At 69.7% G+C, this 54209-nt stretch carries 53 protein-coding genes and 1 pseudogene; 25 read left to right on the plus strand and 29 right to left on the minus strand.

Annotated elements, in window-relative coordinates; all coding sequences use genetic code 11:
* Positions 1–161 precede the first annotated feature (161 nt).
* Positions 162–1718: pseudogene (locus ACQGNW_RS00510) on the minus strand (GNAT family N-acetyltransferase); the annotation flags it as partial.
* A 118-nt stretch (positions 1719–1836) separates the two neighbouring features.
* Here ACQGNW_RS00510 and hutG point away from each other — a divergent pair.
* On the plus strand, positions 1837–2787 hold the full coding sequence (hutG, locus tag ACQGNW_RS00515) for a formimidoylglutamase (RefSeq protein ID WP_426661108.1): 951 nt from the start codon (positions 1837–1839) through the stop codon (positions 2785–2787).
* Between the two features lie 121 nt (positions 2788–2908).
* Positions 2909–3073, plus strand: coding sequence for a hypothetical protein (locus ACQGNW_RS00520; RefSeq protein WP_426661109.1), 165 nt, complete (start codon positions 2909–2911; stop codon positions 3071–3073).
* Here the strand turns inward: ACQGNW_RS00520 and ACQGNW_RS00525 are convergent.
* Complete coding sequence (locus ACQGNW_RS00525) at positions 3064–4020, minus strand: LysR family transcriptional regulator (RefSeq protein WP_426661110.1); 957 nt, start codon at positions 4018–4020, stop codon at positions 3064–3066. The two genes, ACQGNW_RS00520 and ACQGNW_RS00525, sit on opposite strands and share 10 nt — an antisense overlap.
* A gap of 116 nt (positions 4021–4136) precedes the next feature.
* Here ACQGNW_RS00525 and ACQGNW_RS00530 point away from each other — a divergent pair, with 116 nt between their 5' ends.
* From ACQGNW_RS00530 to ACQGNW_RS00540, 3 genes are read left to right on the plus strand one after another with little or no spacing between them, the layout of a single operon-like run.
* Positions 4137–5282 (plus strand): aldo/keto reductase, encoded by a 1146-nt coding sequence (locus tag ACQGNW_RS00530; RefSeq protein WP_426661111.1) that lies wholly within the window; start codon positions 4137–4139, stop codon positions 5280–5282.
* Between the two features lie 20 nt (positions 5283–5302).
* Complete coding sequence (locus ACQGNW_RS00535) at positions 5303–6163, plus strand: alpha/beta fold hydrolase (RefSeq protein WP_426661112.1); 861 nt, start codon at positions 5303–5305, stop codon at positions 6161–6163.
* Entirely contained in the window at positions 6160–6906 is a 747-nt protein-coding gene (locus ACQGNW_RS00540) for a 3-oxoacyl-ACP reductase family protein (protein WP_426661113.1), read from the plus strand. Before ACQGNW_RS00535 ends, ACQGNW_RS00540 begins: the two co-directional genes overlap by 4 nt.
* Before the next feature lie 112 nt (positions 6907–7018).
* On the opposite strand, the gene ACQGNW_RS00545 is transcribed toward ACQGNW_RS00540, so the two are convergent.
* Positions 7019–7525 (minus strand): Spy/CpxP family protein refolding chaperone, encoded by a 507-nt coding sequence (locus tag ACQGNW_RS00545; RefSeq protein WP_426661114.1) that lies wholly within the window; start codon positions 7523–7525, stop codon positions 7019–7021.
* A gap of 152 nt (positions 7526–7677) precedes the next feature.
* Here ACQGNW_RS00545 and ACQGNW_RS00550 point away from each other — a divergent pair, with 152 nt between their 5' ends.
* From ACQGNW_RS00550 to ACQGNW_RS00580, 7 genes are all read left to right on the plus strand, one after another.
* The gene (locus ACQGNW_RS00550) at positions 7678–8367 is read left to right on the plus strand and encodes a response regulator (RefSeq protein ID WP_426661115.1); all 690 of its coding nucleotides are present in this window, start codon (positions 7678–7680) and stop codon (positions 8365–8367) included.
* Positions 8364–9731 (plus strand): HAMP domain-containing sensor histidine kinase, encoded by a 1368-nt coding sequence (locus ACQGNW_RS00555; RefSeq protein WP_426661116.1) that lies wholly within the window; start codon positions 8364–8366, stop codon positions 9729–9731. Before ACQGNW_RS00550 ends, ACQGNW_RS00555 begins: the two co-directional genes overlap by 4 nt.
* Positions 9732–9853: 122 nt before the next feature.
* Positions 9854–10840 (plus strand): multidrug resistance efflux transporter family protein, encoded by a 987-nt coding sequence (locus ACQGNW_RS00560; protein WP_426661117.1) that lies wholly within the window; start codon positions 9854–9856, stop codon positions 10838–10840.
* A gap of 93 nt (positions 10841–10933) precedes the next feature.
* Positions 10934–13996, plus strand: a complete 3063-nt coding sequence (locus tag ACQGNW_RS00565; protein WP_426661118.1) for a glycoside hydrolase domain-containing protein — start codon at positions 10934–10936, stop codon at positions 13994–13996.
* A 133-nt stretch (positions 13997–14129) separates the two neighbouring features.
* Entirely contained in the window at positions 14130–14573 is a 444-nt protein-coding gene (locus tag ACQGNW_RS00570; RefSeq protein WP_426661119.1) for a hypothetical protein, read from the plus strand.
* A 101-nt stretch (positions 14574–14674) separates the two neighbouring features.
* On the plus strand, positions 14675–15946 hold the full coding sequence (locus ACQGNW_RS00575; protein ID WP_426661120.1) for an MFS transporter: 1272 nt from the start codon (positions 14675–14677) through the stop codon (positions 15944–15946).
* A gap of 13 nt (positions 15947–15959) precedes the next feature.
* Entirely contained in the window at positions 15960–16343 is a 384-nt protein-coding gene (locus ACQGNW_RS00580) for a VOC family protein (RefSeq protein ID WP_426661121.1), read from the plus strand.
* A gap of 144 nt (positions 16344–16487) precedes the next feature.
* Here the strand turns inward: ACQGNW_RS00580 and ACQGNW_RS00585 are convergent, their stop codons facing one another.
* Positions 16488–17768 (minus strand): alkaline phosphatase family protein, encoded by a 1281-nt coding sequence (locus ACQGNW_RS00585; RefSeq protein WP_426661122.1) that lies wholly within the window; start codon positions 17766–17768, stop codon positions 16488–16490.
* A 48-nt stretch (positions 17769–17816) separates the two neighbouring features.
* Between ACQGNW_RS00585 and ACQGNW_RS00590 the strand changes: the two genes are divergently transcribed.
* On the plus strand, positions 17817–18215 hold the full coding sequence (locus ACQGNW_RS00590) for a hypothetical protein (protein WP_426661123.1): 399 nt from the start codon (positions 17817–17819) through the stop codon (positions 18213–18215).
* A 30-nt stretch (positions 18216–18245) separates the two neighbouring features.
* On the opposite strand, the gene ACQGNW_RS00595 is transcribed toward ACQGNW_RS00590, so the two are convergent.
* The 5 genes from ACQGNW_RS00595 to ACQGNW_RS00615 form a co-directional block, all read right to left on the minus strand.
* Positions 18246–19676: an apolipoprotein N-acyltransferase gene (locus ACQGNW_RS00595; protein WP_426661124.1), complete on the minus strand. Its 1431-nt coding sequence runs from the start codon at positions 19674–19676 to the stop codon at positions 18246–18248.
* Positions 19660–20241, minus strand: coding sequence for a TetR/AcrR family transcriptional regulator (locus ACQGNW_RS00600; protein WP_426661125.1), 582 nt, complete (start codon positions 20239–20241; stop codon positions 19660–19662). The genes ACQGNW_RS00595 and ACQGNW_RS00600 overlap by 17 nt, the downstream gene beginning before the upstream one ends.
* Positions 20242–20331: 90 nt before the next feature.
* On the minus strand, positions 20332–20847 hold the full coding sequence (locus ACQGNW_RS00605; protein WP_426661126.1) for a methylated-DNA--[protein]-cysteine S-methyltransferase: 516 nt from the start codon (positions 20845–20847) through the stop codon (positions 20332–20334).
* Positions 20844–22358 (minus strand): AlkA N-terminal domain-containing protein, encoded by a 1515-nt coding sequence (locus tag ACQGNW_RS00610; RefSeq protein WP_426661127.1) that lies wholly within the window; start codon positions 22356–22358, stop codon positions 20844–20846. The genes ACQGNW_RS00605 and ACQGNW_RS00610 overlap by 4 nt, the downstream gene beginning before the upstream one ends.
* Before the next feature lie 81 nt (positions 22359–22439).
* The gene (locus ACQGNW_RS00615; protein ID WP_426661128.1) at positions 22440–23003 is read right to left on the minus strand and encodes a hypothetical protein; all 564 of its coding nucleotides are present in this window, start codon (positions 23001–23003) and stop codon (positions 22440–22442) included.
* Between the two features lie 261 nt (positions 23004–23264).
* On the opposite strand from ACQGNW_RS00615, the gene ACQGNW_RS00620 reads away from it, so the two are divergent.
* Positions 23265–24635 carry a GDSL-type esterase/lipase family protein gene (locus tag ACQGNW_RS00620; protein ID WP_426661129.1) on the plus strand — a complete coding sequence of 457 codons (1371 nt, stop codon included), beginning with the start codon at positions 23265–23267 and terminating at the stop codon, positions 24633–24635.
* Between the two features lie 61 nt (positions 24636–24696).
* On the opposite strand, the gene ACQGNW_RS00625 is transcribed toward ACQGNW_RS00620, so the two are convergent.
* The 4 genes from ACQGNW_RS00625 to ACQGNW_RS00640 all read right to left on the minus strand — a co-directional run bounded on the left by ACQGNW_RS00625 (position 24697) and on the right by ACQGNW_RS00640 (position 29097).
* Positions 24697–25242, minus strand: a complete 546-nt coding sequence (locus ACQGNW_RS00625; protein ID WP_426661130.1) for a cytochrome b — start codon at positions 25240–25242, stop codon at positions 24697–24699.
* The gene (locus ACQGNW_RS00630) at positions 25239–26336 is read right to left on the minus strand and encodes a catalase family peroxidase (RefSeq protein ID WP_426661131.1); all 1098 of its coding nucleotides are present in this window, start codon (positions 26334–26336) and stop codon (positions 25239–25241) included. Before ACQGNW_RS00630 ends, ACQGNW_RS00625 begins: the two co-directional genes overlap by 4 nt.
* A gap of 80 nt (positions 26337–26416) precedes the next feature.
* Positions 26417–27616, minus strand: a complete 1200-nt coding sequence (gene chrA / locus ACQGNW_RS00635; RefSeq protein WP_426661132.1) for a chromate efflux transporter — start codon at positions 27614–27616, stop codon at positions 26417–26419.
* Positions 27613–29097, minus strand: coding sequence for a multicopper oxidase family protein (locus ACQGNW_RS00640; RefSeq protein WP_426661133.1), 1485 nt, complete (start codon positions 29095–29097; stop codon positions 27613–27615). The genes chrA and ACQGNW_RS00640 overlap by 4 nt, the downstream gene beginning before the upstream one ends.
* 140 nt (positions 29098–29237) lie before the next feature.
* Here ACQGNW_RS00640 and hutU point away from each other — a divergent pair, with 140 nt between their 5' ends.
* The 4 genes from hutU (at position 29238) to ACQGNW_RS00660 (ending at position 33844) form a co-directional block, all read left to right on the plus strand.
* Entirely contained in the window at positions 29238–30908 is a 1671-nt protein-coding gene (gene hutU, locus ACQGNW_RS00645) for a urocanate hydratase (RefSeq protein ID WP_426661134.1), read from the plus strand.
* A gap of 50 nt (positions 30909–30958) precedes the next feature.
* Positions 30959–32587 carry an ORC-CDC6 family AAA ATPase gene (locus ACQGNW_RS00650; RefSeq protein ID WP_426661135.1) on the plus strand — a complete coding sequence of 543 codons (1629 nt, stop codon included), beginning with the start codon at positions 30959–30961 and terminating at the stop codon, positions 32585–32587.
* 76 nt (positions 32588–32663) lie between these two features.
* The gene (locus ACQGNW_RS00655; protein ID WP_426661136.1) at positions 32664–32945 is read left to right on the plus strand and encodes a hypothetical protein; all 282 of its coding nucleotides are present in this window, start codon (positions 32664–32666) and stop codon (positions 32943–32945) included.
* 311 nt (positions 32946–33256) lie between these two features.
* Positions 33257–33844: a hypothetical protein gene (locus ACQGNW_RS00660; protein ID WP_426661137.1), complete on the plus strand. Its 588-nt coding sequence runs from the start codon at positions 33257–33259 to the stop codon at positions 33842–33844.
* Between the two features lie 90 nt (positions 33845–33934).
* Here the strand turns inward: ACQGNW_RS00660 and ACQGNW_RS00665 are convergent, their stop codons facing one another.
* Positions 33935–34279, minus strand: coding sequence for a YciI family protein (locus tag ACQGNW_RS00665; protein ID WP_426661138.1), 345 nt, complete (start codon positions 34277–34279; stop codon positions 33935–33937).
* A 637-nt stretch (positions 34280–34916) separates the two neighbouring features.
* A complete protein-coding gene (locus ACQGNW_RS00670; RefSeq protein ID WP_426661139.1) occupies positions 34917–35849 on the minus strand; it encodes an AraC family transcriptional regulator in 933 nt (310 codons plus the stop codon).
* A 133-nt stretch (positions 35850–35982) separates the two neighbouring features.
* On the opposite strand from ACQGNW_RS00670, the gene ACQGNW_RS00675 reads away from it, so the two are divergent.
* Entirely contained in the window at positions 35983–36519 is a 537-nt protein-coding gene (locus ACQGNW_RS00675; RefSeq protein WP_426661140.1) for a carboxymuconolactone decarboxylase family protein, read from the plus strand.
* Positions 36520–36652: 133 nt separating this feature from the next.
* On the opposite strand, the gene ACQGNW_RS00680 is transcribed toward ACQGNW_RS00675, so the two are convergent.
* From ACQGNW_RS00680 to ACQGNW_RS00715, 8 genes are all read right to left on the minus strand, one after another.
* Positions 36653–37372, minus strand: a complete 720-nt coding sequence (locus ACQGNW_RS00680) for a hypothetical protein (RefSeq protein ID WP_426661141.1) — start codon at positions 37370–37372, stop codon at positions 36653–36655.
* A 207-nt stretch (positions 37373–37579) separates the two neighbouring features.
* Positions 37580–38842, minus strand: a complete 1263-nt coding sequence (locus ACQGNW_RS00685; RefSeq protein WP_426661142.1) for a carbohydrate porin — start codon at positions 38840–38842, stop codon at positions 37580–37582.
* Between the two features lie 379 nt (positions 38843–39221).
* A complete protein-coding gene (locus ACQGNW_RS00690) occupies positions 39222–39890 on the minus strand; it encodes a chlorite dismutase family protein (RefSeq protein ID WP_426661143.1) in 669 nt (222 codons plus the stop codon).
* Positions 39891–39907: 17 nt separating this feature from the next.
* A complete protein-coding gene (locus tag ACQGNW_RS00695; RefSeq protein ID WP_426661144.1) occupies positions 39908–40402 on the minus strand; it encodes a DinB family protein in 495 nt (164 codons plus the stop codon).
* Complete coding sequence (hemG, locus tag ACQGNW_RS00700) at positions 40392–41843, minus strand: protoporphyrinogen oxidase (RefSeq protein WP_426661145.1); 1452 nt, start codon at positions 41841–41843, stop codon at positions 40392–40394. Before hemG ends, ACQGNW_RS00695 begins: the two co-directional genes overlap by 11 nt.
* Entirely contained in the window at positions 41840–42790 is a 951-nt protein-coding gene (gene hemH / locus ACQGNW_RS00705) for a ferrochelatase (RefSeq protein WP_426661146.1), read from the minus strand. The genes hemG and hemH overlap by 4 nt, the downstream gene beginning before the upstream one ends.
* Before the next feature lie 484 nt (positions 42791–43274).
* The gene (locus ACQGNW_RS00710; RefSeq protein ID WP_426661147.1) at positions 43275–43829 is read right to left on the minus strand and encodes a YaeQ family protein; all 555 of its coding nucleotides are present in this window, start codon (positions 43827–43829) and stop codon (positions 43275–43277) included.
* 305 nt (positions 43830–44134) lie between these two features.
* Positions 44135–44674, minus strand: coding sequence for a hypothetical protein (locus ACQGNW_RS00715; protein WP_426661148.1), 540 nt, complete (start codon positions 44672–44674; stop codon positions 44135–44137).
* A 288-nt stretch (positions 44675–44962) separates the two neighbouring features.
* On the opposite strand from ACQGNW_RS00715, the gene ACQGNW_RS00720 reads away from it, so the two are divergent.
* From ACQGNW_RS00720 to ACQGNW_RS00735, 4 genes are all read left to right on the plus strand, one after another.
* On the plus strand, positions 44963–45748 hold the full coding sequence (locus ACQGNW_RS00720) for a lysozyme inhibitor LprI family protein (protein WP_426661149.1): 786 nt from the start codon (positions 44963–44965) through the stop codon (positions 45746–45748).
* 363 nt (positions 45749–46111) lie between these two features.
* Entirely contained in the window at positions 46112–46678 is a 567-nt protein-coding gene (locus ACQGNW_RS00725; protein WP_426661150.1) for a hypothetical protein, read from the plus strand.
* A 232-nt stretch (positions 46679–46910) separates the two neighbouring features.
* Positions 46911–47519: a YceI family protein gene (locus ACQGNW_RS00730; RefSeq protein WP_426661151.1), complete on the plus strand. Its 609-nt coding sequence runs from the start codon at positions 46911–46913 to the stop codon at positions 47517–47519.
* A 133-nt stretch (positions 47520–47652) separates the two neighbouring features.
* Positions 47653–48063, plus strand: coding sequence for a VOC family protein (locus ACQGNW_RS00735; protein WP_426661152.1), 411 nt, complete (start codon positions 47653–47655; stop codon positions 48061–48063).
* A 134-nt stretch (positions 48064–48197) separates the two neighbouring features.
* On the opposite strand, the gene ACQGNW_RS00740 is transcribed toward ACQGNW_RS00735, so the two are convergent.
* Together ACQGNW_RS00740 and ACQGNW_RS00745 are read right to left on the minus strand one after the other, a co-directional pair.
* Positions 48198–48557 (minus strand): GYD domain-containing protein, encoded by a 360-nt coding sequence (locus ACQGNW_RS00740; RefSeq protein WP_426661153.1) that lies wholly within the window; start codon positions 48555–48557, stop codon positions 48198–48200.
* Between the two features lie 219 nt (positions 48558–48776).
* A complete protein-coding gene (locus ACQGNW_RS00745; RefSeq protein ID WP_426661154.1) occupies positions 48777–49706 on the minus strand; it encodes a LysR family transcriptional regulator in 930 nt (309 codons plus the stop codon).
* A 111-nt stretch (positions 49707–49817) separates the two neighbouring features.
* Here ACQGNW_RS00745 and ACQGNW_RS00750 point away from each other — a divergent pair, with 111 nt between their 5' ends.
* Together ACQGNW_RS00750 and ACQGNW_RS00755 are read left to right on the plus strand one after the other, a co-directional pair.
* Complete coding sequence (locus ACQGNW_RS00750; protein WP_426661155.1) at positions 49818–50693, plus strand: aldo/keto reductase family oxidoreductase; 876 nt, start codon at positions 49818–49820, stop codon at positions 50691–50693.
* Between the two features lie 75 nt (positions 50694–50768).
* Entirely contained in the window at positions 50769–51908 is a 1140-nt protein-coding gene (locus tag ACQGNW_RS00755) for an MBL fold metallo-hydrolase (protein ID WP_426661156.1), read from the plus strand.
* A gap of 18 nt (positions 51909–51926) precedes the next feature.
* On the opposite strand, the gene ACQGNW_RS00760 is transcribed toward ACQGNW_RS00755, so the two are convergent.
* From ACQGNW_RS00760 to ACQGNW_RS00775, 4 genes are all read right to left on the minus strand, one after another.
* The gene (locus tag ACQGNW_RS00760) at positions 51927–52577 is read right to left on the minus strand and encodes a glutathione S-transferase family protein (protein ID WP_426661157.1); all 651 of its coding nucleotides are present in this window, start codon (positions 52575–52577) and stop codon (positions 51927–51929) included.
* A gap of 141 nt (positions 52578–52718) precedes the next feature.
* A complete protein-coding gene (locus ACQGNW_RS00765) occupies positions 52719–53066 on the minus strand; it encodes a YciI family protein (protein ID WP_426661158.1) in 348 nt (115 codons plus the stop codon).
* A gap of 158 nt (positions 53067–53224) precedes the next feature.
* On the minus strand, positions 53225–53704 hold the full coding sequence (locus ACQGNW_RS00770) for a VOC family protein (RefSeq protein WP_426661159.1): 480 nt from the start codon (positions 53702–53704) through the stop codon (positions 53225–53227).
* A gap of 42 nt (positions 53705–53746) precedes the next feature.
* Positions 53747–54190, minus strand: coding sequence for an SRPBCC family protein (locus ACQGNW_RS00775; protein ID WP_426661160.1), 444 nt, complete (start codon positions 54188–54190; stop codon positions 53747–53749).
* Between the last annotated feature and the right edge of the window lie 19 nt (positions 54191–54209).

Genomic DNA, 54209 nt, shown 5'->3' on the forward strand with positions numbered 1-54209 from the left:
GCCCCGCCCCCCCCCCCCGGGCCCGTGTCCCCGGGGGGGGGCCAAACCCACGCGGGCCCCCCCCCGGCCCCCGGGGGGGTGTGGGGTTTTTTCTTCGACGGGGCGGGTGGGGGCCTCGGGCTTTTTTTGCATAAGGCGGCGCGGCCGCGCGGCCCGCGCGCCCGCGGCAGCCAGCGTGTCTCGTACAGGTCGAAGCGGCGGTCCTTGAGGTTCTGCACGGCGCCGGCGTTGCGCGCGCTGGCCAGGCTTTCCAGATGCAGGTCGGCGAACAGCACGGTCTCGCTGTTCGGGGTGGAATCGGCGGCGATGCCGTCGCGCGCGAACGGGAAGTCGCTGGGGGTGAGGATGCAGCTCTGGCCGTACTGGATGTCGAAGTTGTTGACGCCGGGCAGGTTGCCCACGTTGCCCGACAGCACCACGTAGCACTGGTTCTCCACCGCGCGGGCCTGCGCGCAGTAGCGCACGCGCAGGTAGCCCTCGCGCACGTCGGTGCAGAACGGCACGAACAGGATCAGCGCACCCTGGTCCACCAGGTGCCGCGCCACTTCGGGGAATTCGCTGTCGTAGCAGATCATCACGCCGACCGGGCCGCAGTCGGTCGGCACCGTGGCGGCGCTGTCGCCGCCGGTGATGTTCCAGGTGATGCGCTCGCTGGGCGTGGGGTGCAGCTTCTCGCGCTCGTGGATCGAGCCGTCGCGCAGGCACACATAGCAGACGTTGTGAATGTCGCCGTTGGGCTGCCGGGTGGGATGGGTGCCGGCGACGATGTTGATGTTGTAGTGCACCGCCAGCCGACCGAACAGCTCCTTCACCTGCGGCGTGTACTCGCTGAGCTTGCGGATCGTCTCGGTGGGCGGCAGTTCGGTGTTCTCGATCGACAGCAGCTGCAGCGTGATCATTTCGGGAAACACCACGAAGTCCGCGTTGTAGTCCGCCGCGATGTCGGTGAAGTACTCGACCTGGGTGGCGAACTCGTCGAACGAGGCGATGCGCCGCTGCTGGTACTGCACCGAGGCCACGCGCACGGTGGTGGGCAGCAGGCGCGGCGAGGGGGTCGAGGGGATGTCCGGCTGGTCGAGCAACAGAGGGTTGCGCCACACCAGGTGCACCGCGTAGCCCAGCGACTCGTGGTCCGAAGGCACGTAGTTGCGCAGCAGGCCAACCACTTCGAAATCGTTGGCGAGCTGGAAGCTCAGCGTGAGGTCGCGGCGGTGGCCTTCCTGCACCGCCTGCACGTAGGCCTCGGCGCTGCCGTAGCGCTGGATGTTGCGCGCCAGTCCCGGGATGCGCCCGCCGAACACGATGCCGCGCAGCTTCAGGTCCATGCACAGCCGCTTGCGCGCCTGGTACAAGCGCTGGCCGATGCGCATGCGGCGATAGTCGGGGTGCACCACCACCTCGATGCCGTACAGCCAGTCGCCGTCCGGCTTGTGCCGGGACGCCATGCCGCCGGCGGTGATCTGGATCCAGGTGTGCGGCGCCAGCGCGGCCGCCTCGTCGATGCGGAAGGTGGCGCAGTAGCCCACCACCTTGCCCTCGTACTCCACCACGAACTGGCCCTGCGGGAAATGCGTCTGCTGGGAGCGCAGCATTTCCGCCGAGTAGCCGTTTTCCGGCGTGTAGACGCGGGCGGTGAGTTCGACCAGCGCCGGGACGTCGTCAGGCGCGGCCAGCCGCAGGCGCAGCTTCGGGGTGCGTTCGCCGGTTCTCTTCGCCATGCGCGCATGCTGCGGTGGCGCGGGTGAAGCGAATGCGAGCGCGACGACTACAATGCGTGCATCACCCACGGGAGCCATTCATGAATCAGCGTGTTCGACGCCTGCGGCAGGTGTGCCCATGAGCGCCGCGGCAAGCGGCTGGAGCGGCCGCGTCGATCTGCCGGAAGGCCCTGCCACCCGGCGCTGGCACCAGTGGGTGCGCGAGCCGGTGGCCGGCAGTGCGCCCGGCGTGGCCGTGCTTGGCTTCGCCAGCGACGAGGGCGTGCGCCGCAACGGCGGCCGCGTCGGTGCGGCCGAGGGCCCCGCCGCGCTGCGCGCGATGCTGTCCAACCTGCCGGTACTCGACGAGACGCCGCTGTACGACGCCGGCACGGTGAACGTGGTCGACGGCGACCTCGAGGGCGCGCAGCAGCGCTACGCCGAAAAGCTCGCCGCGCTGCTCGATGCCGGTCACCTGCCGGTGGGCCTCGGCGGCGGGCACGAGATCGCGTTCGCCACGTACCAGGGCCTGGCTCAGCACCTCGGCGAGCGGCGTCCGCGCGTGGCGATCGTCAACATCGATGCCCACTTTGACCTGCGCCGGCAGGACCGCGGCAGCTCCGGCACGCCGTTCCTGCAGGCGATCGAACATGCCGTGGCGCGTGGCCTGCCGCTGGAATACTGGGTGTACGGCATCAGCCTGTCTGCGAACACGCGCATGCTGTTCGACACCGCCGACGCACTCGGCGTGCACTACGTGCGTGACGACGAGCTGGGCGTGCTCGACCTGCCCGCGCGGATCGCGCAGCTGCAGGCGAAGCTGGCGAACGTCGACGTGGTCTACCAGACCATCTGCCTCGACGCGCTGCCGCATGCGGTGGCGCCCGGCGTCAGCGCGCCCAGCGCCCGCGGCGTGCCGCTGGAGGTGGTCGAGCCGCTGCTCGACGCGGTGGCCGCCACCGGCAAGCTGAAGGTGCTGGACGTGGCCGAGCTGTCGCCGCCGCACGATCGCGACAAGGTCACCGCCCGCGTCGCCGCGCGGTTGATCCATCGCGTCGCGCATGCGGCGGGGCGTGCCGCAGGAACCTGAGCGCGCCGGCGGCCCGGCAGATGAGGGCCCGCTGAACTGCGCGCGGCAAATGTCGTGACGGTCGTCATCGCGGCGCGAGGCCACGCGTTCCTCGCAGCACATCCCCTACGAGGAGCGTGCCATGCGTCGTTTCCTGTCCACCTGCCTGATCGCCGCCGCGTTGATCGGCGGCAGCGTTGCGCTCACCGGCTGCGTGGTGGTGGCGCCGCGCCACGCCCGCGTGTGGGTGCCGGGCTACTGGGCCGGCGGCCACGTCTGGGTCGGTGGCCACTGGCGTTACCGCTGACGTTGGCGTCCCGTGCGGCCGGAGCGCTGCGCCGCTGCGGCCGCCTGCCGGCGCTCGCGCAGGAAATCGATGAACACGCGCAGCTTTGGCGGCACCTGGAAGCGGCTGGGGTAGTAGAGGTGGAAGCCGTCGAAGGGCGGCAGCCAATCGTCCAGCACGCTTTCCAGCCGGCCATCGGCCAGCGCCTCGCGCGCGAACGGTTCCAGCACGCAGGCCAGTCCGGCGCCCTCGACCGCGGCGCGCACCGCCAGCGGGACGTGATTGACGGTGAGCCGGCCGTCCACCGGCAGTTCGAACCACTGGCCCTTGCGCGGGCCGCTCCGGTGCGCGAATTCCCAGCGGTACAGCGCACGGCTGCTGGCCTGGCGGAAGTTGATGCAGTCGTGCGCTTCCAGTTCGCGCGGCTGACTGGGGCGGCCGTGGTGCGCGAAGTAGGCGGGCGAGCCCACCACCACCGAGCGCAGCGGACCGCTCACCGGCACCGCTACCATGTCGCGCTGCAGGCGCTCGCCGAGGCGGATGCCGGCATCGAAGCCCTCGGCGATCAGGTCGCTGAGGCCATTGTCCACGTGGATGTCCAGCTTCACGGCCGGCCAGCGCGCCATGAATTCGCCCAGCAGCGGATCGAGCAGGGCGATGGCCACCACGTCCGGCACGGTGAGGCGCAGCAGGCCGGCGGGGCGGTCACCGTGCTGGCGCAGCGCGTCCATCGCCGCATCCAGTTCCTTCAGCGCCGGGGCGATCCGCCGCAGCAGTTCGTGGCCCGCCTCGGAGAGGCCCACGCGGCGCGTGGTGCGATGGAGCAGGCGCGTGCCGAGCTGCGCCTCCAGCCGGCGCAGGGTCTGGCTCAGCGCCGAGGCGGTGACGTCCAGCGCCGCCGCGGCGCGGGTGAAGCTGCCGTGCTCGGCGATGGCGCGGAAGGCGCGCAGGGCGTAGTCGTCGCGCATGGGCTGTCCCTCAATTGGTTAGGGAAACTTCATAAAGCATAAAGCGATTGGCTATTTTTCGTAGCAATGAGCGCGCCCAGACTGGCGCCGTCCCACTCACCCACCGGAGATCCGCCATGTCGCTCGACTACTACACCCTCGGCCGTTCCGGCCTGCGCGTCAGCCGCCTCGCACTGGGCACGATGACCTTCGGCGAAAGCTGGGGCTGGGGTTCGGACGAGGCCACCGCGCGTGCGATGTTCGACCGCTACCTCGCTGCCGGCGGCAACTTCGTCGACACCGCCGATCTCTACACCGAAGGCCAGAGCGAAACGCTGCTGGGTCGCTTCATCGCCGACAGCGGCAGCCGCGACCGCGTCGTGCTGACCACCAAGTTCAGCTACAACGCCGAGCCGGGCAACCCCAACGCCGGCGGCAACGGCCGCAAGAACATCCTGCGCGCAGTGGAGGGTTCGCTGCGCCGCCTGGGCACCGACTACATCGACCTCTACCTGCTGCACACCTGGGACCGCGTCACCCCGGCGGAGGAAGTGCTGCGCACGCTGGACGACCTGGTGCGCGCGGGCAAGATCCGCTACGCGGGCCTGTCCGACGTGCCGGCCTGGTACGCCGCGCAGATCCAGACCCTGGCGCTGGCGCACCACCTGCAGCCGCTGGTGAACCTGCAGCTGCAGTATTCGCTGGTGGAGCGCAACATCGAGCGCGAATACGCACCGCTCGCGCAGGAGCTCGGCTACGGCATCACCGCGTGGAGTCCGCTGGGCATGGGCCTGCTTTCGGGCAAGTACAGGCCCAGCGAATCGGGCCATGACGGCGCCGGCGACGGCCGCATCCAGGCGCTGAAGGGCAGCGGGCTGGCATCGCTGCAGGACAAGTTCACGCCGCGCAACTGGGCGATCGTCGGCGCGGTGGAGCAGGTGGCGCGCGAGCACGGCCTGTCGATGGCGCAGGTGGCCATCCAGTGGGCGGTACGCCGGCCCGCGGTGGGTTCGGTGATCCTGGGCGCGCGCACGATGGCGCAGTTCGAGGACAACCTCGCCGCGCTGGACCGCTCCCTGCCCGACGAAGCGCTGCGCCGGCTGGACGAGGTCTCCGCGCTGCCGCAGCAGTTCCCCTACAGCTTCTTCGAGCAGGCGCAGCAGGAGCGCCTCCACGGCGGCGCGGCGGTCGGCGACAAGCCGGACGGCTACCTTGCGCCGGTGCGCGTGACCGCCTCCGAAACCAGCGCCACGCAGGTGCTGGTGACGGCGAACCCGCGTTGATCGTGCATGAGGAGACACCCATGACAGTCGCGACAACATCGGTGCAGGTGGACGGCGCCCGCCTGCACGTCGAAACGGCCGGCCGTGGCGAAGCGGTGACCATGCTCCACGGCTTCCTGGTCGACAGCCGGCAGTGGGATCACGAGTTCGCCGCGCTGGCCCACGACCATCGTGTGCTGCGCTACGACGCGCGCGGCTTCGGCCAGTCGGAGATCGTGCCCGGCCGCGCGTATGCGCATCACGAGGACCTTGCCGCGGTGCTGGACGCCTGCGGCGTCGAACGCACGGCCTTGCTGGCCTGTTCCGGCGGCGCGGCGACCGCGCTGGATTTCGCGCTGGCGCATCCCGGCCGCGTCAGCGCGCTGGTCTTCGTCGGCGCCGGCTACTGGGGCCGGTTCGCCGATCGCACGCCGGCCGCGCGCGCCTTCCTCCAGGCGCTGGGCACCTACGACCTGCCGGGCATGATCGACAGCTCGCTGCGCGCCTTCACCGACGGGCCGCGCCGTGCGGCAAGCGACGTCGACGCCGACGTGCGCCGCCGCACCGAGGCGATGACGGCGCTGCAGTTCCGCCGCGAGCCGAACTACTGGCGCTTTGCCGCGCAGGACCAGCGCACGCCGCAGCCCGGCGCGCTGGATCGCCTGGGCGGGATTGCCGCGCCGGCCCTGCTGATGGTGGGCGGCGAGGACCAGCCCGAGGTGAAGGAGCTGTCCGCGCAGATCGCCGAGGGTCTCCGCCACGCGCAGCTAGTGGTGGTGCAGGGCGCGGGCCATCACGCGAACATGGAGGCGCCGGATGCGGTGCTGGCCGAGATACGTCGCTGGCTGAAGCGGCACGCCGCTCGAGGGGCGGCGGTGATCGACGTGGGAGACGCGGCATGAGCACGACATCGATCGAACGCCCGCTCGACGGGCGCGTGGCCCTGGTCACCGGCGCCTCGCGCGGCATCGGCCGTGCGGTGGCGATCGCACTGGCGCGCCAGGGCGCCCGCGTGGCGGTGAACTACGTGCAGAACGCGCAGGCGGCTGCGGAGGCGTGCGCCGCGATCGCCGCCGAGGGCGGCCGCGCCGTCGCGGTGCAGGCCGACGTGTCGCTGGCGGCGGATGTGGCGCGACTGGTGGCCGAGACGCGGCGGCAGCTCGGTGACGTCGCGATCCTGGTCAACAACGCGGGCATCGCGCGCCTCCAGTCGATCGAGCAGGCGACCGAAGACGACTGGGACGCGGTGATCGCCGCGAACCTCAAGTCGGTATTCCTGGTGACGCAGGCCGTGCTGCCGGCCATGCGCGCCGGCGGCTGGGGGCGCATCGTCAACCTGTCGTCCACCGCGGCGCAGGTGGGCGGCATCGTTGGGCCGCATTACGCGGCGTCCAAGGCCGGCATCCTCGGGCTCACGCATTTCTACGCATCGCGGCTGGCGGGCGAGGGCATCACCGTCAACGCGGTGGCGCCGGGGCTGATCGCCACCGACATGGGCGACGGGCTCGGCGCCACCGCCGCGCGCATCCCGGTGGGACGCTTCGGCACCGCCGAGGAGGTGGCCGACGTGGTGGCGATGCTTGCGCGCAACGGCTATCTCACCGGCCAGACCGTCAGTCCCAACGGCGGCATGTATCCGACCTGAGGCCGTCGGCAGGCATCGCGTGGCTGCCCCGGGCCCATGAAAAAAAACCGCGCCGGCAGCAACCGGCGCGATTCTCCGCTGCGCAGCGGGAGGAGGGCTGCGCGGGCGCGGCTTACTGGCCGTCCGGCGAGCCGTTGCCGACCGGGTGCTGGGCCTTGAACTCCTGCCACTGCTGGTGGCGGGCCTGCCGCTGCGCCTTCATCGAGGCCAGCTGCGACTGCTGCGCCGGGGTCAGCACGTTGTAGATCTGCGCGCGGACATTGGCCATCTGCTGCACCCGCGCCGTCGCTGCGGCGCCTTCGGCCTGGGCCAGCGCGGTGGTGGCGGCCTGGTAGCCGGGGTCGGTGGGCTTCATCGCCTCGAACGCCTGCCGCTGCTGGCGCACGGCCTGGAACTGGCTCTTGTTCTGCTCGAAGCTGCTCTTCATGATCTGCTTGATGCTGGCCTGCTGCGCGTCGCTCAGGTTGAGCTTGCCCAGCTCCATCATGCCGTGGCGGGCGCCATGGTGGCCCCAGCCGCCGGGGGCGTGCGGGCCGGGAACGCCTTGCGCGGCAACGGCGAAGCTGCCGGTCGCCAGTGCCGTGCCCAGGGCCAGGCCGAGGAAAAGATTCTTGCGCATGGTTGTCGCCTCTTGTCGTGGGGAGTGGAAGGTGTGTCCATTGGACGACAGGTGCGTGTGTACGTTCTTTGCGCATGCGTAAAGATGGGTAAAGTGCCTGGGCGTCCATGCCGCGGCCCGGTTTGAATGGGCCGCCGAATCCGCGAGCCGCCATGCCAAGAATCCTCATCGCCGACGACGATCGCGCACTGTGCGAGCTGCTGGCCGAGTACCTGCGGCGCGAAGGCTTTGCCGTGGACGTCGCGCACGACGGCGAGGAAGCGCTGGCACGGCTGCACGACGCGGCGAGGCGGCCCGATCTGCTGATCCTCGACGTGATGATGCCGGGCCGCGACGGCCTGCAGACGCTGCGCGAGCTGCGCATGAAACACCGCCTGCCGGTGATCATGCTGTCCGCGCGCGGCGAGCCGGTGGACCGGGTGGTGGGGCTGGAGCTGGGGGCGGACGACTACCTTGCGAAACCCTGCCTGCCGCGCGAGCTGCTCGCGCGCATCCGCGCGCAGTTGCGGCGCAATACCCCGGGCACCGGTGCCGGCGAGCTGCGGCTCGGCGTGCTGCGCCTGCTGCCCGGCGAGCGCCGCGCCCTGGTCGAGGACCGGGAGCTGTCGCTCACCGGTGCCGAATTCCAGCTGCTGCTGGCGCTGGCGCAGCGTGCGGGCGAACTGGTGGACAAGGCGGCGCTCACCCGCCTCGCGCTGGGGCGCGAGCTGGAGCGCTACGACCGCAGCATCGACGTGCACGTGAGCCGCCTGCGCCACAAGCTGGCGGAAGCGTCGGCGCAGGCGCCGCGCATCGACGCGGTGCGCGGCGCCGGCTACGTGATGGTGGCGGGCGCGCCGTGAATCCGTTCAAGAGCTCGCTGTACTGGCGCGTGCTGCTGTGGTTCTGCGCGGTGAACCTGCTGGTGCTGGTGCTGGGCGGCTTCCTCACCCGGCGCTTCATCGAGTACACCACCGAGGTGGAGATCGACTGGAGCGCGCTGGCGCAGGCGGCTGACCAGGCCTATCGGCAGGGCGGTGCGCCGGCGCTGGCGCAGTGGTCCGCGCGGCAGCGCCACGAGGGCATCGAGGCCACGCTGTTCGAGAACGGCCGTCCGCTGGCGCCGATCCGCCTGCCGCCGTCGGTGTGGGACGAACTGCCGCCCATGCTGGCTGCCGACCGCGGCCTGGTGCTGCGGCCGTGGCGCGGCCTCTACGTGTACGTGGCGGTGCAGCCCGTCACCGGCGCCGACGGCCAGCTGCGCCAGCTGGTGGCGATGAGCCGTTCGCATACCCGGCTGCGGCCGCAGACGCGCGAGAAGATCCTGCTCGGCGTGCAACTGGCCTTGTCGCTGCTGTTCATCGGCCTGGTGGGCTGGCGGGTGGCGCGCAGCGTGGCGAAGCCGGTGCAGGCGCTGCGCGAGGCGACGCGGCGCATGGCGGCGGGCGAGCTGTCGGCGCGGGTGGATCGCCCCGGTGGCGCCACGCGCGACGAACTGGTGCAGCTGGCCGGCGATTTCAACGCCATGGCCGAGCGCATCGAGGCGCTGGTGGCGCACGACCGCGGCGTGCTGCAGGACCTGTCGCACGAACTGCGCTCGCCGCTGGCGCGCCTGCACCTGATCCTTGACCTCGCGCAACGCAGCGCGAGCGCCGCGGAAGCGGAGCCCTACTTCCGCCAGGCCGAGCGGGAGATCGTCAGGCTCGACCGCATGACCGGCGACATGCTGGCCTTGTCGCGCATGGAGGGCGGCTTGCCCGGCATGGAGCGCGAGCGGCTGGATCTCGCCGAACTCGCGCGCGACGGCCTGCGCCAGGCGTCGCTGGAAGCGGACGCGCGCCACATCCGCCTGCAATGGCTGGCCGCGGGCGCGCCGGTCGAGGTGGTCGGTACGCCCGTGCTGCTTGAGCGCGCGCTGGGCAACCTGATCTCCAACGCGATCAAGTACAGCCCCGAGGGGGGCAGCGTGGAAGTCGCGGTGCATGCCGCCGGCGGACAGGCCGAATGCGTGGTGCGCGACCATGGCCCCGGCGTCCCCGACGCCGAACTGCCGTCGCTGTTCCGGCCGTTCTTTCGCGGCAGCAACGCCTCGCGCGCCGAAGGCCACGGCCTCGGCCTCGCCATCGCGCAGCGCGTGGCCAAGGCGCACGGCGGCGAGATACTTGCGCGCAATGCCGGGGGCGGCGGGCTGGAAGTGCGGCTGCGGTTGCCGCTGGCGGCCAGCTGAAAAGCGTCGCCGGCGATGCCCGCCGTCGGACGTCCGCGGCCACGGACGAGCGCGCATCGATCCGGGCCGCTACGCAAAGCGCCTGCGATTTGCCACACTCGCGCTTTGCCGACGAACCGCCGATGCGCCGCAACGCTCTCGCCGCCGTGGGACTGGCGCTGTGCGCGGCGCTGTTCTTCACGATGACCTATGTGCTCAACCGCAGCCTGGTGAGCGGCGGCGGGCATTGGGCGTGGGCGGTGATCCTGCGCTACCTCATCACCTTGCCGCTGCTGGCACTGGCGCTGCCGTGGCAGGGTGGCCTGGGCGAGCTGCCGCGCGAACTGCGCATGCATCCGCGCGCCTGGCTGACCTGGAGCAGCGTGGGCTTCGTGCTGTTCGGCGTGCCGCTGACCTGGGCCGCGGGCAGCGGGCCGGCGTGGCTGGTGGCGGGCAGTTTCCAGACCACGGTGCTGGCCGGGCCGCTGCTGGCGCCGTTGATCTACCGCGATGCGCGCCGGCGGCTGGCGTGGCCCACGCTGGCGATCGGCACGCTGATCGTGGCGGGCGTGTTCGCGCTGCAATGGGGCCACGCGCACGGCCGGCTGGGCGCCGGCGACTGGCTGGCGGCGGGCGCGGTGGTGCTGGCCGCGTTCGCCTACCCGCTCGGCAACCGCATGCTGTTGCTGCACCTGGAGACCAGCGCGCAGCGGGTGAATGCCTTGCAGCGCGTGTTCGGCATGACGCTGTGCAGCTGGCCGCTGTGGCTGCTGATCGCCGCGCTCGCATGGGCCACGGTGGGGCCGCCGGGCTGGCGCGAGGCGTGGCTGGCCGGCGGGGTCGCGCTGTCCTCCGGCGTGATCGCCACCGTGCTGTTCTTCGCGGCCACCGACCGCGTGCGCACGCAGCCCACCGCGCTGGCCGCGGTGGAGGCGATGCAGGCGGCCGAGCTGCTGTTCACCACCGTGCTCGGTGCGGCCCTGCTGGGCGAGGCGTGGCCGCGCGGCTGGGCCCTGCTCGGTGCGCTGGCGATCGTCGTCGGCATCGCGCTGTTCGGCTGGGTCAGCGGCCGCGAGGCGGCCGGCGACGAGGAGGCCGTGCGCGCCTTGCGCAGCGATCGCAGTGCCTGATGATGCTTCGAATGATTGCGTATTGAATCGTTTTCTTGCGAAAAGATCGCCGACGGGTTACATATCCACGTCGATCATCCATCGGGGGCCGCCATGAGCAAGTTACCCACCGTCTGCCTGCTGGCGTGCGCGCTGTCTGCGGCCGGCGCCGCCCTGGCGCGGCCGCAGACGCTCGAAGATGGTGTGCAACTGCGCTGGAACGCCGACCAGTATGGCAACCACCGTTACACGGTGGAGGTGGCCAAGCCCGCTCCGGCGGTGCAGGTAACGATTCCCTGGCATCGGCGCGACCGCCATCCCGAGGACGTGGCCACCCTCGTCGTCGGCCCGGACGGAAAGGCGGTGGGCAACGTGCTGCGCGAGCGCATCGACCAGGCCGAAGGCATGCTGGCGTTCGAGGCGAAGCAGGCCGGCACCTACGCGATCTACTACCAGCCCTATGTCAGCACGGGCTCGCGCAACTACCCCACGGTGACCTACCGCGCGCCGGCAGGCAGCGCCGACGCCGCGTGGGTGAAGAGGAACCGCCTCGACGATCCGCGCCACGCCGCGAAGCTGCCGCAGGCGCGCGTGATCGGCTACCAGGCGGTGGACGACTTCGACGCCTACACCGACATGGAGCGCACCGCCACGCCGACCGGAGTGCAGCGCCTGCTGGCGGCGAACCCGGATCGGCCCTGGCTGCTGTTCCCGGAGACGCGCGAACACCCGATCCGCATGTTCAGCCAGATCCCCGGGCGCTGGGCTGGGCGTGGCGCGGGCGGTGATCTTGCCGACCATGCGCTGCGCGGCGAATACCTGAGCTTCCAGGTCGGCCTGTGGACCGCGCGCGCCGCGGCGCGGGACGTGCAGGTGCGCTTCGGCGACCTGCATGGCCCGGGCGGCGCCACGATCCCGGCGACGCGGTTCACCTGCTTCAACCTCGGCGGCATCGACTACGCGGGCAAGCCGTTCACCGATCGTCTCGACGTGGCGCAAGGCCGCGTGCAGCCGCTGTGGATGGGCCTCGACATTCCCGCCGACGCCAGGCCCGGCATCTATCGCGGCACGCTGACGGTCAGCGCGGACGGCGCGCGGCCACGCGAGGTGCCGCTGGCGATCACCGTGGACACCGGCGAGGCCGTGGCGCACGGCGACGACGATCCCTACAGGCTCACCCGCCTGCGCTGGCTGAATTCCACGCTGGCGCAGGACGACACGCTGGTGAAGCCGTTCACCGCGGTGACCGTGCACGGCCACCGGCTCGGCATCCTGGGCCGTACGGTGACGCTGGCGCCCAGCGGCCTGCCGGCGCAGATCGACAGCCGCTTCGACGAACGCATGACCGGCTTCGCGAAAACCCCGCGCGCGCTGCTCGCCGCACCGATGCGCCTGCTGGTGCAGGACGCCGGCGGCGCGCATGCCATGAACGCCGGCGGCACGCCGAAGATCGCGGTGGATGGTCCCGGCAAGGTGCACTGGCAGGTGGCCGGGCAGGCCGGCCCGCTGCGCGGCGAAGTGACGGCGAGCCTGGAGATGGACGGCACGCTCAGCTACGCCATCGCGCTCACCGCCATGCAGGCGGTGAAGCTCAACGACATCCGCCTGGAGATCCCGCTCAAGGGCGACGTGGCGCAGTACGAACTGGGCCTGGGCCGCACCGGCGCGCCCGCGCCGGACAGCTACGCATGGAAGTGGAACGTGCAGAACAACCAGGACGGCGCCTGGATCGGTGCGGTCAACGCGGGCCTGGAATTCCACCTGCGCGACGAGCACTACCGACGCCCGCTCAACACCAACTTCTACCACCAGCAACCGCTGGTGATGCCGAGCTCGTGGGACAACGCGGGGCAGGGCGGCATCACGCTCACCCGTGACGGCGCGCGCTACGTGGTCAAGGCGTTCAGCGGCGCGCGCACGATGGCGGCGGGGCAGACGCTGCACTACGACCTCGTGCTGCGGGTGACGCCGTTCAAGACCATCGACCCGCCGCAGCACTTCGCCGAGCGCTACTTCCACAAATACGCCGACCTCGACCAGATCAAGGCCGAGGGCGCGAACGTGGTGAACATCCACCACGCCACGCCGATCAATCCGTGGATCAACTACCCGTTCCTCACGCCTGCGGCGATGAAGGCGTACATCGACGCGGCCCACGCGCGCGGCATGGAGGTGAAGATCTACGACACCATCCGCGAGCTGTCCGACCGCGCGCCCGAGCTGCCGATGCTGGAAAGCCTCGTCGGCTGCCGCATCGGCGGCGACGGCAAGGCCGCGCCCGGCCCGTGCAGCGAGGTCATCAGCCCCGGCAAGGGCGGCGGTTTCTCGTGGCTGCAGGAGCATCTGGACGGCGACTACATCGCCGCCTGGCACGTGCCGGAGAACCGCGACGCGGCCGTGGTCGACGCCGGCCAGAGCCGCTGGCACAACTATTACATCGAAGGGCTGGACTGGCTGGCGCGCAATGTCGGCATCGACGGCCTCTACCTCGACGACGTGGCCTACGACCGCACCACCATGAAGCGCGTGCGCAAGGTGCTGGACGCGCACCGACCGCATGCGCTGATCGACCTGCATTCCGCCAGCCAGTTCGACGCGCGCGACGGCTACGTCAACAGCGCGCTGCTCTACATGGGCCTGTTCCCGTACCTCGACCGGCTGTGGTTCGGCGAGGAGTTCGACTACGAGCACACCTCGCCCGCGTACTGGCTCACCGAGATCTCCGGCATCCCCTACGGCCTGATGGGCGAGATGCTGCAGAACGGCGGCAACCCCTGGCGCGGCATGGTGTTCGGCATGACCAACCGCCTGCCGTGGACCGGCGGCGACCCGCGTCACCTGTGGCAGCTGTGGGACGCGTTCGGCATCGGGCAGGCAGACATGATCGGCTGGTGGGTGCACGACACCCCGGTGAAAACCGGCAACCCGGACGTGCTCGCCACCAGCTACGTGCGCAAGGGCGACAAGACCCTGGTGTCCGTCGCTTCGTGGGCGCCGCGGAAGGTCGACGTGCAGCTGCATGTCGACTGGAAGGCGCTCGGCCTGGATCCTTCGCGCGTCCGGGTGGTGGCGCCCGCGGTGGAAGGCTTCCAGCCCGCCGCCACGTTCAGGCCGGGCGAGGCGATTCCGGTGGAACCGGGCAAGGGCTGGTTGATCGAGCTCGACGCGGTGCATTGAGCGCCGCGCCGATGCCAGCCGCGAAAGCCCGTGACGACCGGCACAGGCTTTCGCCGATGCCGCAGCGTACACAGCGAGCTCACCCGGCGCTTCGCGCCGGTCCGCTCCATCCACGCATCCAGGGCGGTAGCGCATGAACCCCACCGGTCGAGCCATACTCAGCGGCGGCCTCGTCGCCGGCACCATCGACATCGGCGCCGCGGCGCTGATCAACCACCTCAGTCCCGTCGTGATCCTGCACGCGATCGCCAGCGGCGTATTGGGCAAGGCCTCGTTCCAGGCCGGTGCGCCTGCCGCCTGGCTGGGGCTGGGCCTGCAGTGGGCGATGTCGCTGCTGATCGCCGCGATCTTCGCGGCGGCCGCCACGCGCATGGCCTGGTTGCGTAACCGCTGGTTGCTGGCTGGGCTGGCCTACGGCGTGGCGATCTACGTGGTGATGAACTACGTGGTGGTGCCGCTGTCCGCCGCGCCGTTCAGGGCGCCGGCCACGCCGTGGCTGATCGCCATGAACCTGCTGGCCATGCTGCTGTTCGGCCTGATCGTGGCGTTCTCCGCGCGCAAGGCGGCGCGCGCCTGACTGGCACTCCGGTCCCGCGCGGTGCCGCCCCGCGTGATCGATTGCCGCACCGGGTGGGTTTATCCTGCGCGCGTCCCCGCCTGCCGAAGCCGCAACCCTTGATGGATGCAAAAAGCCATGTCGCCGCGTCCCCCGACGCCGGCGACTACATCCGCCACGGCACTCCCGAATTCCGGCGCACCAACCTCGCGCTGTTCGCCGCGGGCCTGGCGACGTTCGGCCTGCTGTATTGCGTGCAGCCGCTGATGCCGGAGTTCAGCCGCGACTACGGCGTCAGCGAGGCGGGCGCGGCGATGTCGCTGTCGCTCACCACCGGCGTGCTCGCGTTCGCGATGCTGTTCGCCGGCGGCTTGTCCGACGCCTGGGGACGCAAGCCGGTGATGGTGGCCTCGCTGCTGTCCTCGGCGGTGCTGGTGCTGGCCAGCGCGGCGATGCCGGACTGGGGCTCGCTGCTCGCGGTACGCACCCTGCTGGGGCTCACGCTGAGCGGCCTGCCCGCGGTGGCGATGACCTACCTCGGCGAAGAGATGCACGCCGAATCGATCGGCCTGGGCATGGGGCTCTACATCAGCGGCAGCGCGGTGGGCGGCATGGGCGGGCGCCTCGTCACCGGCGTGCTCACCGACTTCTTCGACTGGCGCGTGGGCGTGGCCGTGGTGGGCGCGATCGGCCTGGCCAGCGCGCTGGCGTTCTGGCGCGCGCTGCCGCCGTCGCGGCACTTCGTGCGCCAGCCGCTCTCCTGGCGCGCGCTGGCCGCGCGCTTCGGCGGCATGTTCCGCGACCGCGGCCTGCCGTGGCTGTTCGTGGAGGGCTTCCTGCTGCTCGGCGCGTTCGTCACCGTCTACAACTACCTCGGCTACCGCCTGCTGGCGCCGCCGTACAGGCTCAGCCAGGCCGCGGTGGGGCTGATCTTCGGCATCTACCTGATCGGCACCTTCAGCTCGGCGTGGATGGGCCACCTCGCCGGCAAGCTGGGCCGGCGCAAGGTGCTGTGGACCGCGTTCGCGCTGATGCTGGCGGGCGTGCTGCTGACGCTCGCCGCGTCGCTGTGGCTGATCATGCTGGGCGTGGTGGCGGTCACGTTCGGCTTCTTCGGCGGCCACTCCATCGTCAGCAGCTGGGTGGGCCGGCGCGCGGGCGCGGCGAAGGCGCAGGCCTCGTCGACGTACCTGTTCTGCTACTACATGGGCTCCAGCGTGGCCGGCGCCAGCGGCGGGCTGTTCTACGCCGCGCACGGCTGGGACGGCGTCGCGCTGTTCGTCGGTGCGCTGGTGCTGGCCGGGCTCGCGATCGCGCTGGGCCTGGTGCGACTGCAGCCGCTGGTGAACGTGGCCACGCCGCCCACGCCGATGAGCAAGGGCGCGATGCCGTGAAGAGGACGATGCCATGAAGATCGATTCGCTGGATCACCTGGTGTTGACCGTCGCCGACGTCGACGCCAGCTGCGCGTTCTACGAGCGGGTGCTCGGCATGCAGGTGGTGACGTTCGGCAACGGCCGCAAGGCGCTGGCCTTCGGTGCGCAGAAGATCAACCTGCATCCATACCGACGCGAGTTCGAGCCGAAGGCCGAGCGGCCCACGCCGGGGTCGGCTGACCTGTGTTTCGTCAGCGCCACGCCGCTCGCCGCGGTGATTGCGCACCTGCAGGCGAACGGCGTCGAGGTGCTGGAGGGGCCGGTACCGCGTACCGGGGCGCGCGGGCCGGTTTCGTCGGTGTACTTCCGCGACCCGGACCGCAACCTGATCGAGGTCTGCAACTATCTGCAGTGAGCGCGGCTACGCCACCTACGGTGATGAGCAAGGGGTGATGGGTCAGCGGCATCGGCTTCCGGCAGGAGCGCACCCTGTGCGCGAATGCTGTGGCGTTCGATCGAAGCCAAAACCATCGCGCACAGGGTGCGCTCCTGCGGGTGCTTATTGCGCGGCCGGCTTCAGCATGCCCTTTACCGCATCGTAGTCGCCGTCGTTCGCGGCGGCGGGGATGCCGAGCAGGTGGGTCATCAGCGGATAGACGTCCACGTTCGGGAACTCGGGAACGCGCGCGCCCGCGCGGAACGCCGGGCCGTGCGCCACGAACAGCGCCCGCATGCGCGGGTCGGCGTTGTCGTAGCCGTGTTCGCCGAGGCTGATGTGGCCCTTGTGCGTGGCCAGGTGCCGGGCGGTGGTGATGCGCCAGCCGGTGTCGGCGAGGCACACCAGTTGCGGCACGCGCGGGTTGCTGCCGTAGTGGAAGCGGGCGGGGATGCGCGTCTTGTCCCAGCAGCGCATGTGCCGCTGCGGCTGCTCCATCCTGCGCTCGATCGCGGCGAAGTCGTGGCCGGGTTTCGGGTTGAAACCGGCAACGATGCCGAAGCTGACGGTGCGCACGTCGTCCAGCGGGATCAGCCGCTCGATCAGCACACTGTGCGCCAGCGGCACGCTCGCCATGCCGTGGTCGGCGAGCACGATCAGGTTGATGCGGTCGAACAGGCCGCGCCGTTTCAGCCCGGCCACCAGCCGCGCCAGCGCCGCGTCGGTGTCGCGCAGCGCCTGGTCCACCCCGGGCGAATCCGGGCCATGCTCGTGCCCGGCATGGTCGACCTGGTCGAAGTACAGGGTGAGGAAGCGCGGCCGCTGCCCGGGTGGCAGGTCCAGCCACGCCAGCACCTGGTCCACGCGCTGGTCGGGCGTCACCTTGCCGTCGTAGGGCTGCCAGTAATCCGGGTGCCGGCCGTGGATGTCGGCCTCGCTGCCGGGCCAGAACATGGTGGCGGTGCGCAGGCCGTGCGCGTCGGCGGTCTCCCAGATCGGCGTGCCCTCGGCCCACCAGCGGCCGTCGCCCACCGCCGCGCGGTTGCCCAGCGAGAACTTGCCGAGCTGCGGGTCGAACATCGTGTTGTTGACGATGCCGTGGTGGTCCGGATACAGGCCGGTGACCAGGGTGTAGTGGTTCGGGAAGGTCAGCGAGGGAAACGAGGGTTGCATCGCATCGGCCTGCACCCCGGTCTTCGCCAGCATCGCCAGCGTGGGCGTGAGGCCGCGGTCGAGGTAGTCCGCGCGGAATGCATCGATCGAAACCAGCAGCAGCGGCGCGGGTTGCGCGCTGCTCGCGGCGGCCGCGCGCGTGCCGGCGGCCGGTGCCGCGGGCGGCTGCGTGGCGCAACCGGCGCTGAATGCCGCCAGCGAAGCCAGCAGCAGGCGAAACAGGAATTTCATGCAGGAGCCCATACGATGCGGATGTCCTTCCATGATCGCCCAGATGCCATGACCGTCGCACGCACCCGTGGTGACAGAACGCCGCGCCATTCGTCGCATTGGCTGCTGGCGGGACTGCTCGCGCTGGCCGGCACGGCAGCCGCGCAGACGCCGCCGGCCGCCACGCGGTTCCAGCAGACCGTGCAGCAGCAGCAGGTCAGCGACCAGCTGCAGAAGAGCCAGCAGCAGGAACAGCAGCGCCAGAACGTGGCGAACATGGCGCAGCAGCCGCTCGTGCAGGGCTCCGCCGCGCGCCGCCAGCAGGAGCAGGCCGACCGCGCGCAGCAGGAGCGCGAGAACGCCCGCCAGCAGGACCTCGTGAACCAGTACCGCGACGCCTCCGCGTTGCCGTCGCAACAGCCCGCCGCCGCGACGACCACCGCGCCGAAGAAGCCGCAGGGTCACTGATCCCTCGCCGGCAGCCCGGCCGGTGCCGGGTCAGTCGGCGGGCCGGCGGGTCGCGCGCCAGGCGATGGACAGCAGCACAGCGAGCAGCGCCAGATCCAGCCACGCGAACCAGTCGCCCCAGCGCGCGTAAGGCGTCCGGGTCTGGCGCAGGGGCAGGTCGCCCACCAGTTCGGCGTCCTGCGTTTCGCTGGACGCTTCGGCCAGCACGCGGCCGCGGTCGTCGCTGAGCGTGAGGCGGCCGGTGCGCGCGGCGCGGGCGATCGCGAAGCCGTTTTCCACGCCGCGCATGATCGCCACGCGGCTGTGCAGCCAGCCGTCGACGCCGAAGTCCCAGGCGGGCACCAGCAGCAGCTGCGCGCCGAGCGCCGCATAGTTTCGGCCGATGTCGTGGAAGTCCATGTCCTTGCAGATCGCCAGCCCGATGCGCGGGCTGCCGTCGAGCATCGTGTAGCGCGTGCCGGGCGTGTACTGGTGTTCGAAGCCGGGGATCAGGTGGTGCTTGGCGTACACGGCGGGCGCGGCGCCGCCGGGCTGGAACGCCATCACCATGTTGCGCTCGGCGTGCGGGTCGCCCTTGCCGTCGATGCCGATGTCCAGGATCGGGCCGTCCTGCCGCGCCAGCGCGGCAAAGGCCGGCACGCTGGCCGCCGTCGTGGCGAACGAGGTCTCGGGGATCACGACCGCCCGGGCGCCGGCGGCGACGAGGCGCCGGATCGCCGCGACGTAGCGTGTTTCCAGCGCCTGCCCGTCCGCGCTGTCCAGCGCCTGCCGGATCGGCTTCTCCAGCGACACCAGGCCGATCCGCAGGCTGCCGGTGGCGGGTGCCGCGAGGCGCCAGATGCCATAGCCGTAGGCGGCCGCGACCAGCAGCAGCGTGATGCCCGCCGCCAAGGTGCGCCCGCGCCGCGGCGCCGTGGGCGTCAGCCGCGCGGCGAGCGTGGCCGGCAGCAGCAGCACGAGAAAGCTGACGCCCCAGAGGCCGGTGACGGCGGCGACCTGGACGACCGGCAGCGCGTCCATCTGGCTGTAGGCGATGCTGCCCCAGGTGCCGTGTGGCGAGCCCAGGTTTTCGAGGTACTCGATGGCGACCCACAGCGCGGGCACGGCCAGTACTGCCGGCAACACACGGCCCGCGCGGAGCAGGCGCCGGTAGAGCAGGGCGCACAGCGCGAACGCCAGCGCGGGCGCCGCGATCATGCAGATGTCGACCGGCAGCGGAAGGCCGATCACCCCATGCAGGAAATCCCACAGGTTCATCCCGCCGGCGGCAAAGGCGAGGAACGCCGCCAGCGCGGCCCAGCGTGCGGGCACGCGCGGGGCCAGCCACAGCACGGGCAGCGGCGCCAGCCAGGCCAGCCACCACCACGGGTGCAGGCCGCTGCCGAACCACCAGGCTGCGGCGGTCAGCACCAGCGCCGCCGCCATCACCACCGCCTGCGTGCGATCAAGCCTTGATTCCATCGATCAGCCTCCCCAGCGATTCGGCGTAGAACTTGCGGAACCGGGCCTCGCCGTAGCTGAAGCGGCCCGCGCGATACAGCGCGATCAGCCCATGCGCATGGGCCCAGAACGTCATCGCCACGGCCCAGGGATCGTCCTGCCGCAGCAGCCCCAGGCGCATGCCTTCGGCGAGTGTGTCCGCCACCACGTTCAGCGTGGGGGACTGCCGGCGGCGGAAATCCTCCGGAAAGCGGCGCGCATCCTCGCGGCGCACCGAAAACGCGTGGTCGAACAGGTGCGGATGTTCCAGCGCGTAGTCGAGGTAGTTTTCCTGCGTCCGGTACAGCCGCTTCAGGATGTCCGCGTCATCTGCGTTTTCCAGCCACGTGCGCGCGGTGCTGTTGAAGCTGTCGTCGGAAAGCCGCTTCAGCAGCGCCTCGCGATTCGGGAAATGGCGATAGATCGCCATCGGCGTAATGCCGACCTGCTCGGCCACCCGCCGCATCGTCACTGCGTCTGCGCCCTCGCGGTCGAACAGGCGGTGCGCTGCGCGAAGGATCTTCGTGGCGGTGTCCGGCTTCGTCATGTATACACTGTATACATCGATGACCAGGCGCGGCTATAGGCCATCCGGCATGGCCTGTCGGAAGCCCGCTTTGCGGCGCGCCCGCCGGGGTCAGGGCGCGGCGAACAGGTCGCCGTGCGCGACGCGCTGTTCCATCGACAGCAGGTGGCGCTTCGTCGGCAGGCCGCCGCCGAAGCCGGTGAGGCTGCCGTCCGCGCCGATCACGCGGTGGCAGGGCAGCACGATCGGCAGCGGGTTGCGGCCGTTCGCGGCGCCCACCGCGCGCACCGCCTGCGGCTGGCCGATGCGCCGCGCGAGTTCGCCATAGCTGATCGTGGCGCCGTAGGGGATGCGCGCCAGTTCCTGCCACACGGCGAGCTGGAACGGCGTGCCGAGCGGGTGCAGCGGCAGCGCGAACGCCTGCCGCGCGCCGGCGAAGTATTCCTCCAGCTGCTCGCGCGCGAACGCGAGCTTCGCGGCATCGCGCACCCAGTGCGGCGCCGGCGCCTTCTGGTGGCGCCCGCTCTCGAACCACACCTCGCGCAGGCCCTGCGCGTCCGCAACCAGGCGCAGCCGGCCGATCGGCGTGGGCAGTTCGTCGTACCAGATCGTTTCCGGCGCGCTCATGCGCTGGCTCCCTTGCGCTTCGCGCGCGGCGCGGGCGCGGCGTCGGCGCTGGCGCGCCACAGGTGGATCACCGCATACGCGCGCCACGGCCGCCATGTCTCGGCCAGTGCGGTCAGCGCCTTCGTGCCGAGCGCCTCGCCGCCGCCGGCGGCGGCACGGCGCAGGATCAGGTCCGCCGCGGGAAACGCGTCGGGATGGCTCAGCGCGCGCATCGCCATGTAGTGCGCGGTCCATTCGCCGATGCCGGGCAGCGCGACCCAGCGTGCCACGAACTCGTCCAGCGGCTGCTCCGCGCGGAAGTCCACGCGGCCGTCCAGCAGCGCGCGCGCCATGCCGCGGATCGTCGCCGCGCGCGCCGTGGTCACGCCGAGCTCGCGCAGGTCCGCGTCCGCCAGCGCCGCGGGCGTCGGGAACAGCCGGTCCAGCCCCGGCAGTGGCGCCTGCGGCAGCAGCGCGCCGTGACGCTGCACGAGGCGCGTCGCCAGCGTGCGCGCCGCGGCGACGCTCACCTGCTGGCCGAGGATCGCGCGCACCGCGATCTCGAAGCCGTCCCAGCTTCCCGGCAGGCGCAGGCCGGGGCGCTTGCGCAGCAACGGGCGCAGCGTGGCCTCACCGCGCAGCGCGTCGGCGATCGCGCGCGGGTCCGCGTCGAGGTCGAACAGGCGGCGCACGCGCGCCACCACGTCCAGCATCCGCGCCGGTTGCGGGCAATGCAGCTCCAGCTTCAGTGCCGGCTCGCCGCCCGGCCATGCGGAGACGCGCAGCCAGCCCGGCGCATCGACGGGGCCGAACACGCGTGCGTAGCCCGCGTCGTCCACCTGCTCGATGCCCGGCAGCGCGCGGCCGCCGAGGAACGCGAGCAGCGACGCGAAATCGAACGGCGGCCGATACGCGAGCCGCAGCACCAGCGCGCCTTCCGTCGCCGCGGCGCGCGGCTGGCGGCGCAGCTCGCGCGGCGCGATGCGGTTCGCCTGCGCGAACGCGGCGTTGAAGCGGCGCAGGCTGCGGAAGCCGGACGCGAGCGCGACCTCCGTCACCGGCAGCGCCGTCTCGGTCAGCAGCTGCTTCGCGAACAGCAGGCGCCGCGTCGTGTGCACGCTCAGCGGCGGCGCGCCGAGCCGCTCCACGAACAGTCGGCGCAGTTGCCGCGCGCCGAGGCCGACGCGCGCGGCGAGCTGCTCCAGCGAGCCTTCCTCCAGCGCGCCATGCTCGATCAGCTTCAGCGCGCGCGCCACCACGTGGTCGCCGCGCTGCCACACGTCGTTGCCCGGCGACAGTTCCGGGCGGCAGCGCAGGCAGGGCCGGAAGCCCGCCGCTTCCGCCGCCGCCGCGCTCGCGTAATAGCGGATGTTCTCGCGCTTCGGCGACGGTGCGGGGCACACCGGCCGGCAATAGATGCCGGTGCTGCGCACGGCGGTGAAGAACAGCCCGTCGAAGCGCGCGTCGCGGCTGAGTCGCGCCTGTTCGCAGGTGCGCAGGTCGGGCAGGGGAGCGGCATGGAGATCGTTCATGCCCGCAGGCTAGCACCGGCGGGTCATGGCGACTCGCCGTTTTCGGACATCCATGGCGCGCCCCGCCCGGCCCGCGGCGGCTCAGTGCACGGGCGTCATCAGGTGCTGGTACGGCGTGTCGGCCCACATCACGTACGGCACCGAGGTATCCGGCGTCGCGCTCTTCGGATACGCGCCGTAGAACGCGGCGTCCGCGCCGAAGATCATCAGGTGCGGCCCCGTGCGGATCCAGCGCTGGCCCGCCGCGGGCTTCGCGGCGAACGGGTCGGTGTTGCTCGCGTCGACGCCGCCCTGCAGCATGTACGCGATGCCGAGCCCGGACGGTGGCGGCTGGTGCGCCATGTACGCCCCGAGCCATGCCCACGCGTTCTTGTCCGCGCACATCGGGTCCGGCCCCGGCGTGGCCGGGTTGTCCGGCATGCAGGTGAACGCGTTCGTGCCCTTGCGCAGCGTGCGCATCGTGCCGTCCGCGGCCGGTACGACGACCGTGGCGTGTCTCGCGATGCTCGCCGGCGCCGCGCGCATCGCGCTGGCGATCAGTTCGGCGTCCGTCGGCGCCTTCCTGTCGGCGGCCTGCAGCCCGCCCACGGCGAGCAGCAAGGTGGTGGCGATCGTGAAACGGTACATCGATTCTTTCGCAAGCATGGCAGCCTCCCCCGCGATGACGCGCGATGGCCATGCCCGGACTCCCCGGCCCGGAAGTCTCCGCCGCCGTCCGATGCCCGTCAATCGGCGCGGGAAGGATGCTGTGGCCAGGGCAGAGCGCCTCGGATCAGCATGGCGGCGGGATTGCTGCCGACCACCCCGCCGCGTTGACAGCCGGATGCGGATTGCCGAACGATCCGCAATGGCGATCCTGCCGTCCCCAGGGATGCATGCATGACACACGCACGTCGCAACGCTCGCATGCGGTTCGCCATCACACTCGTCGCGCTGCTGTCGGGGTGCCTGCTGCTACCGGCTTGCGCGGCCCCCTCCAAGCCGACGATGCAGAAGTGGGTCGCCAGCTGGGGCCAGGCGATGACTTCGCAGTACGAGCGCGTCGCTGGCCGCGACGGCAAGCCGGTGCTGGATGCCTACGGACAGCCGGCCGAGCGTGCGCCAACGGCAAATCACTTCACCCTTCGCCAGGGCGTGAACGTCAGCGCCGGCGGTGCGCGCGTGCGCATCCGCCTGTCGAACTACTACGGCCTCGCGCTGCTTACCGTGAGCGCCGCGCGCATCGCGCTAGGTGCGGACCGGGCCGATGACCTGTCGGCGATTGCGCCCGGCAGCGACCGGCGGCTGAGCTTCGACGGCGGCAAGCGCTCGATCACCATCGCACCTGGCCACGAAGCGGTCAGCGATCCGGTCGACCTGCACGTGCCGGCGCTGTCGAACGTGGTCGTCAGCCTGTACTTCGCCGGCTCGGTGCAGCTCGCCGACTTCCATCCGATGGAACACGCGCACACCACGTATGCGGTCGACGGCGACGCCACGCAGGCCGCGTCGCTGGCGCACTTGCCGGTGGCGAAGTCGCTGCCGGGCGACCACATCTACCTGCTCGAAGGCGTCGAGGTCGAGGCGCCGGCGGGCACGCGCGGCATCGTCGCGTTCGGCGATTCGATCACCGACGGCGCCTACGCCAGCGCGCCCGGCACCACCTGGCCCGCCGTGCTGGCCGGCCTTGCCCAGCGCAACGGCGACGCGGCGGCGGTGGTGAATGCCGGCATCAGCGCGGATGAACTCACCACCGACCAGATCGGCGGGCCCGCCGCAGGCACCTCCGGCCTCAAGCGCTTCCTGCGCGACGTGGTCGACCGCCCCGGCGTCACCGACGTGGTCGTGCTGTTCGGCGCGAACGACATCAACCGCGGCATCGATGCCGCCGGCTATCCCAACGGTGCGTCGGCGGGCGACCTCATCGCCGCCATGCGCATGCTGGCCGACGTCGCCCACCAGCATCACCTGCGCATCTATGCCGGCACAGTCACGCCATTCGCGGGGTTCCCGGGCTGGTATAGCCCGCAGCGGGAAGCGGTGCGGCTGCAGTTCAACCACTGGATACGCCATGCGGGCGCCTTCGACGGCGTGGTCGATTTCTCGCGCGCCGTGGCCGGCACGTACACGCCGCCGCCGCTGGTCGCGCAGCAGTCCCCGCTGCCGGCCGGCATGGCCACCGTCTGCGCGGGCGACGCGGGCCTGCATCCGAACGACCGCGGCTACGCCGTGATGGGCACGCTGGCCTACGACGTGCTGTTCCGCGCGAAGCTGCAGCCGCCGCAGGCCTGCCACTGAGACTCCCGTCGTTGCGGGTTGCGCGCGGTGGCGCACACCGTCGCCCGCGTCGCCGGCGGCGTCACGGCCTTCGCTTTCCCGCAAGCATGCTCGCCAGCACGCCGTCGCGCCGGATCAACCCGTGGTACAGCGCCGCGCCGAGATGCGCGAGGAACGTGAGGAACAGCAGCATCGCGAGCCAGGTGTGCAGGTGGCGCAGGATCGCGAACGCGGTTGTGCTGGCCGGGAAGATCGCGGGCAAGCGCAGCGAGTCGCTGAGCATCACCGGGTAGCCGCCCGCCGACAGCATCGCCCAGCCGACCAGCGGCATCGCGATCATCAGCGCATAGAGCAGCCAGTGCGAGGCATGCGCGGCCAGCTTCTGCACGGCGGGCAGGTCCGCCGGCAACGGCGGTGGCGGGTGGCGCAGGCGCACGGCGAGGCGTACCACCGCCAGCAGCAGGATCGCGATGCCGAGCGGCTTGTGGATCGCGAGCAGCCACGCGTGGCGTTCGGACACCGACGCGACCATGCCGACGCCGATGAACAGCATCGCCAGGATCATCGCCGCCATCAGCCAGTGCAGGATGCGGGCGGGCAGGGCAAACAGGCCGGTGGTCTTCTTCATGGCCGCGCCTCCGGCTGTGCCTTTCCATCGGGGCGGGCGGTGCCCGGCAGGTGCGCTTCCTCGCTGGTGCGGCGCAGGTAGGAATCGGCGTAGGCGGCCGAGCGCGCGGGCAGCAGCGGGTCGTCGGAGATGGCGATGCCGTCCGGCAGCACCGTGGGGTCGTAGTTGATGTCGCGGCACGGGCCGCTCGCCTGCGGCTGCTCGCTCTCGACCACCAGCGTGCCGGCGTCGACGGTCGTGCGGTCGGCCGGCCAGACCTTGGTGGCGTCGTCCGTGGGGTCGCCCGGATTCGCCAGCGTCACCAGCAGCTTCCAGCGCAGCGGGCCGCGGGCCAGGCGCTGGCGCAGGTCGGCGGCGAGATAGTCAGGATCGTGCGCCGGCGCGGCGGCGCCGTCGTCCGTCGACTCCGGCGCCATGCGCCAGCGCACCGCGTGCTGCACGCCCCTGGCATCCACGAACTCGAACGCGTCGAGGCTCCAGTAGCTCTCCGTGGCGAAGCTCGCCGAGGGCTTCGCGGTCTTCGCCCACGCGCGGAACGCGGCGGTCTCCGGATGTGCCGCGAAGAACGCCGCCAGCTTCGCCGGGTCCGGCTTGCCGGTGGCCGGGTCGGGCTGGCCTGCCTGCAGCTGCGCGAAGAACGCCTGCGGCGTGGCCACCGGAAACACCGGCATGCTGTTCATGCCGGTGCGCCACTGCTGGCCGTTCGCCAGCGCGAAGCGCAGCGCCATGCTGCGGATCGGCACGCTGGAGTCCGGTGCATACGGGTTGCTGCCGGGGATCGCGAAGCGGCCCACCACCGGCGTGCGCTGGCCCGGCGCGAACACCTGCGCCACCGAGTACGCCGCGGCCCCGCCGCTGCTCTGGAAATGGCCCGCGACGCACACGCCCTTGGCGTGGTTGCGCCGGAAGCCGGGATGCACGCCGGCATTCGCCTGGAACTGGTCGATGAGGCGCTTTGGCGTCAGCCGCTGCGGCGCCAGCCAGCCGCCGACGTAGCCGAACGCGAGTGCGCAGCCGGCAACGGCCGCAATGATCAGCGCCCACGCGCCGACGCGGCGGGCAGGCGAAACGGTGGACAGGTGGAGATCAGGCATGGGGGCTTCCGCTCGGGGAGGGAGTGGGCAGCGCCCGCGGACAGGCGCTGCAGCGTCCTTCGCCCCGATGCGGCGCGCGGTTACATGCCCTGCGCGAAATGCGCCCGCGCCAGCGTCGCCGCCACGCACCACGCCACCACCGCCAGTGCGGGCCAGCGCGCGAGCAGCATCAGCGCGCCGACCGCGGCGACCAGCACGTCCAGTGGCGCGTGGAGCGCGCTCGTCGCCACCGGGTTCACGAACGCGGCGGCCAGCAGGCCGACCACCACCGCGTTCACACCGGCCAGCGCACGCGCCGCGCCGGTGCGCTGCGCCAGCGCGCGCCAGAACGGCAGCGCGCCGGCCACCAGCAGCAGGCCCGGCGCGAAGATCGCCAGCACCGCCACCGTGGCACCCGGCGCGCCGCCCATGCCGTCCGGCAGCCGCGCGCCGAGGAACGACGCCAGCGTGAACATCGGCCCCGGCACCGCCTGCGCGGCGCCGTAGCCGGCGAGGAACGTGTTGTTGTCCAGCCAGCCGGGGTCGACCACCGAGGCCTTCAGCAGCGGCAGCACCACGTGGCCGCCGCCGAACACCAGCGCGCCCGCGCGGTAGAACGCCGCCGCCACCTGGCCCAGCGGCGGCACGCCGGGCAGGAACGCCGCGCCGAGCCCGAGCAGGAACAGCGCGATCAGCACCGCGCCGCTGCGCCGTCCCCACGTCAGCGCGAACATCCCGCCCGTGCGCGCCGTCACGCCGCGGCACAGCCACCACCCGGCCAGCGCACCGCCGGCCACCAGCGCCAGCTGCATCCACGGCGCGCCGCTCGCCAGCACCAGCAGCGCCGCCCCCAGCGCCATCGCGCGCCGCGTCCAGTCCGGCGCGAGCGTGCGCGCCATGCCCAGCACGCCGTGCAGCACCACCGCCACCGCCACCAGCTTCAGGCCATGCACCAGTGCGTTGCCCCAGTGCCCTTCCAGTGCGCGGCTGACCAGCGCGAAGCCGAACAGCAGCAGCGCCGAGGGCAGGGTGAAGCCCACGAACGCGGCCAGCCCGCCCAGCCAGCCTGCGCGCAGCAGGCCGATGGAAAAGCCCAGCTGGCTGCTCGCCGGCCCCGGCAGGAACTGGCACAGCGCCAGCAGCTGGCCGAAGTGCTCCTCGTCCAGCCAGCGCCGCCGCTCGACGAACGCGCGGCGGAAATAGCCCAGGTGCGCCACCGGCCCGCCGAACGAGGTGAGCCCCAGCCACAGGAACGCGGCGGCCACTTCGCCCGCACGGCCGCGCGTCGCGGATGTACTCATGCGCACTCGAACAAGGCCATGAAGCCGAAATCCATGTGCAGCTGCATGTGGCAGTGGAACAGCGACAGGCCCAACTGGTCGGCGGTGAAGTCCACTTCCATCGTCTGGTAGCCGCCCAGCATCGCCACGTCCTTGCGCACGCCCGCAGTGGGCCGGCCGGCGAGGCTGGCGATCTCGAACGTGTGGCGGTGCAGGTGCATCGGGTGGATGTCGTCGCTGGCGTTGTGCATGCGCAGGCGGTAGCGGCGGCCGTGCGCGAGGCGGAAGCGCGGCGTGCCCGCGTGCATGTCGAACGCCTGGCCGTTGATCGTCCAGCGGTTGAAGCCGCCGTCCGCCGCGTTCTGCTTCGCGAACGTCATCTCGATAGTCTCGTCCGGCGGCGGCGCTTGCGCGCCGGGCTGCGCAAAGCGGCGGTAGTCCCAGCCGAACGGCGGCGGCGCCTCCCAGTGCGGCGCGCCGCGCTGGCCGGCGTACTCCACCACGACGCCCATGCCGCGCGCGCGGTCGTCGTCGGCGAGGTCGCCCAGCACCCACACGCCGGGGCGGCGCATCTCCACCACCGCACTGATGCGCTCGGCGGTGCCCAGCCACAGCACCGGCACCTCGGCCGGGTGTGGCACCGGGTTGCCGTCCAGCGCCAGCACGGTGAACGTGTGGCCGGGCAGGGCGAGGCTGCGGATCTCGGTGGCGCTGCCGTTGATCACGTGGAACAGCACGCGCTCGCCCGCCTTCACGCGGATCGGCTCGCCGTGGCCCAGCATGCGGCCGTTGATCGCGAACGCCTGGTAGCCCACCTCGTAGCCGCGCTTGTCGCCGCGCGCCAGCGAGGCCTGCATCGCGCGTTCGCCGCGCGCCTTCAGCGCCGGGTCCGCCGCGTCCGGGCGCAGGAAATCCATCGCCATGTCGCCGCCCTGGCTGAAGAACGGATCGAACTCCTTCAGCGTGAGGAACACCTCGCGGTCGTACGCGTCGGGCTCGCGGCGCGGCTCGATGTACACCGGGCCTACCTGGCCGCTGTACTGCCCACGCGTGAGGTCGGAACCCGCCACCACGTGCGTGTGGTAGAAGCGCAGGCCCGCCGGTCCCGGCACGAAGCTCAGCCGGCGCATGCCGTGCGGCGGGATGTAAGGCGTGCCTTCCTCCGCCGCACCGTCCACGTCCACCGGCACGGTTTGGCCGTGCCAGTGCAGCTGTTCCGGCAGGTCGGTGTCGTTGTGCACGTCCACCGTCACGCGCTGGCCTTCCGTGAAACGCAGCAGCGGGCCGGGCACGCTGCCGTTGTACGCGACGGTGGAGACGATGTGGTCCGGCGCCAGCTCCACCAGGCTGCGCGCGATGCGCAGCGTGTGGTCGGCGCGGCCGGTCAGCGGGAGCGCCGCCGCCGACGCCGTGTCAGCCTGCGGCGTGGCCCGCGCGCCGGCACCGGCGGCCAGCGCGCCCAGCCCGGCGAACTTGAGGAAGTCGCGTCGATCCAGCGTCATGGCGGTCTCCGGAGGGCGATGCACCGCCAAGCTTACGGCTTTGCCCGCCGCAGGTTTTTCCGCCGCCATGCGGCACCGCCACTTTCCACGCGGGGAAGCGCTCGCCACAATCGGGCTTTCTCCGCTTTCGCGAGATCGCCATGAACGCTCCCACCCGCATCGACACCACCCGCACCATCCGCGCGCCGCGCGGCACCGAGCTGAGCTGCAAGAGTTGGCTCACCGAGGCGCCGTTCCGCATGCTGCAGAACAACCTCGACCCCGAGGTGGCGGAGAACCCGGCCGAGCTGGTGGTGTACGGCGGCATCGGCCGCGCCGCGCGCAACTGGGAGTGCTTCGACGCCATCCTGCGCAGCCTGCGCGAGCTGGGCGACGACGAAACCCTGCTGGTGCAGTCCGGCAAGCCGGTGGGCGTGTTCCCCACCCACAAGGACGCGCCGCGCGTGCTGATCGCCAACTCCAACCTGGTGCCGCACTGGGCCACCTGGGAGCACTTCAACGAGCTCGACAAGAAGGGCCTGATGATGTACGGCCAGATGACGGCCGGCTCGTGGATCTACATCGGCTCGCAGGGCATCGTGCAAGGCACCTACGAAACCTTCGTGGAGATGGGCCGGCAGAGCTACGGCGGCAGCCTCAAGGGCAAGTGGATCTTGACGGCCGGTCTCGGCGGCATGGGCGGCGCGCAGCCGCTGGCCGCCAGCCTCGCCGGCGCATGCAGCCTCAACATCGAGTGCCAGCAGAGCCGCATCGACTTCCGCCTCAAGACCCGCTACGTGGACGAGCAGGCCAGCGACCTCGACGACGCGCTGGCGCGCATCAAGAAGTACACGGAAGCCGGCGAAGCGAAATCCATCGCGCTGCTCGGCAACGCCGCCGACGTGCTGCCCGAACTCGTGCGCCGCGGCGTGAAGCCCGACGCCGTGACCGACCAGACCAGCGCGCACGACCCGGTCAACGGCTACCTGCCCAGCGGCTGGACCGTGGAGCAGTGGTTCGAGCGCCGCAAGAGCGACCCGGCCGGCACCGCCAAGGCCGCCAAGCAGTCGATGAAAAAGCACGTGGAGGCCATGCTCGCCTTCCACGCGCAGGGCATCCCCACCTTCGACTACGGCAACAACATCCGCCAGATGGCCAAGGACGAAGGCTGCGCCAACGCCTTCGCCTTCCCCGGCTTCGTGCCCGCCTACGTGCGTCCGCTGTTCTGCCGCGGCGTGGGCCCGTTCCGCTGGGTCGCGCTCAGCGGCGACCCGGAGGACATCTACAAGACCGACCAGAAGGTGAAGGAGCTGATCCCCGACGACGCCCACCTGCACAACTGGCTGGACATGGCCAAGAGCCGCATCAGCTTCCAGGGCCTGCCCGCGCGCATCTGCTGGGTGGGCCTGGGCCAGCGCCACAAGCTGGGGCTGGCGTTCAACGAGATGGTGCGCAAGGGCGAGCTGAAGGCGCCGGTGGTGATCGGGCGCGACCACCTCGACTCGGGGTCGGTGGCGTCACCGAACCGGGAGACCGAGGCGATGAAGGACGGCAGCGACGCCGTGTCCGACTGGCCGCTGCTCAACGCGATGCTCAACGTGGCCGGTGGGGCGACGTGGGTGTCGCTGCATCACGGCGGCGGCGTGGGCATGGGCTACAGCCAGCACGCCGGCGTGGTGATCGTGTGCGACGGCAGCGCCGAGGCGGACAAGCGGATTGCGCGGGTGCTGTGGAACGATCCGGGCACCGGGGTGATGCGGCATGCGGATGCGGGGTATGAGGTTGCGGTGGAGTGTGCGCGGGAGCAGGGGTTGAAGTTACCGATGATCTGAGGCATCTAATTAGGTAGAGCGAGGCGTTTTTCTTTTTGGATTATGCAGGAGTGACTTATGAAGCCTGCGCGCTTGCTGAAGGGAAGGGAATGAAGCAAATAAACAGGGTTCTACTAGGTCTCTCCAAGCGCGCAGAGCGGGCAAGCAGTGCGCAACTTGTCGCCTCCTTTGTGGATGTTGGATCGTTATTGGCGTCGCTAACTACCAACGACCATCAGGTTGTGTACGGGCGTCGAGGGACAGGTAAGACGCACGTCCTTTCTAAGCTCTTTGCAGATGCGATCGATGAAGGGCATCTGCCTGTTCAAATTGATCTTCGCACACTAGGCTCGACTGGTGGCATCTATAGCGATCCAAGCTTGCCGATTTCAGAGCGGGCTACAAGGTTGCTAGCAGATCTCTTGTGGGCGCTCCATGATGGCGTACTGGAGCGAGCAATCGAAAATGAGAGTATCAATTTGGCTTCGCTGCAGCCGAAGCTAGATGCTTTCCGTGATTCAATTGTTGAGGTCAGAGTAGTCGGTGAGGTAGTTGAGTCGCAAAATACAAGCACCACAGTGACAAGTGAAACAGGTGGCGGAATCGCTGCAGGCTTGTCGAAAATGCCTCAGATGAACTTGAACCTGTCTACTAAGCATGGAATAAACGACGGGCGAGCGCAAACAAGGCAGGTTAGCGGGCTGCTCCGGCATAGAGTTCACTTTGGGTCGGTTGCTCATGCCCTCAGGGAGTTGGCTTCGATACTGGGGCATAGAAAGGTTTGGCTCCTGTTGGACGAGTGGAGCGAGATACCCCTGGATCTTCAGCCGTATTTGGCGGACCTTCTACGTAGAACAGTGTTTCCTGTTCACGGAATCGTGGCGAAAATAGCAGCAATTGAGCAAAGAACTAATTTTCGTCTGACTCTGGATGAGTCAAGTTACATTGGTATTGAGGTTGGTGCTGACGCTGCTGCGAGCCTTACGTTAGATGATTTTATGGTGTTTGACAATAATGCGACCGCTGCAACTAACTTCTTTAGATCTTTGTTATGGAAGCATGTTACCTCTTCTGTTCCAGAAGATTCTGAATTGCGACGGCTGTCAGAAAACGAATTCTCGTCTAATACATTTACCCAAATAAACGCTCTGCAGGAACTGGTTCGAGCGGCTGAGGGTGTGCCACGTGACGCCATAAATATCGTGTCGCTGGCGGCGCAGAGTGCGGTTGATAGATCTATTTCTGTTGCTGACATTAGGCTGGCCGCTAGGCAGTGGTACCAGCAGTCAAAGGAAAATGCAATTTCGGCTAGGCCGCGAGCTACTCGGCTCTTACAATGGATTCGTGAGGAGGTTATTGGTGCACGTCGAGCCAGAGCTTTCTTGCTGCCATCTGACAGTAAGAGCTCGTTGATCGATTATCTGTATGATGCTCGGGTTTTGCATGTCATTAAAAAAGGCGTATCGAGTAACGACACTCCGGGTGTTCGGTACAACGTATATGCGATTGACTACGGGTGCTATGTGGATCTAATGGCTACCTCAAACGCACCGCAAGGCCTTTTTCAAGCTGAATCTAACCAGGGCGAGAGGTATGTGGATGTCCCTGCGACAGATTACAGGTCGATCAGGCGCGCAATCCTCGACTTGGCGAGTTTTGAGAGATCGGCGCCTGGAGAGGAGCTTGAGAGGTCTATGTAAGGAAAATGTGCCGAGGACAATTAAGCGAAGAATGGATATTTCCGGTGAGTAGCCTTGGCGAAGGAGGGCTTCAGCGATGCATCCGAGAGCGTGGTTTGGAGCGGCGGTGCGGGTTATCGGTGTGTGGATGGTGGTGCAGAGCGCATCGTCGTTCGTGTATGCCTTCAACCTGGTGAAAGGGCTGGACAGCCTGCGATCCATTTCGCCCATGGCGATGGTCAATCAGGGCGTGGGTTACTTCGTGGTGGGCCTGTTTCTCGTCAAGCTTGCTCCACTGGTCGTTTCGTGGGCATACCCGAGGAGATCCGAGGCAAGCACGCAAGATGCCGAAGAGCCGGCAAAAGAAGACGAGGGCTGATGGTCCGGCGCTCCCCAGCAGCTAAAGGGGATGTGGGTAATTAAATCGGCTCGCGAAGGCTGGCTAGCCGGGGCCGCCCGCGGGTGCGGCAGGCGGCAGGGCGTCCGAGCGTGGTTTCCACCATGTGCTGGAAGCGGTCATCGCCAAGGGCGCGTTCCTGGTTGGCGTACTTGCGCAGGCGCTGCAGGTCGTCGGGCGAGATGCCTGCGTCCAGCCATTGTTGGAGAAAGCAAGAACGGGGTCAGGTTCAATTATTCCGTGAGACTGCCGTGGCTGCTTTGTCCGGAGTCTGCTTACTTGGGGCGGGGGTGATGAACCGGTCGGATGCCGGTGAACCGTTGGATCTTCGCTTCCACCATGGCGGGGAAGTCGTCGTGTCCGAACGCGCGTTGTTGTTGGAGGAGGGAACCCGTGTGAACAACTTCGAGAGTGTGGTCATCGAGTATCTGCGGGCGGATCGATCGCTTTTTATCAACACGCAGTGCTGCATTCAACTCAATCCGGGAGCAAACCCGGACACCAGCGGGCCACACTGGTACTGTGATGCCGTTGCGGTGAGTATCAAGCGGCAGGCTGCATACCTGTGCGAAATAACCTACGCTCATCCGCCCACGAGCTTGTTGAGGCGTCTTAAGGGCTGGGACACACACTGGCAGCCGCTCCGGCTTGCTCTTGAACGAGACTCGGGAATCCCTGCCACATGGCCGCTTACCCCGTGGCTTTTCATGCCGCAGGGTTTGGATGTGCGGGTCAAGGCATTTCTTGCAACGCTGCCCAATGGGCCAATGCCAACACCGCTCGTCACTCACCTCGAAGATGTGCTGCCTTGGCGGTATCGTTCGTGGGACAGGGGCGTAAACCTCGAAGACCGCGGGCAAATTGGGGTCAAGTTCACTTAGTTACCAGCAAAAACGGAGTCGGATTCACTTGGTTGCCTGCGGTAACTGAATCCGACCCTGTTCTGGACGGCGCCTCCATCCCCATCCGCGCTACCGCTTGAACCGCCGAACCTCCTGCGGCCAGCCGCAGGCTCCGGCCACTTTGCCGGCCCAGTGCCTGGCCGCCTGTTCGTCGGCCACGTCGATCACGGTGAATCCGCCGAGGAACTGGGGGTTGGGCACATACGGCCCGTCGGTGAACGTCAGCGTGCCGCGGGTGGCGTCCGCGCTGAAGGCATCCTCCGGGTCTTCCTCCAGCCCGCCGGCGAACACGTAGACGCCGGCCGCCTTCATCTCTTCCACGACCGCGCGCGCCAGCGGGCCGCGCGCGGCGAACCACGCCTCGCTGTGCTCGCCGACCCACGCCTGGTTGAAGTAGATGAGGTATCTGCTCATGGCCTCTCCCGGGGTTGCGCAGCCCCGTGGCTGCCCCTGTCCCCACGACGAACGGGCGCATCCCGGTTCGACACGAGTGAGGAATAACCGCGGCCGGCCGTCGCCGCATCCCGTTCCCGGCTCCCGCCTTGCCCTCGAACAACGTCACGCGCAGCGCTCGGCATTCCGCCGGCAAGGCAAAAAGCCTCGCGTGCAAGGCTCCGAGCCTTGCGCACAGAGCAAAAAGTCCCGCGCGCAATGCTCCGAGCCTTGCGCGCGGAGCAAAAAGCCTTGCGCGCGAGGCTCCCGAGCCTTGCGCGTGGAGCAAAAGGCTTTGCGTGCAGGGCTCCGGGCCTTGCGCCTGGGGCAAAAAGCCTCGCGCGCCAGGCTCCCGAGCCTTGCGCCCGGAGCCCAAAGCCTTGCGCGCAGAGCCCCGAGCCTTGCACGCGGAGTAATAAGCCCTGCGTGCGGGATTCCTAGCCTCGCGCCCGGAACAAAAGGCCTTGCGGGCGAGCTCCCAGGGCTCGCGGTTGGAGCAGGAAGCCCCGGGCCTGACCAGCCGTGGCATGCGCCCCGGAAAACGGAACGCCGACCCGGGGCGTGGCCGCTTGCAGGTGCGCTTGCCTTGTCCGGCCGCTGCCGCTGCCGCTGGCGCCGGCTACGCCTTGGCCGCGGGGGCTGCCTCGCCCGCCTGGCGACGGTAGGCCGCGGGGCTGGTGCCGTGCACGCGCTTGAACGCCTGCCCGAACGCGGCGCGCGCGGTGTAGCCGCAAGCCTCGCCGATAGCCTCGATCGAGCGCGGCGTCTCGCGCAGCAGGCGCGCGGCCAGGTCCATGCGCAGCGCGGTGACCACGTCCATTGGCGTGGCCGGCGACAGCCCGGCAAAGTGCCGCGCGAAGCTGGCGCGCGACATGCGGCTGACCCCGGCCAGCCGCTCCAGCGTCCACGGCTCGGCCGGCGCGGCGATTACCGCGGCCAGCGCGGGCGCCACGCGCGCATCCGTCAGCAGGGCGAGCAGGCCCTGTTGCAGGCTGCCTTCGTCCATCAGGGTGCGCACCACCAGGGTGAACAGCGCGGCGGACAGGTGCGCGATCACCGCGTCGCCGCCGGGCGAGGCCTGCAGGCTCTCGTGGCGCATGCTGCGCATCAGCGCCTGCAGGCCGGCGTAGTCGTCGCGGCCCTGCGTGTGCAGGTGCACCACGTCGGGCAGCGCCTGCAGCAGCAGCGCGTGGTGCTGGCCCAGCTCGAAGGTGCCGCAGAGCACGTCGAAATCGCTGTGCGGCGCTTCGCTCGCCACCTCGATCACCCGGCCCAGCGGGCGCTGCGTCTCGGCAAACGTCAACGTGGCGCCGTCGGCATGGCGCATGGTGTGCGCGGCGCCGCGGGGAAACAGCACCAGGTCGCCCGCCACGAACGGGCGCCGCTCGCGGCCCACTTCCAGCAGGCCCGCGCCGGCGAGCACCACGTGGTACGGCACCTGGCCCGGCGGCGCCTGCGGTTGCGGCGCCGACCAGGTGCCCGCGAAGCGGCACAGCAGGTCCAGCCGCCCGCGCAGGCCCATCGAGGCCACCAGCGCACTCAAACTGTCCATGGGTCACCTCGAGACGAACGAAACCAAAGTCGAGACGCGCGGAACACGGGGGCAGGGGCGCGACGCGCAGCATTGTCACCACCGGCCGCTGCCCACGGCAACGCCGGCCCTTTCTTCCACAGGAGCCAACGCCATGACCCGCCTGCACACCCTCGCCCACGACCAGGTCGACCAGGAGACCGCCGAGCTGTTCGACACCGTCAAGCGCAGCATCGGCAAGCTGCCGAACCTCTACGCCACCATCGGCAGCAATGCGCCGGCCGTGCTCGCCCACGTGCTCGGCACCGGCGCCACGCTGGCGAAGAGTTCCTTGTCAAAGCGCGAGCAGGAAGCGATCAACCTCGCCGTGAGCGAGGCGACCGGCTGCGACTACTGCGTGGCCGCGCACACCCTGACCGGCAAGCTGGCCGGCTACACGGCGGAGCAGACGCGCGCACTGCGCGCCGGCGCGTACGCCGAGGATGCGCGCATCGACGCGCTGGTGAAGTTCGCCCTGCACCTGGTGCAGCAGCGCGGCACGCTGGACGCCGCCGCGGTCGACGGGCTCCGGGCCGCGGGCTTCAGCGACCGCCAGCTGGTGGAGATCCCGCTGGTGGTCAGCGCGATCCTGTTCACCAACATGGTCAACCGCATCAACGACACCACGCTGGATTTCCCCAAGGTGGCGTGAACCCTTCGCGCGGTCGCGGCACGGGCGCCCCGCGGCGCCCGTGTCCGTGTGCGACTCATGCCACCGTTCCCCCGACGTTTCCGCGCCCGGGAAAGGCGTCGGCAGCCTTCCCGGCGACTTGCCGCGCGGTGGATCACTGCCTGGGCACCAGCTCGCCGGTTACCTTGCCGTTGGCGTCCAGCATCTGCAGCGACGGCGTACCGTCCTTGGCGACCTTCATCACGATGCGCGGGTGGCCCTGCAGGTCGTCCATCGCGAGCTGCACGCTGCCGTCGGTGTTGCGGCCAAGCACCATGCGTCGGGTCGGGCCGCCGTGCTTGGCGAAGAAGGCCTTGATCCGCGCCTGCTGCTGGTCCGCCGGCAGGCTCTTGATGGAGTTCATGAGCCGGATTTCTTCGAGGATCGAATAGTCCGGGTAGTCGTTGAACTGCAGCTTGGTGTAGCGGCCGTCCTTTTCCTGGTGGGAGTCGAGCGCCATGGTCTGGTCCTGCTCGTAGGCGTCGAAGGACAGGTGGCCGTGCGATTCCTTGGTGCCGTCCTTGTCCTTTTCGCCGCCGAAGATCAGCCCGCCGTTCTCGGTGCCTTCGTCGTTGTAGAAGATCATGCCGGCGGCCTTGCGGTTCGGGTGGGGGTATTCCTTGCCCTTGATGATGATGCCCGGTGCGGTGGCGGCATTGGAGATCACCAGCCGCAGCGTGCCGTCGGGTTCGCGCACGTTGATGCGCTGCACGTCCAGCTCGTCGAGCGACAGCTTCTTCGGTGCCCGCGCAAAGCCGCTCAGCACCGTCACGGCAAACACCACCGTGAGCACGCCGGCATAGATCGTCAGGAAACGCTGGCCTGGGGGTTTCATGGATTCGCCTCTTCGGTTGCGGAATGGGATGCCTGGCATGGTCGCGCGGGCTGGCCGGGTAGCGAAACCCGGAGCGAGACGAGGCAGCGTCACTTTCGGACCCGAGCCATCGTGCGACCATGCCAGCCAATGGCCGGTGTTGGACAGATGCCGGAAGTCGCCATGACTTCCGACTGCCGCCGTCCCCTTCGCGGGTGCCGCGGTCCGTCAGTACATCAGCTGCACTTCGAACTGGAAGGCCAGTGCATTGGCCACGTCGGGGCGGGTGTCCGGATGCACCACGTACTGCAGGTCGGGCTGCAGGGTCAGGTGCGCGCCGACCGCACGCTGGTAGGTCAGTTCGTAGATGCGCTCGGTGGACGCGACCGGCAGGCCCTGGGCCTGCTGCGCGCGCAGGTAGGGGCGGCCGTTGCGCACGGTGGCGATGGCCAGGCCCAGCGCATCGTCGGCACCGGCGCCGAACAGCGGCGACAGCGACATGCCCACGCCCAGGTAGCGGCGGAAGCGGTCTGCGCCGGGACTCGCGACGCTGAGCTGGGCGAAGCCCGCCAGCCGCCGGCTGGCGCCGATGCGCACCAGCGCCGGATCGTCCAGCAGCAGGTAGGCGCCGCTGGCGGCACAGGTGCGCGCCGTCGCATCGGGCGCAAGGCAGGCCTCGCGGCGGGCGTAACGCCACAGGCCCAGCGCCAGCTTGCCGGTGTACGGCGGCTGCCGCGCCAGGCGCCCGATCATGTCGCCGTCCCGGTCCCCGTGCTCCGCGTCGGCGGCGGGCGCGCGACGCAACAGCGCGAGTTCGCTGACCAGCAGGGCGTCGCCGGCGCGGTTGCGCTGCAAACCGGGCGGCAGGCCGGGATCGCGCGGCACGCCGCCCTGCAGGACGGCGGTGCGCCACACCACGTTCCGCGACGGCTTCAGCGCGACGCGCAGGGCGAAACGGGGGCGGGGGAAGATCGACGGCCCCTGGCCGCCGCTTTGCGAGAACGCCGGCTCCACGCCGAACGAGCTGTCGAGGAACAACGAGGCGGTCTGCAGGCGGTCGAATTCGCTGTTGAGATCGTAGCGGCCCAGCAGCACCGACCAGTGCGAGCGCTGGCCGTTGTACTGCATCCAGGCTTCGTAGAGGCGGGCAAGGTGCGGCGCCGCGATGTTGCTGGTGCCCTGGGCGTCGCCGGTGTAGTCGCCGGGAAAGCCGCCGCCGCTGTCCAGCACCTGGGCAAACGCGCTGAAGCCCGGACCCTGGTGACCCCCCGCACCGCGATAGCGCAGCGAACCGTAGAGGTTCCAGACACCGGTGGTGCCCCGTCGCTGCCCGCCGCGCAGGTTGTCGTACAGGTTGGCGAGCAGGCCCACGGCGGGTTTCAGGGCAGCGGTGTCGGTGTCCGCGGCGCAGACATGCCAGGGTGCCAGCGCCAGCAGCGCGGCGAGCGCACAGGCGGCACGGCTTGGCGGGAAGCGGCTTCGGATCGGCATCGACGCGGCGGGTCGGGGGGCGGTACGACGATCCGGCGGTTCCCGCGCGATGGGGACCGGCGGCATCGAGATCGCCGAGCATACAACGCGCCGGTGACGACCCGTCCCGGGGAAAAACCGGGGCAAGTTCATTTCCGCGGTCCCTGTGGAGCGCGGTGGCCGATGCGCCGGGCGGATGCCGGCGAAGCCTCGGGCCCTGGCTTCGACGATGGTGCGGAAGCCGCCGCCTCCCGGCGCGCGTGGTTGCCGGAGGCAGGTGCCGTCCGGCTTGCCGTGCGGGTCATTCAACGGGCCGGTGCGACGGGGCGTTACGGCGCGGCGGCCGGCCGGTCGCTCGCCGGGTGGCTCATCGTGTCCCCGGCATCTGTTGCCCTGGCCGTCAGGCGTACTGCGACAGGCCGTCCTCCAGCGCGAAATAGCGTCCCACGATGAAGGGATGCTCGTCCTGCATGTACAGCCGCGACTTGGATTCGCGCAGCTTGCGCACGCAGTCGACCAGCCGGCCGAGGTCGTTCGTCTCGAAGGTCAGCAGCCATTCGTAGTCGCCCAGCCCGAAGCCGTAGACGCCGTTGGTGAGGATGTCGGGGGTGAACTCGTGCCCGATGTCGCCGTGGTCGCCGATCAGCGCCTTGCGCTCCCACTTCGGCAGCAGGTAGTACTCCGGCTTGCGGATGAAGGGATAGAAGCACAGGTATTCCCGTGGCCGCATGCCGACTGCGAACGACGTCGGGTGCTCGGAAAATTCGAACGGCTTGGTGATGCCCGTGAACGCGTGGGGCGTGGTGATGTATCGGCCGAAGGACGAGCGCCGGATCTCCAGCTGCAGATCCTGGATGTCGTTGAATCGGTCGGCGAACATCCAGAACAGGATGTCCGTGTGGGCCTGGAAGCCCTGCACGACGTAGGTGCCGCGCAGGCCAACCCGGTCTGCGTATTTGCCGAAGATGTCGACCACCTCCCGGATGGCCGCGGCCCGGTCGTCCTTGCCCGCTTCCTGCCATGTCGAGGTGAACTTGATCGCCAGCTGCGCGGTGAACTGAGTTTGCATGGGGTGGTTTTCCGTGGTCAGGCGGTGGCTCGCAGCGATTGCTTGATGGCTGCAATCTGCTTGCCGTGGAGTTCGTCGTGGATCCAGATGGTGTCGAGCAGGTTCTTCAGGCTGACCCGGCCGAACGGCGGGTGCTCCGTCGATCGCTCGGCCAGGACGCGTTCGTGGGTCTCGTTGAACACCGACTGCAGGTCGCGGAAGCGCGACTCTTCCAGCAGGCGGATCAGCTCCGCCGTGGAGAAGTGCCCGCCGGCGGTGGCGGCGTGGCTGCAGCGTTGCTGCAGGCAGGCGGCGAGAAACGACGGGTCCTTTTCCTCGACGCGTTCGCTGCGCGACTGCAGTGCATCGAGGACCAGTGCGGCGGTCGCCCGCTCGCTCGCCTGCAGGTGATGCGCGAGCTGGCCGATGGAGAGTCCGCCCGCCGGTGGTGTCGCGTTCAATTGTTCGTCCGTCAGGCCGTCGAGGCTGTCCAGCAGCGCCTTGCGGGCCCGGCCCAGGTTTTCAATCAACATGGAGTGCCTCTCGTGATTCCAGCAGGTTGCGTTGCCCCAGGTGGTCGACCAGGTCGTGGGCGGCCTGTTCGCCTTGTCGAATGCAGTCCGGCAGGCCCACGCCGCCGTAGGAAGCCCCGGCCAGGAACACGCCCGGGAACGTGGCGGCCATGGCCTTGCGGGTCTGCTCCAGGCGCTCGAGATGGCCGACTGCGTACTGCGGCATCGCATGCTTCCAGCGGGTCACCTGGCAGAAGGCGGGGGTTTCGCGCAGCGCGGTGATCCGCCGCAGGTCGGCCATCACGGCGTCGACGATGGCGGCGTCGGAGGCGTCGACCAGCTGCGCGTCATGTGCGCCGCCGATATAGCAGCGCAGCAGCGCCGCGCCGCGCGGGGCCACGTGCGGCCATTTCAGATGCGCCCAGGTGCAGGCGGTGATCGCGTGGCCGGAGCCGCGCGGCACGACGAAGCCGGTGCCGTCCAGCGACGGCCCGGTGATGCCTTGCGGAAACGCCATCACGACATTGGCGACCGACGTCGACAGGGTCGGCAGTAGCGGTGGGATGGTGTTCCTGGCCGCAGGCAACAGCTCGGCCGCGGCGGCGTCCGGTACGGCCAGCACGATTGCGTGCGCGTCCAGCGAACGCCCGTCTTCCAGCTCCAGGCGGTAGTGCCCGCCCTGTCGGCGAATGGCCTTGGCGGGGCTGCCCTTGAGGATCGCGCACGCCGTCAGCCGCTGTTCGAGCCGCGCGGTCAGCGCTTGCAGGCCCGTCCTGAAGGTGAGGAACTGCCCGCGGCTCTGGCCGGCGGGGGCCGGTTTCGCGTGGTCGTAGAGGTCGCCCATCGCGCGGATCAGGCTGCGCTGGTTCCGGCCCCGCTGATGGATCCGCGGGAACAGCGCCTGCAGGCTGTACCGGTTGACGTCGCCGGCGTAGATGCCCGACAGCAGCGGTTCGATCAGGCGGTCCACGATCTGGTTGCCCAGCCGCCTGCGGAAGAAGTCGCCGGCCGGCTGGTCGCCGTCGATGTCCCCGCCGCGCGCGAACAGGTCCAGGGCCACGCGCAGCTTGCCCGCCGGGGAGAGCAGCGGTGACCTGAGCAGCGGCCCCAGCCGGACCGGAATGCCCATCATCGTGCCGGCGGGGATCGGGTACAGGCGATCGCCTCGCGCGATGAAGGCCTGGCCGGTGTGGTTGCGGACCAGCTCGTCTTCCAGGCCGAGATCGCGTACGAGCTGGTAGGTGCCGGGCTTGCTCGCCACGAAGGAGTCCGGGCCGTGTTCGATCAGGAAGCCGTCGCGGGTGGACGTCCGGATCTTGCCGCCGAGCCGGGGTTCCGACTCCAGCAGCGCCAGCCGGGGCGCCATGCCCTGGTCGCCCAGCCGGCGCTGCAGATGGAAGGCGGCGGCGAGCCCGGTCATGCCGCCGCCGACGATGACGGCGTGCAGCGGTTCCGCGCTCATGCGGGCACGCCCATCGCCTGCGCCATCGCGTCCATCGCCGCCTCGGCCAGGCCGTCGATGAACAGGGGGGCGGCGTTCGGCATGGCGGGGCGGATATAGCGGCCCCCCAATGCATTCACCACGGCCCGGCATTCGATATCCAGGTCGTAGAGCACCTCGAGGTGATCGGCGACGAATCCGGTCGGGCAATAAACGAAGGTGCGATAACCGCCGCGATGGTACAGATCACGGGTCAATTCCCGGATATCCGGGCCGTGCCAATCGTCCGTGGTTTTGCCGGCGCTTTGCCATGCCGTCTCATAATGTGTAAACGGCACCGCCCGCGCGATGGATTGCGCGCTTTCTTCCAGCTGGCGCCGGTAATGCCCAGTCGCGCCTGGCATGCTTTTCGGCAAGCTGTGCGCGGAGAAAACCACGGCCGTCGTGCGGATGTCGTTTGCGGGAATGGTGGCCAAGGCCGCGGCGATTTGTCCGACCCAGTAGCGGATGAATTTCTGCTGTCGGTACCAACCGGACACGGGCACTATCGCGGGGCCGCCCAGCCGCGTGGCGGCCGCCTGCGCACGCGCGTGATAGTCCTGCACGCTGGCGTTGCCGTCGTACGGCGCCAGCGCCACGGCGAGGGCCTGCGTGATGCCATCCCGATGCATCGCGGCGACGGCATCCTCGATGAACGGCTCCGCATGTTTCAGGCCGAGGTATGGCTTGAACGACAGCTCGCCGCCGCGGGCGTTCAGGGTTGCCGCCAGCGCGTCCGCCTGCGCCGTCGTGATGCGGGCCAGCGGCGACATGCCGCCGATGAGCCGATAGCGATCCCTGAGATCCTGCAGCAATGCGTCGGAGGGTGTTTGCCCGTGGCGGATATGGGTATAGAAGGCAGCGATGGCGTCGGGAGTGGGCGGCGTACCGTACGCCATGACCAGCAGCCCGATGGTTTGTTGCGGCATGGCGTCGCTTTCCTCGCGGCAGCGTCTTGCGACCGCATGGGCATTGCGTAAATCCCATGCTTCGTGGTTTGTCTGGATAATCCGGTATTGTGTAACGCAGCTATTTGGCGAAAGCCCGGATTCATATTGGATGCGCCTTGACGCGGGCGCACTGACTCGATGGCGAATTGATGCGCCACATGGACAAGATCAAATGTGATGCAGCCGAATTCGGGCTGCGTCGTTTTCGGGTTCCCTGAAAACCGCATCTTTATATCGTCGGGCCATATGGGCCGCACTGATGCAGGTCAATCGTGGAAAAAAGGCGCCGGCGGCCGTGCCCGGCGGCGGCAGGGACCCGGGGCGCGGGAGCCATGCGCCGGTCGAATGCCGGCGAAACGTTGGGTCGTGGCTTGCGCCATGGCGCGGAAGCCATCGCGGCCGAACGTGCGTTGCCGCTGGATGTCGGTGCGGGGCTGCGCGCGCGGGAGTGCGTTGGCCGGGATCAGGCGGCGGCGTAGTCGCCCATGCGGATATCGGGACGGATCGGCAGCGCGAGGTCGCCGGCGATGAGCTGCAGTTCGCCATCCTGGATCAGGCATTGCAGGCGCATGGCGCGCTCGCACAGGGCGGCCAGCGGCTGCAGGTCGGCCGGGGCGATGGCGAGCACGCTGAGGTTGTCGTGGCGCGCGAGCGTGCCGGCGATCCTGCTCCACCACACGTCGATAGCCTGGCCGCCATAGGCCAGCACCACGACGCGCCGCGACTGGTTGCAGGCCTTGCGCAGGCGCGTTTCGTCCGGCAGGCCGACGTCGATCCACAGCTCGATCTCGCCGGTATAGGCCTTGCGCCACAGCGCCGGTTCGTCGGTGTCGCTGAGCCCCTTGCCGAACTCCAGCCGCTCGTCGGCATACAGGGCGAATGCAAGCAGGCGCACCATCAGGCGTTCCTCGGTTTCCGACGGATGCCGCGCGAGGGTCAGCGCATGGGTGGCGTAGTAGTGGCGATCCATGTCGCTGATCGACAGCTCGGCCTTGTGGATGGTGGCGGTGAGGGCCATGGGCGTGTTGGCTGGGAGGTGAGCCGGCCATTCTACGTGGCGTTGCCCCATGGGGTGACGAAGGGGGCGTACAACCGCGTGGGCGGCCGGAACATGAGTCGAATCCTCGAACAGGAAACAGCTTGCGCCAGGGAGGGTCCGATCAATCGGCATCCGGCTCGTCATTCCTGCGAAGGCAGGAAGAGCTTCACAACAGCGAAGCTGGCCATCCGGTGCCTTTGCGTTCGATGGCCTGCAGACGCTGGGCCCCGGCGTTCGCTGGGATGACGAGAAAACCGGAGTTCCCCAGGTCCGCCTGATGGCGACTACTGGTAGACGCGCGTCACGACATACTTGCCGGCATTTTCGCCGGTTGGCTTGTATGCCTGCTCGAAATAATCGAGCAAGGGATCGCTGGCTATTCCTGAAACAGGTGCATGGGTTGCGGTGAAATAACCGACCGCCGTCGAACCGGTTTTCGACGGACATGTTTGCAATGCGGCTGATGCCGTTGCCGCCGGCGACTCCGTCGGGGCGGCGGGCTCTACCGTGCATGTGGGCGCCACAACGGCGCCATGGAACTCGACGGTTTCGCTGCCGGCCCATGCCGCTGGCGCCACCAGCGCCAGCATGGCGGCAATTTCGGTCAGGACGTGATTCGTTGCGCTGGTCATTTGAAGCCTCGCTTCCATCGATGGACCGTTCAAATGGGGTGGCCTTTCTTCCTTCTGTGGCGTGCCGATGGTTGCCTGCGTGCTTCTTGACGAAATGATCTCGATCACATGCAAGACAGATCGGTATGCTCCGATATCTCGATAATGTGAGGTGGTGGGCATCCATACCGGCTCCGGCTGCAGGACGACCATCGGTACGTATGCGTGCGGGGCGCATCGGGCGTCGGGCGGCGCCTTGCCAAGCTAATGCCGGCAGCGGTGCCGGTCTGTGTCGTGCGGAAAGCAGGGCAGGCGGTTGTTGCCACGCGGGACGATATGCTGGGGGATGCCGGGAGGGTGGAGTCGCGGTTGCCGGGCCATGCGCTCAGGTTTACGCAGGGCATCGGAATCGCATTGCCCGGCCTCGCCGCGACTCGCCGCAGGAGCAGGGCGCAGCGGGCAGCATGAAAGTGAACCCGACCCCGTCTGACCGGAGCCCGCATGCCCCGCATCCCTCCCTCATCGCTGCTGCGCCGACTCGCCCTGCCGCTGGGCTGCGTCGTCGGATGGGCGGCGCTCGCCAGCTCGCCCTCGCCACTGCAAGGCCGCTGGGAGGTGGTCCAGGTGGCGGTCGATCATCGCGACCAGCCGCACTGGCTGTATTTTCCGGACGACCCGCGCCTGCTCGGGCGCCAGCTGGACATCGGCAGCGACGGCATCCGCCTCGACGACGGTTCGCGCCCTTGCCTGAAACCGGCGATGACTGCGCTGCGGGGCGGCACACTGCAGCACTTCATCGGCGCGCGTTACCCGCGGCCTGCGGCGTTCGCCACGCCAGCGCGGCCCACACTCGCGGACTTCGGCCTCAAGCTGGCCGACGTGCCCGTCGCGCCGCTGCAGGTGGCCTGCACGCCGGGTGACTCGCCCTGGAACGGTGCCTGGTTCGTGGCGCTGTCCGCCGACCGCCTGCTGACCAACTACGACAACAATGGCTACGTGCTGATTCTGCGCAGGCGCGGCAAGCACGATCCGGTGCGGGCATCGTTCGCCTGTGCGAAGTCGCGTGGCGCCACGGAGCAGGCGATCTGCTCCTCGGCCACGCTGGCCGGCTACGACCGCAGCGTGGCCGCCGCCTACCGCTTCGCGCTGCGGCGGGCGGGCGACGAGGCTCGGACGATCCGGCAGGCGCAACGAGACTGGATCGTTGCCCGCAACGCCTGTGGTGCCGACGCCGACTGTCTCGGCAGGAGCATGCGCGAGCGCCTCGAACAGCTGATGCAGCCGTGACGACCGCGGGCGGTACCGCCCGCATCGGGTGCAAGCCCAGGGCGGGGCCGGCAAAAGGCGCCAGGGGCGTTTCGGGTCTGACTGCGTGGAGTTCAAACCGGCGCTGACACGGTTTTCAAGTGGTCATGCCAAGCCTCGCGCAGGTGGTTATTCGCGCCAGCCAGTGCGGAACCTAAGGTGCGAAGCCAGCCGCACCGCGGCGGCAGCCGGCGGTGCGCCAGGCGGGGTGACGCATGCGGTGTCGCGGCGTGTGCCTCCCGTTGCCGTCGACCCGCCACCCACGGAGCGCCCACCATGAAGTCGTCCTGCCGGAATACCCGCGCCTGTCTCCTGGCTGCTCTGCTGCTGGCATGCAGCGCGCCCATGCGGGCCTCTGCCGCCACGCCTGCGCCGGGGGATGCGGCAACCCCTCCCGGTTACACGCTGGCGTACACCGGCAGTCCGCACGATTTCGACTATTTCCAGGGCGCCTGGACCACGGAGCAACACCGCCTGCTCAACCGCGGGACGGGCGGCAAGGGGCCCTGGGAAACGTTCCCGGCCACGCTGTGCATGACCGAGTACCTCGACGGCAGGGCCACGGTGGACGAGCTGTACTTTCCGACCAAGGGCTGGGCCGGGCTGACCCTGCGGCTGTTCGATCCCGCCAGGAAGCAATGGTCGATCTACTGGGTGAGCAGTGCCGACGGCAAGCTGGGGCCACCCGTGTTCGGCGGCTTCCACGGCAAGCAGGGCGAGTTCTACGGCGAGGACCACGACCAGGGGCGGCCGGTGAAGGTGCGCTTCCTGTGGACCGAGCTCGATCACGATCACGCCCGCTGGGAGCAGGCGTTCTCCTACGACAATCGCACCTGGGAAACGAACTGGACCGCGGATTTCGTGCGCGCCAACCCGGCCGGCACCTGCACGCGGGGCCACCCGAAGCGCTGATCGCCGACCGGGCCGCTTGCCTGGCCATCCACCCGGAATCCGGAACGCGCCCGGGCTGCGGAGACCGGCGCAGTCATCATCTGCCGCGGCACGCGACGCACCTGCCCGCCGAGAGTGAACCCGGCCCCGTCGTGGGCGGCGTGTCGATCCGCCGCCTCGCCATTCGTCGCAACTCCGAGGCGGGCATCCGGCCAGCCACGACCAACCGCGCCAACGTCACGGAGAACCCGCCATGCGCCTTCCCACACCCACGCTCGCGCTGCTGCTGGCGGCCGTTCCGGCCATGGCAGCGGCCACGCCGCTGCATTTCACCCTCGATCCGGACCACACGTATCCCAGCTTCGAGGCCGATCACATGGGCCTGTCGATCTGGCGCGGCAAGTTCGACCACAGCACCGGCACCGCCACGCTCGATGCGGCGGCGAGGACCGGCACGGTGGATGTCACCGTCGACATCGCCAGCATCGACTTCGGCAACCCCGCGCTGGACAAGGTGATGCTGGACGCCAAGGCGCCGATGTGCCAGAGCGAGTGCGGCACCTTCTTCGTGGAGAAATATCCGACGGCGCGCTATCGCGGCAGGCTCGCGGATTTCGTCGACGGCGCGCCGACCAAGGCCATCGGCACGTTGATGATGCACGGGGTGACCAGGCCGCTGACGCTGGCCATCGACCGGTTCAAGTGCCTCCCCGATTTCATGCTCAAGCCGCGGCTGCGCTGCGGCGCCGATGCGCTGGGAACGTTCCAGCGCGACGCGTTCGGACTCGACGGCGGCAAGTCGTTCGGCATGGACATGAAGGTGACCCTGCGCATCCAGGTCGAAGCGGTGCAGGACAAATGAAACCCGTCGCGCGTGGCCGGCCCCGACGCCCCCTTCCTGGCGGCGTCCGCCTGACGCGGACAGGACGACGCCGGCAGGGAGGCCGGTGGGCTGCGCCGCCCATCCTCGCCACCAGCCAACCGGGGAGACAGTCGTGAGCCGACGCATCTTCATCAATCTTCCGGTCGCCGACCTGCCGAGGTCCGTCGCCTTCTTCACGGCACCGGGCTTCGCGCCCAACGCGCAGTTCGCCGACCACGCCGGCGCGTGCTTCGACATCAGCGACACGATCACGCTGATGCTGCTCACGCACGCCAGGTTCCGCGACTTCACGCCCAGGGCCGTCTGCGACACCGGCAAGGCGGTCGAGGTGCTGCTCTCGCTCAGCTGCGAAAGCCGCGAGGAAGTCGACAGCCTCGTCGCCAAGGCCCTGGCCGCAGGCGGTTCGACCCACGACGAGCCCGAGGACTTCGGCTTCATGTACACGCACGGCTTCGTCGACCCGGACGGCCATGGCTGGGGATTGCTCCACATGAGCGCGATGCCGGAACAGCGGGCGGGATGACCCCATCCAACGCGGGCGCTTGGGAAAATCCGCCCGGATCGCCGCCTTTGGTGCTTCGGCGCAGCGGGGAGATGTCAGGCGCTTCACCGCTGGTTGCAGCCCTCCCGGCGACGCCGGGAGGGTGCCGGTGGGATTCAATGCGCCGCGTGCGGGCGCTTCCCGGCCTCGGCCTGTGGTCCGCGGAAGCCGGCGGCGATCGGGCCGGCGCGGGTGAAGGTCTCGACCATGGCCGACGAGGGCAGGGCGAGCTGGGTCCTCAGGTCGGTGACTTCGCCGGAGGCGGCCGCGGCGATGGTGGAGGTGGCCACGCCTTCGCTCGGCCCCTCGGAAACGATCAGGAAGTCGTAGTCGCCGAAGGTCAGGTAGTAGCCGAGCAGCTTGCCACCCGAGGCGGCGAACAGCTTCTCGACCTGCTTGGAACGGTCCTCCGGATGGCTGAGCAGTCCGCGCATGGCTTCGGCCGTGAAGCGGCCCTGGGTGATGAAGGTAGGCATCGCCGTGCTCCTGCAGGGTGGGGCAGTCGATATTCCCACCCGCGTCCGGGCGGATTTTGATGCAGATCAACAGGCGGGTACCTGCTTTTCGGCAGGGCCGGGGAACAACTGGTGCGGGAGCATCGACCCTGGCGGCGACATGGTGAGCCCAGTTCGATCACCGGGCCAGGCGCGTCGAAGGTGCGATTCGCGGCCTCCAGCACCGCCCCGGGACGGACGTCAACGAGGCTTGCGGAGTTCCTGCTTCGCTTTTCCGCCGGCCCTCACGAAATCCACGAACGCACGCAGCGGCGCGGGCAGGTGCCTGCGGCCGGGGTAGTAGAGGTAGGGGCCGCTGAAGGGCTGCCACCATGGCTTGAGCAGGGGCACCAGCGCGCCGCTGTCCAGGTGCGGCTGCAGCCAGGCTTCGAACAGGTGGATGATGCCGAGGCCGTCCAGCGCGGCGGCGATCTTGAGGTCCACCGCGGCGCCCAGGCGCACCAGCAGGGGGCCGCTGGGGTCCACGCGCACGATCTCGCCCTTGCGCTCGAATTCCCAGGCGGGGATGGCGCCGCTGGCGAACTGCCCGCGCAGGCAGGCGTGCTGCAGCAGGTCGCGCGGGTGCCGCGGGCGTCCATGCGCCTCCAGGTAGGCGGGCGACGCGGCGGTGGCCATGCGCTGCACGCGCGGGCCGATCGGCACGGCGATCATGTCCTTCTCCAGCCGCTCGTCGTAGCGGATGCCGGCGTCGCAGCCGGCCGCCAGCACGTCCACGAAGCTGTCCTCCACGATCACCTCCAGGCGGATCTCCGGGTAGGCCTCGAGGAACGGCGTGACGATGGCGGGCAGCACCAGCCGGGCCGCGGCGGTTGGCACGTTGAGCCGCAGCGTGCCGGCGGGGCGGTCGCGGTAGTGGTTCACCACGTCCAGTGCGCTGCGCACTTCGCCCAGCGCGGGCGACAGCCGCTCGGCCAGGCGCTGGCCCGCCTCGGTGGGGGCGACGTGGCGCGTGGTGCGGTGGAGCAGGCGCACGCCCAGGTGTGCTTCCAGCCGGCGCACGCTCTCGCTGAGCCGCGAAGCCGACACGCCGCTGCTGCGCGCGCCTTCGCGGAAGCCGCCGGCGCGCACCACGGCAAGGAAGGCGAAGAGATCCCGCAGGTCGTTGTCCATTGTCCGGATTCCCGCACGGCCCGTGCCGATTGCACGGGATTATCGGCCAGATGCGCGTGGCGTACAGTGCAGACCCTGGCGCCGACCGGTTGCCTGAGCCTGGAGACGATGATGAGCAAGCCGACGAACGCGGGCACCTTCGCCCTGGGCCGCCGCACGGTGAACCGCATGGGCTACGGCGCCATGCAGCTGGCCGGCCCGGGCGTGTTCGGCCCGCCGAAGGACCCTGCCGCCGCCGTGGCGGTGCTGCGCGAAGCGGTGGAGCGCGGGGTGAACCACATCGACACCAGCGACTTCTACGGGCCACACGTGACCAACCGGCTCATCCGCGAGGCGCTGCACCCGTATCACGACGAGCTCACCCTCGTGACCAAGGTCGGCGCGGTGCGCGGCGCCGACGCCTCGTGGAAGCCGGCGCAGAGTCCGGCCGAACTGACTTCCGCCGTGCACGACAACCTGCGCAACCTCGGCGTGGACGCATTGGACGTGGTGAACCTGCGCGTGATGGGCAGCGTGCATGCGCCGTCCGAGGGCACGATCGCGCCGCAGTTCACCGCGCTGGCGGAGCTGCAGCAGCGTGGCCTGATCCGCCACCTCGGCCTCAGCAACGTCACCGTGATGCAGGTGGCCGAGGCGCAGCGCATCGCGGAGGTGGTCTGCGTGCAGAACCACTACAACCTCGTGCACCGCGCGGACGATGCGCTGATCGACCTGCTCGCTGCGCAGGGCATCGCCTACGTGCCGTTCTTCCCGCTGGGCGGCTTCACGCCGCTGCAGTCGGACCGGCTGGCGGACGTGGCCGGCCGCCTCGGCGCCACGCCGATGCAGGTGGCGCTGGCCTGGCTGCACGCGAGGGCGCCGAACATCCTGCTGATTCCCGGCACCTCGTCGCTGACGCATCTGCGCGAGAACCTCGCGGCGGCGGCGCTGCGCCTTGAGCCGGCGGTGATGGCGGAGCTGGATGCGGTCGGCCTGCAGGCGGCCTGACCGCACGCCCTTGGTCCCGGCGTGCCGCGTCCCCATGCTTTCGTGGACCTGGCCGGCGACGACGGAGTGCACAGCATGAAATCCTTCGGCAAAGCGCCGCAGGGCGAACGGTGGGAGCGCCTGCGCGACCTGCCGCTGTGGGACGGCGAGCGCCTGCGCAACATCCATCCGGTGCTGCCCGGCCTGCGCGATCCGCAGGCCACGCGGCCGACGCTGCGCGAGCTCCTGCGCGGCGACGACGGCCGCACGCCGCCGCAGCCGTTGCCTTCGCATGACCCGCGCGAGGCGTGGTTGCGCAAGCCCGCCAGCGGGCTGCGCGCCACCTGGCTGGGCCACTCCACGGTGCTGCTGGAGATCGACGGCTGGCGCGTGCTCACCGATCCGGTGTGGGGCCAGCGCGCCTCGCCGTTTGCGCTGCTGGGGCCGAAGCGTTTCCAGCCGGTGCCGGTCGGCTTGCGCGACCTGCCCGCGGTCGATGCCGTGGTCATCTCGCATGACCACTACGATCACCTGGACTATCCGACGATCCGCGCGCTCGCGAAGTCGAACGTGCCGTTCGTCACCTCGCTCGGCGTCGGCGCCCACCTCGAAAGCTGGGGCATCGAAGCCTCGCGCATCACCGAGCTGGTGTGGTGGCAGAGCCATCGCATACCCGGCACCGGCCTCACCGTCACCGCCGCGCCGTCGCAGCATTTCTCCGGCCGCGGCCTCAAGGACCGCAACCAGACGCTGTGGTCGTCGATGGTGATGGCCGGCGAGCGCCACCGCGTGTTCTTCAGCGGCGACACCGGGCTCACCACGGAGTACGTATCCATCCGCGAGCGGCTCGGCCCGTTCGACCTGGTGATGCTCGAGGTCGGCGCGTTCCATCCCGCGTGGGGCGACATCCACCTGGGCCCCGCCAACGCGCTGGCGGCGCATCGCCTGCTCGGCGGCGGCGTGCTGATGCCGGTGCACTGGGGCACGTTCGCGCTGGCCACGCACGCCTGGGACGCGCCGGTCGAGGAGCTGCTCGCGCTGGCCGATCCCGACCGCACCGCGCTGCTGCTGCCGCGCCTCGGCGAGCCGGCCGAACCCGGTGAGCGCCGCGATGTGCAGCCGTGGTGGCGCCGCGGCCACGCCGTCGGCGAGCAGCGGCCCGCGATCCAGCCCGAAGCGCCGGAGGCCACCGCCAGCGGCCCGGCTGGCGAGCCGTTGCCCTGGCCGCTGGATTGAGCGGCATGCCCTCGCCGGTCAGCCGGGCGGCTGGCCGGTGAACACCGCAAGCTGGGCGGCGAAGGCGCGCTTGAAGGCCGGCCGTGCCTCGGCGCGCGCGACGTAGGCGGCGAGGTTCGGGTATTCGCCCAGCATGCCCGAGGGTTTCAGCCGCTGCAGCGTGTGCACCATCATGAGATCGCCCACGCTGAATGCGCCGTCGAGCCAGTCGGCATCGCCAAGGCGGACGGCGAGCTCGCCCAGTCGGTAGCGGATGCGCTCCTTGATGAGCGGCAGGCGTTCCGCGGTCCAGGGCTTGTCGCTTTCCGCGAACTTCGCGGTCTGCAGTTCGAGGATGGGCGGTTCCATCGTGTTGAGCGCGGCGAACATCCAGGCGATCGCGCGTGCCCTTGCATGCGGCTCGTCCGGCAGCAGACCCGCGTGGTGCTGTGCGATATGGAACACGATGGCGCCGGACTCGAACAGCACCAGCCCGTCCTCCTCGTAGGTGGGGATCTGGCCGAACGGGTGCAGCGCGCGATGCGCGGGTTCCTTCATGGCCTTGAACGAAAGAAGGCGCACCTCGTAAGGCTGGCCGGCCTCTTCCAGCGCCCAGCGCACGCGCATGTCGCGCGCGAGTCCCTGGCCGCGGTCGGGCGAGCTGTCGAAGGCGGTGATGGTGGGGATCATGGGAACTCCGGATGGCCGGTTGACGATGGGCTTCGGCGGCATGATGCCCCTCTCCTGCGGGGAGAGGGGCGGTGCGTCGGAGTGGGCGTCAGGAACGAAAAGCTGCGAGGGTCCGGAAGCCGCCCCTGACGCCATTCTCTTTCATTCCTCCAGGGGGCGAACCTCGGATTCGCCTTCGAACCCGGGCCAATAGGTGCGGTGCAGCTCCATGAACTTCGTCGCCAGTTCGACGGCAGCGGCGTGCGTGGGCGCCTCTATCAGGGAATACCCGCCCACGACCTCCTTCGCCTCGCTGAAGGGACCGTCGGTCACGATCACCTTGCCACCGGTAAGGCGGACGCGCGTGGCCTTCACGAGTGGCTTCAGCCCCGCGCCGTCGATGAACATGCCCTTCTGCGCATATTCCGCGATGAATCCACCCATCGCCTCGAACAGGGCAGGCGGGACATCGCTGTGATCGTAGTCCGTGGGGTGCTTGATGAACATCATGTACCGCATTGCGTGTCGCTCCTTGGGGAATGAGGCTGGGGCCAGCCTGGTGGGTGGTGGCGTCGTGCTGCACCACCGGCACGACGAATGATGCCCGCCGGAATCGACATCGCAGCGGTGGGGAAATGGCGACTCCGGCCCGGCTTGAGGATGGGGCGTCAGCCGCGCCGCGCCGCCTCGATCGCCGCGATGTCGATCTTCGTCATCGTCATCATCGCGTCGAACGCGCGCCTGGACGCGGCGGGGTCGGGGTCGGCGATGGCGGCCATCAGCGCGCGCGGCGTGATCTGCCACGACAGGCCCCACTTGTCCTTGCACCAGCCGCAGGCGCTGGCCTGGCCGCCGTGGTCGATGATCGCGTGCCACAGGCGGTCGGTCTCGGCCTGGTCGTCGGTGGCTACCTGGAACGAGAACGCGTCGGTGTGCGGCACGCCGGGGCCGCCGTTGAGGCCCAGGCACGGGATGCCCATCACGGTGAACTCCACCGTCAGCACGTCGCCCTGCTTGCCTGCCGGGTAGTCGCCCGGCGCGCGGTAGACCGCGCCGACGGCGCTATCCGGGAAGGTGCTGGCGTAGAACGTGGCGGCTTCCAGCGCGGTGCCGTCGTACCAGAGGCAGATCGTGTTCTTGCTCGTCATCGGGGTTCTCCTGAAGCGGGGTGTGCCTGTGGCGCGGGCGACTCAGCCCGGGATCGTGGGTTCCACCAGGCGTTCCAGCAGGGTCAGCGATTCCTGCCAGCCGAGGTGGCACTGTTCGACGGGGATCATGTCGTGGATGCCGGCTTGCTCGATCTGCACTTCGGTGCCGCAGCTCACCGCGCGCAGGGCGATGGTGGTGAGCATGGTGCCGGGCAGGTTGGGGTCGTCGAAGCGGTCGTCGTGGACGATGCGCTCGTTCGGCACCAGTTCCAGATAGGTGCCGCCGAACCTGTGCGCGTTGCCGCTGCCGAAGTTGGCAAAGCTCATGCGGTAACGGCCACCCACGCGCGCGTCGAGCTCGTGCACGGTGCAGGTGAAGCCGTCCGGCGGCAGCCACTTGGCCAGCGCGGCGGGATCGAGGAAGGCGCGATAGACGCGCTCGGGCGGGGCGGTGAACACGCGCAGCAGGCGGACGGTGCCGGACATGGTGGATCTCCGATCGGGT

It is taken from the genome of Rhodanobacter aciditrophus (genome assembly GCF_050026795.1).
GTDB lineage: Bacteria > Pseudomonadota > Gammaproteobacteria > Xanthomonadales > Rhodanobacteraceae > Rhodanobacter_A.

Excerpts from the sequence above, each read along its gene's own strand:
- ACQGNW_RS00770 (WP_426661159.1), bottom strand. The coding sequence starts at position 53,704 with ATGACGAGCAAGAACACGATCTGCCTCTGGTACGACGGCACCGCGCTG.
- ACQGNW_RS00690 (WP_426661143.1), bottom strand. The coding sequence starts at position 39,890 with ATGCAAACTCAGTTCACCGCGCAGCTGGCGATCAAGTTCACCTCGACA.
- ACQGNW_RS00630 (WP_426661131.1), bottom strand. The coding sequence starts at position 26,336 with ATGCCTGATCTCCACCTGTCCACCGTTTCGCCTGCCCGCCGCGTCGGC.
- chrA (WP_426661132.1), bottom strand. The coding sequence starts at position 27,616 with ATGAGTACATCCGCGACGCGCGGCCGTGCGGGCGAAGTGGCCGCCGCG.
- ACQGNW_RS00575 (WP_426661120.1), top strand. The coding sequence starts at position 14,675 with ATGGATGCAAAAAGCCATGTCGCCGCGTCCCCCGACGCCGGCGACTAC.
- ACQGNW_RS00685 (WP_426661142.1), bottom strand. The coding sequence starts at position 38,842 with ATGCCGATCCGAAGCCGCTTCCCGCCAAGCCGTGCCGCCTGTGCGCTC.
- ACQGNW_RS00565 (WP_426661118.1), top strand. The coding sequence starts at position 10,934 with ATGAGCAAGTTACCCACCGTCTGCCTGCTGGCGTGCGCGCTGTCTGCG.
- ACQGNW_RS00760 (WP_426661157.1), bottom strand. The coding sequence starts at position 52,577 with ATGATCCCCACCATCACCGCCTTCGACAGCTCGCCCGACCGCGGCCAG.
- ACQGNW_RS00620 (WP_426661129.1), top strand. The coding sequence starts at position 23,265 with ATGCGGTTCGCCATCACACTCGTCGCGCTGCTGTCGGGGTGCCTGCTG.
- ACQGNW_RS00765 (WP_426661158.1), bottom strand. The coding sequence starts at position 53,066 with ATGATGTTCATCAAGCACCCCACGGACTACGATCACAGCGATGTCCCG.
- hemH (WP_426661146.1), bottom strand. The coding sequence starts at position 42,790 with ATGCCGCAACAAACCATCGGGCTGCTGGTCATGGCGTACGGTACGCCG.
- ACQGNW_RS00680 (WP_426661141.1), bottom strand. The coding sequence starts at position 37,372 with ATGAAACCCCCAGGCCAGCGTTTCCTGACGATCTATGCCGGCGTGCTC.
- hutG (WP_426661108.1), top strand. The coding sequence starts at position 1,837 with ATGAGCGCCGCGGCAAGCGGCTGGAGCGGCCGCGTCGATCTGCCGGAA.
- ACQGNW_RS00730 (WP_426661151.1), top strand. The coding sequence starts at position 46,911 with ATGCGCCTTCCCACACCCACGCTCGCGCTGCTGCTGGCGGCCGTTCCG.
- ACQGNW_RS00590 (WP_426661123.1), top strand. The coding sequence starts at position 17,817 with ATGACCGTCGCACGCACCCGTGGTGACAGAACGCCGCGCCATTCGTCG.
- ACQGNW_RS00740 (WP_426661153.1), bottom strand. The coding sequence starts at position 48,557 with ATGCCTACCTTCATCACCCAGGGCCGCTTCACGGCCGAAGCCATGCGC.
- ACQGNW_RS00775 (WP_426661160.1), bottom strand. The coding sequence starts at position 54,190 with ATGTCCGGCACCGTCCGCCTGCTGCGCGTGTTCACCGCCCCGCCCGAG.
- ACQGNW_RS00725 (WP_426661150.1), top strand. The coding sequence starts at position 46,112 with ATGCGGGCCTCTGCCGCCACGCCTGCGCCGGGGGATGCGGCAACCCCT.
- ACQGNW_RS00600 (WP_426661125.1), bottom strand. The coding sequence starts at position 20,241 with ATGACGAAGCCGGACACCGCCACGAAGATCCTTCGCGCAGCGCACCGC.
- ACQGNW_RS00585 (WP_426661122.1), bottom strand. The coding sequence starts at position 17,768 with ATGAAATTCCTGTTTCGCCTGCTGCTGGCTTCGCTGGCGGCATTCAGC.
- ACQGNW_RS00715 (WP_426661148.1), bottom strand. The coding sequence starts at position 44,674 with ATGGTCGTCCTGCAGCCGGAGCCGGTATGGATGCCCACCACCTCACAT.
- ACQGNW_RS00655 (WP_426661136.1), top strand. The coding sequence starts at position 32,664 with ATGCATCCGAGAGCGTGGTTTGGAGCGGCGGTGCGGGTTATCGGTGTG.
- ACQGNW_RS00525 (WP_426661110.1), bottom strand. The coding sequence starts at position 4,020 with ATGCGCGACGACTACGCCCTGCGCGCCTTCCGCGCCATCGCCGAGCAC.
- ACQGNW_RS00595 (WP_426661124.1), bottom strand. The coding sequence starts at position 19,676 with ATGGAATCAAGGCTTGATCGCACGCAGGCGGTGGTGATGGCGGCGGCG.
- ACQGNW_RS00580 (WP_426661121.1), top strand. The coding sequence starts at position 15,960 with ATGAAGATCGATTCGCTGGATCACCTGGTGTTGACCGTCGCCGACGTC.
- ACQGNW_RS00640 (WP_426661133.1), bottom strand. The coding sequence starts at position 29,097 with ATGACGCTGGATCGACGCGACTTCCTCAAGTTCGCCGGGCTGGGCGCG.
- ACQGNW_RS00530 (WP_426661111.1), top strand. The coding sequence starts at position 4,137 with ATGTCGCTCGACTACTACACCCTCGGCCGTTCCGGCCTGCGCGTCAGC.
- ACQGNW_RS00570 (WP_426661119.1), top strand. The coding sequence starts at position 14,130 with ATGAACCCCACCGGTCGAGCCATACTCAGCGGCGGCCTCGTCGCCGGC.
- ACQGNW_RS00560 (WP_426661117.1), top strand. The coding sequence starts at position 9,854 with ATGCGCCGCAACGCTCTCGCCGCCGTGGGACTGGCGCTGTGCGCGGCG.
- ACQGNW_RS00535 (WP_426661112.1), top strand. The coding sequence starts at position 5,303 with ATGACAGTCGCGACAACATCGGTGCAGGTGGACGGCGCCCGCCTGCAC.
- ACQGNW_RS00540 (WP_426661113.1), top strand. The coding sequence starts at position 6,160 with ATGAGCACGACATCGATCGAACGCCCGCTCGACGGGCGCGTGGCCCTG.
- ACQGNW_RS00675 (WP_426661140.1), top strand. The coding sequence starts at position 35,983 with ATGACCCGCCTGCACACCCTCGCCCACGACCAGGTCGACCAGGAGACC.
- hemG (WP_426661145.1), bottom strand. The coding sequence starts at position 41,843 with ATGAGCGCGGAACCGCTGCACGCCGTCATCGTCGGCGGCGGCATGACC.
- ACQGNW_RS00755 (WP_426661156.1), top strand. The coding sequence starts at position 50,769 with ATGAAATCCTTCGGCAAAGCGCCGCAGGGCGAACGGTGGGAGCGCCTG.
- ACQGNW_RS00695 (WP_426661144.1), bottom strand. The coding sequence starts at position 40,402 with ATGTTGATTGAAAACCTGGGCCGGGCCCGCAAGGCGCTGCTGGACAGC.
- ACQGNW_RS00750 (WP_426661155.1), top strand. The coding sequence starts at position 49,818 with ATGAGCAAGCCGACGAACGCGGGCACCTTCGCCCTGGGCCGCCGCACG.
- ACQGNW_RS00625 (WP_426661130.1), bottom strand. The coding sequence starts at position 25,242 with ATGAAGAAGACCACCGGCCTGTTTGCCCTGCCCGCCCGCATCCTGCAC.
- ACQGNW_RS00710 (WP_426661147.1), bottom strand. The coding sequence starts at position 43,829 with ATGGCCCTCACCGCCACCATCCACAAGGCCGAGCTGTCGATCAGCGAC.
- ACQGNW_RS00610 (WP_426661127.1), bottom strand. The coding sequence starts at position 22,358 with ATGAACGATCTCCATGCCGCTCCCCTGCCCGACCTGCGCACCTGCGAA.
- ACQGNW_RS00670 (WP_426661139.1), bottom strand. The coding sequence starts at position 35,849 with ATGGACAGTTTGAGTGCGCTGGTGGCCTCGATGGGCCTGCGCGGGCGG.
- ACQGNW_RS00545 (WP_426661114.1), bottom strand. The coding sequence starts at position 7,525 with ATGCGCAAGAATCTTTTCCTCGGCCTGGCCCTGGGCACGGCACTGGCG.
- ACQGNW_RS00520 (WP_426661109.1), top strand. The coding sequence starts at position 2,909 with ATGCGTCGTTTCCTGTCCACCTGCCTGATCGCCGCCGCGTTGATCGGC.
- hutU (WP_426661134.1), top strand. The coding sequence starts at position 29,238 with ATGAACGCTCCCACCCGCATCGACACCACCCGCACCATCCGCGCGCCG.
- ACQGNW_RS00720 (WP_426661149.1), top strand. The coding sequence starts at position 44,963 with ATGCCCCGCATCCCTCCCTCATCGCTGCTGCGCCGACTCGCCCTGCCG.
- ACQGNW_RS00665 (WP_426661138.1), bottom strand. The coding sequence starts at position 34,279 with ATGAGCAGATACCTCATCTACTTCAACCAGGCGTGGGTCGGCGAGCAC.
- ACQGNW_RS00605 (WP_426661126.1), bottom strand. The coding sequence starts at position 20,847 with ATGAGCGCGCCGGAAACGATCTGGTACGACGAACTGCCCACGCCGATC.
- ACQGNW_RS00660 (WP_426661137.1), top strand. The coding sequence starts at position 33,257 with ATGAACCGGTCGGATGCCGGTGAACCGTTGGATCTTCGCTTCCACCAT.
- ACQGNW_RS00615 (WP_426661128.1), bottom strand. The coding sequence starts at position 23,003 with ATGCTTGCGAAAGAATCGATGTACCGTTTCACGATCGCCACCACCTTG.
- ACQGNW_RS00745 (WP_426661154.1), bottom strand. The coding sequence starts at position 49,706 with ATGGACAACGACCTGCGGGATCTCTTCGCCTTCCTTGCCGTGGTGCGC.
- ACQGNW_RS00550 (WP_426661115.1), top strand. The coding sequence starts at position 7,678 with ATGCCAAGAATCCTCATCGCCGACGACGATCGCGCACTGTGCGAGCTG.